This window comes from Asaia prunellae JCM 25354 (assembly GCF_000613885.1).
GTDB lineage: Bacteria > Pseudomonadota > Alphaproteobacteria > Acetobacterales > Acetobacteraceae > Asaia > Asaia prunellae.
Map to the genome: position 1 here is coordinate 230,686 of NZ_BAJV01000001.1, position 57,671 is coordinate 288,356.

Genomic DNA, 57,671 nt, shown 5'->3' on the forward strand with positions numbered 1-57,671 from the left:
CAGATACCATTGGGCGAGGTAAAGCTCGGCCTTAAGACGTTCATCGAGAGGCGTTATGGAGACAGGAGATGACATTGGCCACGAGGATCTGTGATCAGGGATGATTCCGGCCCCTCAGACCCGGGTGCAGAGCCTGAGAGGAGCAGAGCAGCAATACGGGTAGGAAGCCTTTTTTCCTGCCCGCATCGTGCAGAGGCTCGTCAAGAAAATCGAGCCTCGTGCCTCAGAAACGTAATCCTACAGACCCTAGGAACGTACGACCTGAGAGAGGAACGGCACGGGATGCAGAAAAAGCGGAAGCATAGTTGAGATGATTGGTCAGGTTATTCGCATTGAACTGAACATGATAGCGCTCATAATCATAGGAGAGCATGGCATTGAGCGAAACGTTGTCAGGCATGCGCCCCGTATTGGCTTCATTGGACCAGTAGCCCGAAGAATACTGTACGCCACCGCCCGCCTGTAGCTTGCCCTGATTGGGCTTCAGAACGAGGCTTGACACATTATAAGTGCTCCACACCGACAAACTGTTATTGGGCAGCTGCGGCGCCTTGTTGTTCCTGTAATTGGTGCTATGCGTCACCTTGCCGCCCATATAGGAATAGGAAGCATAAATCTCCCAGTCGTTGGTGATCTTGCCCGTTGCGCTTACTTCAAGGCCACGGATACGCCTGCCTGAACCTGCATCCTGGAACCCTGTAATAATCTGGCCAAAATCGTCATAGGTGAACGAATTGTTCTGTTCGATCTGGAAGATCGCAGCCGTGACACCCAGCTTCTTGTTCAGGAAATCGGCCTTGCCGCCGAGTTCATAGAGATCGCTGCGCTGAGGTTTCATGTCGCGACCATTTATAGCCACATCTCCGATATTGATGGATGTTGCTGTCTGGGAAGAAACATCGGTGCCGACCGGCTTGTAGGACTGGGCAAAGGTAAAGTAGAAAGTCGCGTTCTCGAACGGCTCGTACATGAGACTGGCAGACGGGCTGAACTTGTTCGTATTCTGCTTCTGCACGCCCTGAGTCGCAGCTGCGGCACTCCAGTAGGTCGAACGGTAGCTGTCCCAACGCACTGTACCATAAACCGAAAGCTGCTTGGTCAGATTGATCTTGTCAGCGAGGAAAAGACCCAGATCCCGGAAATCGGACGTGCGGCCGCCTGTTGACGGATAGGTAATCTGCGTACCGGGATATTCAAATTGTGGCGTACGTATGAGCTGAGTGTTCGAACGATTGATATATGTGCCGTAAACACGATTGTCCTTGGTATAGTTGATATCGACACCAGCCCGCAAATCGTGACGCAAGAACCCTGTCTTGAATTTCGAATGTCCCATAGTAACGTTCTGAACACCCCAGCCAGCCTGATCATAGGCCATACCGCCGCCAGCACCGTAAGCCAGAGCAGGATTGCGGCCGGCGAGAAATGCTGTTGCACATGCTCCTGAACAGGCAGCTGGCGTCGTGGCAGCAAAATCACGCGTATAATGCGAGTAACGCGTATCGTTGGAGAGCGTGAGCCACTTTGCTATCTGTGATGAGAATTTTGAAGTGACCATATGAACGTTGCCACTGTCACGATCGAAATTACGTGAGTAATTTGTATCACGAGCGAGGCCACGTTCGGTAATCGGCCGGAAAGTCGTGCCGGTCTGGATCATCGATACGCCATAATCCGGGCGACCACGGCTACCGAGCCACTGGTAATTCAGATGCCAGGTGTTTTTTGTACCCAGACCCACCCCGAGGTCTGCTGCAGCACCGTAACGGTCGGTACGCACATTATTGCGATCCGCCATCATCTGCTTGTTGTACATCCCGTTCACACGCAGCGCCGTATGGGAATTGATCTCATAATTGGCATCAGCCGAGCCGCGATAAAGCATCCCGCTGCCGAAAGACTGGTCAGCCCCGAATGATTTTCCCAGATGGGCTTTCTTGAGTGTCTGGTTGATCACACCACCCACATTGCCTGCACCAAAATACTGGCCAGATGGACCTTTGACGACTTCGACGCTTTCCGTGTTATAAACGTCACGCACGTAATTGCCGAAATCACGCAGTCCATCTTCGTAGATATCGCCACGAGCCTGCTGACCACGGATACGGAACTGGTCGCCATTCATGCCACCATTTCCCTCACCGGCAGACATGGTGATGCCCGGAACGTTCGACAAAGCCTGATCGAGAGTGAAAATACGCTGCTCTTCAATAAGCTGCTTTGGAACAACACTGATCGTCTGGGGAGTTTCACGCACTGTGGCTGGCATGCGGCCAATATCAAGCGACGTCGTGTTGGTGTTCATCGTGTTGATCGGAGTGGCACCGCGCACTTTTACAGCTGGAAGCTGCATGGCGGTATTTTCGGTCGATTTTGCCTCGCTTGAGGCATTATTCTGCGCTTCGGCTTCTTCAACGCCACCAAAACCAACTCCGGCAGTCAATGCCAGAAGAAGAAGACGTTTCTGTTTCCTCAGTGCCTCACGAGGTGAGGATAATAAATCACCATAAGATGATCGATCAGCAAAACGGAATCCGCAATCTTCTGGCATAGATTTCACCACTTAACCGGTTTCGAATCAGATAACACCAAACAGAGACTTTGACATATTTTGTAATTATTTCTCTTCCGACCTCAGTAAGGACAAGAAGACAAACTATTACATGCAAATCCGCTGTCCTGTCTTCGCCGGCGGTGTTACCGCCATGTTACGAGAAGATGCAAATGATTCTTAAGATCTTTCTTAACTCTTCCAATGTTGTGCCTTTTCGGTCACGCACACAACGTGACCCCTTATGCTTGCGCCGACATTCAGGATCAGATGAACTTGATCTGCGTCTTGACACCAAGCATCCACTGATTACGCAAATTCCGCTGTGCGTTCGGGTGGATGTAATACTGAAGATCCGGCGCAATCGTAATGTTCTGCAATAGACGAATCTGATACAAGGCTTCGAGAATAAACGCGTCCTCCTGAACAATCGGCATTGAGCCTGTTCCGGGTTTTTGCTGTATCAAGGGATGCTTTTGCGCGCGCGTGATGTGATGTGCAATACGGGTATAGGCCAGATTGAACGCAAACATGTCATTGGGACGTTGCTTCATAAGGCCCCGCACCATGACGCCGAATGAATATTGCGCTGCACGAAGTGCTGTACGCGGGTTATTCCAATAAGCGCTGGCAAGAATTGTGAGACCGGCATCAGGACCCCGTCCTGCAAAACGGATCAGCTGCTGATCGGCCATCACCCAGGTTGACCAGGAACCATTGACAACGCGCGCTGGCGCACCGGTCAGGCCAAGCACTTCACCATCATGATCTTCGAAAAGACTGGTATGGGGTGCGGTATCATAAACGAAACCGACTTTGTAATGGCCCGGCAACACGCCCCCTCTTCCCGCATGAGGCTCCCATGCGAGTTCCAGAGGAATTGCCTGACCGTCAATAGTCGCCCCGTTGAATTTGAAGCCGCTCCGCATCTGTGAAAGCGCATATTGGGATCCTGCCTGTGTCAGATAGACACCTGACTGAAGCTGGAGAGCCTGCGAAATCTGCACCCGAAAACGGGCGCCCCAGGTCGCTGTCGGAAAAGCTGCGTGGGCTGTATTATCGCTTGCCGCCCTCGGATTGCCGCAAAACGCAGCATTCATGAAATTGCAATAAAGCGGGTTAGCCGAGAAATCAGACAGAAACGTCATACGTCCTACCGCTGCATTGACACGGTCATAGAACATGGATCGTTCAATATATGCAGAAACCAGATGAATAACGACGTTGCCGACCCCTCCGTAGGTAGCCTGGCTTGGGGTCAGATGATCACCGAATTTCCGGCTCGTCGGTGCCCCATAACCGCTGGCAAGTATGATATGAGTCGACACACCGGAAAATCCCGCCAGACGTTCCCAATCGATATCATTGCCATAGGTGACGATACCAACATTCCCAACGCCCTTCTTCAAAGACGGGTCCGGGTCGCTCAGCATGCCCTGCATTTCGTTTGTATTCTGGATATGCAGGACGATACCTCTCTCGCTCAAAGCCGCGAGGCCAGCCTGAAGCCTGTCTGCACCGGCAAGGGCCGGACGCTGCAGAATGACAATAGCCACAAGCAGAAACAGAGGGGCCGTTAGGGATATACCACGGACACGGCATGTCATCAGGTTGGTTCCTTTTCCGTGCTTGACGTGTCCGGGCTATGACATCGGTTTATGGCATTTTCCAGTAATCGATCCCACTGCAACGATTTGTCTGTTACGCTTGCCAAATCTTTGCATTTAACACGGGAGAATCAGGATGAGCGACCACGCATACTGGCAGGTCGACGTTTTTGCCAAGCAGGCTTTCAAAGGAAATCCCCTGGCGGTCATCGCCGATGCTGACCATCTGAGCGACGCATGATGGCGCAGATCGCAAACTGGACAAATCTGAGCGAAACGACCTTCCTGCTACGCCCGACAACACCCGAGGCTTCATATCGCGTCCGTATTTTTACCCCGGCTCATGAACTTCCTTTTGCCGGACACCCGACACTCGGTACAGCCTCGGTCTGGGCCTCGCTCCCCGGCAATAGCCATAATGGAACGATCATTCAGGAATGCGGTGTCGGTCTTGTACGCGTAAAAGTAGAGGAGGAACTCTTCTCATTCGCTGCACCACCCAGAAAGAAAAGCGGCAGGTTGAACGATGCTGAATATGCCCAGCTCTCGCCGCGCTCAATCTCACATCCGAAATGGTGCTTGATGCAGCCTGGGGAGATAATGGCCCCGGCTGGCAGGTTCTGCATTTACGTGACCAAACTGTTCTCCGTGGCATCAAACCTGACTGGCAGGCGATCGGTGAAGCAAAATACGGCGTTGTGGCCGCCTGTGCCGAAGGCAACGAGACGCAGTTCGAATTGCGCGCCTTTGCAGGTGGCGGCCAAGGCTATGAAGATCCGGTGACAGGCAGTCTCAACGCTTCCATCGCGCAGTGGCTGATCGAAAGAGGAATTGCCCCTTCCCGCTATCTCGCTTCCCAGGGCGCAGCGCTGGGTCGTGATGGACGAATTGTCGTGGAGAGCGAAGGCAACACAATCTGGATCGGCGGTTCGGTGACACCTCGCATCACCGGCACAATCTCGATCTGAACAGAAAAAGCGGCCCCTTCCGGAGCCGCTTTCCTGATCTGCAGGCGAACAGATCTTACGGGATCAGAACCGTCTTGATGGATTTGTCGCCCTTTTTCATCAGGTCGAAGCCTTCCTTCCACTGGTCCAGCGGCAGGGTGTGGGTCACCACGCCCTCGACCGGCAAACGACCATCGGCAATGGCAGCAATCGTGAAGGGATAGCAATACGGGCCAAGATGCGAACCCAGAACATCCAGCTCCTTGCGATCTGAAATGATCGACCAGTCACAGGTCACTTCGTCACCGAACACACTGAATTCCACGAAGCGGCCGAGCTTGCGGATCATGTGCAGGCCCTGACGAACACTGGAGGGATGACCCGTTGCCTCGATATAGACATCGCAGCCATAGCCGTCCGTCATTTCCTTGATCCTGGCGACCACATCTTCTTCAAGCGGATTCATCACGATATCCGCGCCGAATTTCCTGGCAAGATCCAGGCGGTCCTGCTTGGTGTCGAGCACGATCAGCTTGCTTGGATTCTTCAGACGCGCTGCACCCACCATACCCAGACCCAGCGTACCGGCACCAGCCAGAACCACCACATCGTCGAGCTGGATATTGGCGCGGTTCACGGCGTGAACAGAGCAGGCATAGGGCTCGATCAGGGCTGCCGCATCAAGCGGCATGTTCTCGGGAACACGATGGGTGCGCGATGTCTTGGGGAAGCGCATGTACTTCGCCATCGCGCCATTGGTGTTGTTCTGGAAGCCGTACAGATCATGTCGTTCGCACATCCAGTACTGACCGCCCTTGCAGTAGCGGCAATCATCGCAGGGAACGATCTGCTCGCTGATCAGGCGATCGCCGATCTTGTACTGGCTACGAAGGTTCTCACCGATTTCGACGGCGCGACCGACGAATTCATGGCCCGGAATCATCGGCGGCTTGACGTAGCGCGGCTGCTCCTTGTCGCCCCAGAAGGACGGTGCGCCGAGGAAGCATTTGATGTCACCGGCGCAGATGCCGACAGCCTCGACTTCGACGATGATGTCATCGGGACCAGCGCGGGGAACATCCACCTCTTCCCAGCGATAATCGCCGGGTTCGTAGGCGACGACGGCCTTCATCCTGTTCGGCAGGGTGACGCTGCCTGCTTCTTTCTGCAGGGCGGCCATATCGGGTGTGAGGACTTTGTTCATGATCTTCGGTCTTTCAGAAATAAGGCTGATCAGGCGTTGTGCTTGCGCGCCGGAGCCTCAAGTTCTTTGGCAATGGTCTGAAGGATCAGGCAGCAGGAGGTCGCGCCGGCATCGAGGACACCGCGTGAACGCTCACCCAGTCGGCTGGCACGACCGATACGGGCCACCAGATCGATCGTGGAATCTCGACCGCGCTCTGCCGCTTCCGACAGCGCAATCAAGGCATGCTCGAATGACTTTCCATCATCCAGAGCCTTGTGAAACGCTTCCACAGACGGCTGCAGCGTATCGACAAGCGTCTTGTCACCCACCCGGGCATTCCCGAGACTGTTGATGCCGGCGAGCGCGCCATCGAGCATCTGGGCGAACAGCTTGCCGTCGAGAAACTCGACATTGCGCAGAGGGATCGCCATGCCCTCGAAGAAGCGTCCATAAAGCGGGCCCATAGAGCCGCCAATACCGGCCATCAGGGAGTCTGACAGCGCATCAAGGCCTTTCTCCATGACCGGCGGGTTGGCGCCCAGAGCCTCACCGCAGCGGGCAAAGCCCTTGGCCATGTTGATACCATGATCGCCATCGCCGATCTTGCCGTCGATCTCGCTCAGCCAGTCACGCGCCTTGACGATCGCATCGACCAGAGCCGGGATCACCTGTGTGGTTTCACCAACAGGCACACCGCTCCTGGGCACGTATTTCTCACCCGTCGGCGCCTTGACCAGAGCCTCGACCGGATCGGCCTTTGCGGCTGGTGCTTCGGCGGCAGGAGCAGCGGCGGCACCGGCACCGACACGCACAAGGCCAATGGATTCAGCCGGAGCGGCCATTAGGCGGTCCAGCTCTTCATCGGTCTTCATGACCGTCAGCGTAGCGCCCTTCATCTCGAGCGAGGTGAAGAGATTGCCCACGAAGCGATGCGCTACCTCAATACCCTTCTCCTTCAGGAGATCGGCCACATCGGCATAAAGCACATAGAGTTCAATGACAGGCGTGGCGCCGAGCCCCGAGAGCAGCACTGTCACGCGATCGCCCCTGCCAAAAGGCAGATCAGGCAGGATGTGCTCAAGCATCAGTTTGGCGATGTCGCGCGAGCGACCCAGTTCCTGAACCGATACGCCAGGTTCGCCATGATGGCCGATACCGACTTCCATCGTGCCGAGTTCGATAGCGAAATTCGGGTGGCCGTTGGCGACAATGGTGCAGGGCGTGAGGCCCACACCAATCGATCGGGTATTGGCAATGGCCTTGCGGGCCACGGCAATCACTTCATCCAGCGAGGCGCCCTCTTCGGCACGGGCACCAGCGGCCTTCCACATGAGGATTTCACCGGCGACGCCACGACGACGCTCGGCTTCGCCGGAAGGAGCCGAGGCCACATCATCAGTAGCGACAACCGTCTCGACCCTGATTCCTGCCTGCTGCGCATCACGCGCGGCCATGCGCACATTCATGGTATCGCCGGCATAATTGCCAAAAAGACAGGCTACGCCTGCACCCTTGTCAGCCTCTTTCATGGCGTCAAGAAAACTGACCGCCGTTGGTGATGAAAAAATCTCACCAATCGCCACGGAGTCAAGCAGACCCGTACCAACATAGCCCAGGAAGGCAGGTTCATGGCCCGAACCACCCCCTGTGATCACACCAACCTTGCGACGCCCTGTATCTCTGGCGCGCTTGATGACACGCGGATTGGCTGTCTCGGCAATAATGTCAGGATGAGCGAGAAGCGCTCCCCGTACACCATCTTCTACCACCCATCGGGGTCGTTGAAGATGCGATCCAGTTTTGGCCGTCCAGCATGGGACGGCGATGTAGCCGCACCCCCATGTCCGGCATGTGCTGCGTGAACGAAAGACTGATCCATCATGGGCCCCATACTCAGTGCCAACAAAACACTCTGTGCGTCCAATCGTCTTAACCATAACACGCAACATGCGTAAAATCACACTAATGAGAGTGATATTCGTGATATAGTTTGTTGAATTTATATGTCTCCCTCTCCGTCCCGCTGACGAGCTCAGTGATAGGTTTTGCACCCAGAAAGACCATAATGATCAATAGGTTTTCACCAGAATCCCAAGCCGGACACGGCCAAACCATCCGGAGACGGATCAGTCCCAAACAGAACAGATGTTATGTTTGCGCTGATACAACAGCTTAAGCAAAACAGATTGTCACCCTCTGGATCCGGAAGGCCACACATGAGTGATTTGAGGTATTGAATATAGATTTCATACAAATCGTATTGACTAAATAAGAATTTGAATACGTATTGTTTTTTGAGTTTGTGAATAAGTAATAATTATTAAAAACCAGAAAAAGGCTCTCAAGGGAATCCATGTCGCAGGAACACCGTGCCGTAATACTGCCCTTGACCACCGCTCAGCGGGGACTCTGGATGACACAGTTTCTCGCCCCGAAAGGGTCCAGTCTCAATATCGCCGAGGCAATTCACCTAGATGGCGATCTGGACGAAACACTTTTCGTGGAAACCTTGTCCCGCGTGCAAGCCGAGATCGAGACCCTGCGTACCTCCATCATGAAAACGACCTCCGGTCCGGTCTATGTGCTTCATCCCCGAGGTACACTTGTCTGTCCGACAGTAGATTGTCGCCTTGAGCGCGATCCCCTACTCTATGCGCGGGACTGGATGCAGGCACGAATTCGAGCCCCGATCGATCTGGAGCAGGATCCTCTGTGGCAGAATGCCTTGCTCCGCATAGGCCCTGCCCATCGAATCTGGTTTCACTGCTGCCACCACGCTGTTCTGGATGGCTATGCGGGGGGCATGGTCGTGACACGTGTTGCCGCCATCTACAGTGCTCTTGCCACAGGATCAGAAATACCGGAGCCACATTTTCTTCCTCTTGCCACCTTACAGGAGCAGGAGATGGCTTATCGTCACTCATCGCGTTTCGCGACCGACAGACAGTATTGGCGTGAGACTCTCAGAGACACTCCCGAACCTGTGTCCCTTTCACTGCGCCCCCATCGTGCCACGAGTGGAGAACTGGGCGGCGCAATCACACGGGCTATCCATTTACCTGAATCCCTTGCAAACGCACTTGGAGCTCTTGGCAAAACGCATGATTCGACTCTGCCGCAAACCCTGACGGCCCTCATCATCAGCTATCTGTATCGCCTGACCGGAGAAGACGATCTGGTGGTCGGTATGCCTGTCAGCGCCCGCGCCAATCGCAGCTTGCGACAAACTCCCGGCATGGTGGCCAATGCCGTTGCCTTGCGTTTCAGGTTGACCGATGCAACCAGTTTCGCCGAGCTGATCGTCATGGCCAGACGGGCCATGCGTCACGCACTGCGTCATCAGCAATATCGTTATGAGGATATGCGCCGTGATCTGGGCATGTTCAGCAATACCACACAACTCAGTCGTATCGGCATAAATATTGAACCATTCGATTACGATCTATGCTTTGGCAACGTGACATCCCGTAACGAAAACCTCAGCAACGGCGCAATGGAAGATCTTACCTTCTTCGTTTTCGACCGTCGTGACGGCACAGGCTCTGCATGCAATGTGACGCCAATCCCGCCCTTTACACAGCAGATGAACTTGATGCTCATCTTGCTCGTATTCTTCACCTGACAGAACAGCTTCTTGCCGCTCCAGACCGGAAACTGCTCCAGATTTCTCTTCTGACCGCACAGGCACTTACTGTTCAGGCAGAACGCCAGACCGCAACACGGCGTCACTGGCCGGAAATGAGCCTGGGCGCGCTACTCGCATCAGGTTTGGAGACAGGCAAGGGCATGGTCGTTTGTGACGGACTGGGCGGCCTGACGAGGGACGCCTTTCATCGCCATCAGCAAGTGATCATGACGTTTCTGAATAATTCAGGAATCGGACCAGGCAAGCTCGTTGCTCTTGCCTTGCCTCGTGACAGACGCATGATGCTTTGTGTCGCGACCATCGCTGCAACAGGAGCGGCTTGGTTACCTATCGATATTGAAGCTCCCCAGAACCGTGCTCGACTCATTCTCGAGGATGCCCGCCCTGCTCTTGTGCTTCTGCCTGACACCGACCATCTCGGATGGGCCTGCGGATATGAAGCCTGGTGTCTTGATGCCTTTGAGCTCACGCCCTGTCGGATAGCTGCAAATACGAAACCACTTGGAAAGATCGGTACTGTGCCGCCTGATACGGCATATGTCACCTATACCTCTGGCACGACCGGGCGCCCCAAAGGAGTGATTATCCCCAGAAAAGCGCTTCTCAACTTTCTGCACAGCATCCGCGAGACACTGGATTTCGGCTCTGACGAGACTCTTCTCGCCGTGACCACCTGGACTTTTGATATTGCCGTGCTGGAGATACTTCTCCCTCTTGCAAGCGGTAGTCGCTGTGTCATCGCCTCCTCTGCAGATGTACGTGACCCCGGCCGCCTGACAGCCCTGATCCGTACTCACCGGGTAACGGCGATGCAGGCCACTCCTACTTTATGGCAGACCCTGTTCGGCACAGCGGCAAGCGAAGCATTGCAGGGCCTGCTTCTTCTGAGTGGCGGGGAATCCATGCCTGCCCATCTGGCACGACAGATGAGCAGCGTTGGCAGGGCCGTCTACAATCTTTATGGACCGACAGAAACCACGATCTGGTCAACCGCCCATCGCCTGGCTCCTGACGAGCCGGATACACCACCTGCAGGTCGACCTCTGGCCAATACAAGGCTTTATATAACTGACCGGTCAGGTGGCCTTCTTCCTGACGGAGTAGTAGGTGAATTGATGATTGCAGGCGATGGTGTCGCCACCGGCTATCTCAATCGTCCTGCTCTTACTGCAAGTCGTTTCGTACCAGATCCCGAGAGCAGTACGGGTGCCTTGGCCTACCGCACGGGAGACCGTGCCGCACTGGATTCCCGGGGGCTGCTCAGCATTCTCGGCCGGCTGATCAGCAGATAAAGATACGGGGAATGCGTATCGAACCGAATGAAATCGAAAGTACATTGCTCAGTCTGCCTGAAATTCTCCAGGCCGCGGTAATGATTGAAGAAAGCCCCAAGCGCGATCAGCCTCTGCTCGCAGCTTATCTTGTGCCCGCCATACAAGGCGCCAGACTTGATCCTGCACAGATCAGGCGAGCACTGCTTGGCCTTTTGCCGCCACAAATGATTCCTGTACGTATTGTCAGTGTTGATGCGCTTCCCCGCATGACAAGCGGCAAACTTGATCGTGCGGCATTACGCGCATTGAAAGAAGAGACCCTGCCCTGCAAGGTAGTCTACGCGAGCACACCTGCAGAACACATGCTTGCGCAATTATGGAGCGAATTGCTCGGGCTCGACCAGATCGACATCCACACAAGTTTTTTCGATATGGGGGGAGACAGCATCATGGTGGTACAAATGATTTCTGTCCTGTCGGAGCGAGGGTATGTGCTGCCCGTAGGGCAGATTTTTGCTTCACCGACAATCGCTATGCTCGCCCCTCTTTTCGAGGGGGGAGCCATTACCTGCGATCCGTTGGCCTCATGTCTGCCGATCAGTACACAAGGCCGTGGCGCTCCCATTTTCTGTTTTCATCCTGTCATTGGCATGAGCTGGAGCTTCAATACACTCGCACCGCTCCTGCCACCATCGCATCCTGTTTACGGGTTGCAGAATGCGGGCCTCCTGCTGGCAGAAAATACTCCCGAAACATTGCATACGCTCGCGCTGCACTATGTGAATGATCTGCGAAAGCTTCAACCGCAAGGGCCATATCATCTGATCGGATGGTCAATGGGAGGTGTCATCGCGCATGAAATCGCAACGATACTCCGAAAAGAAGGGGAAGAGATTGCCCTTCTGGCCATGCTTGATTCCTATCCAAGTTTGACAGACGGTACCGGCAAGGAGTTGGACAGCGAACAGACCGTACGTGCCGCTCTCGGGTTTCTCCATCTCGAACCGGCTCAGACCACTCCAATACCGGAAACGCTGGATGGTCTGGCCGATCTTTTTCTTCACACACTCGATACCACCCTGTTACCGGATCTGCCGACACAGGATCTTACAGGACTGACCGGCCTCGCCGAAAAACTCCGCCTTGTCACACGACGTAATATCGAAATCCTGCTGACCCATCGCCCGACACGAAACGATGTCGATATCCTCTTTCTGCGTGCCGCTCTCAAAGGCAACATGGAAATGCTCGAGGCCTCCATCGATAATCCCCTTTCCTGGGGCGCCTACACATCAGGCCGTCTTGTCGTCCATGATATATCTTGTCGTCATGGCGACATGCTGCTGCCGGGTCATGTCGAGACAGTGGCGCATCTGATCAATGCCAGCCTGCCACCCGACCATAATGCCTTGACCAACCTGTCCGCAGCCTGAAAACCCGTCGAGCCTGTCATGAATATCGTCATTTTTACAATCGGCACACAGGGCGATGCACGTCCGTTCGTTGCACTGGGTAGAGGCCTGAAAGTACGCGGCCACAAAGTGTGCATTGTCACTTCGACGCGACACAAGGCGCTGATTATTGATGGGGGCCTCGATTTCACGCCTATTGAGTCAGATTTCGCCGATCTCATGGCGCAGGAACATGCTGCCATGGACAAGGGAAACCAGCTGAGTGTCGGTCGGCAGATGGCCAAGGCGCTGTGCGACTGGATGCCTCTCTGGGTGAGACAGGCAATGGAGGCGAGTCAGGGCGCAGATCTGATCATTGGTTCGGGGTCGGGTACGCCTCTTGGCGCCTCGATTGCGGAAAAACGCGGCATTTCCTTTGTTCAGGCGCAATTCATGCCCATGACCCCGTCACGTTCCGTGCCACCACTCTGGCCCAGTCCGGGCCTGCGCCTGCCGGGTCTGATCAATCTGGGGCTGACTCATGCGGCGCGCTTTCTCATCTGGCAATTTCTCTCCTCGCCTGTTGCCCTTATGAGGCGTGAACTGGAGCTTCCCCCGATCAGATGGACGGGCCCCTGGGCGGAAACGGATGGAAACGGAAGAAAACGTTATCTGCTTTATGCTTTCAGCCGCCATCTGCAACCACAACCCGCCGACTGGTCAAAAGAGCGGATCGCTGTAACAGGAAGCTGGTTTTACGATCAGACCAGCACATGGCGTCCCACTCCGGAGCTGGAAGCCTTTATGACCTCGGGCCCTAAACCCCTCTATATCGGTTTCGGCAGCATGATGTGCGGCAATCCCGAGGCCTTTACAGATCTAATTCTCAAAGCGGTACGCCTGACCGGCAGACGGGCTGTCATTGCTACCGGCTGGGGGGCACTCAGGATTCCTGCAGATCAGGAGGAAGAGAGCGTATTCTTTATCGACAATGCTCCACATGACTGGCTCTTTCCGCGCGTCTCCATGGCAGTTCACCACGGTGGTGCAGGCACGGTGGCGTCTGCGGCTCGCGCCGGCCTTCCCCAGATCGTCATCCCGTTTCTCGCTGATCAGTTCTACTGGAGCTGGCGTCTGCAGGAAATCGGCGTAAGTCCGGTTCTGCTGTCACGCAAGACGCTCACTGCCGAAAAGCTCGCCTTGGCCATCGGACGGGCAGGATCACGATCGTTCGTCGAGACCGCATCCAGACTTGGCGTCTTGGTCGAAGAGGAGCATGGCGTGGATCGTGCCCTGAAAACTCTCGAAAACTGGGGACTTTTACCCGATCAGAACAAGCTCGAGACACCACGGGATGAAGAGGCAAATCCATGAGCCAGGAGCCTGCCACATCACCTTTCCCTGCTATCGCTGCTGAACAACTGGTTAAAACCTATAATGGAAGACGGGTGGTGGACAGGCTCTCTTTTACGGTCAATGCTGGAGAGATTTTTGCCTTCCTCGGCCCTAACGGCGCAGGGAAGACAACTACAATCAAAATGCTCACAACCCTGCTGCCACCCGATGAGGGACGCATTCTGATCAATGGCGTTGACTCTGCCCTTAACCCGATGGAAGCCCGCCGCCATTTTGGCGTGGTATTCCAGGATTGCACACTGGACCCTGCCATGACGGTTCAGGAAAATCTCTGGATGCACTGTGCTTTCTATCGCATACCACGTCCGGAACGGCCTGCGCGTATTGATCATGTGCTTGCTCTGTTCGGCGTGACCGACCGTCGGAACAGCCTCGTCAGCACATTGAGTGGGGGCCTCAAGCGACGGATCGAAATTGCACGCGCCCTGCTCCATCGACCCGCCCTCATTTTTCTGGATGAACCAACACTGGGTCTCGATCCTCAGAGCCGTCGTGTTCTCTGGGATCATCTGAAGGAGCTGCAATCACGTCATGGCACAACCATTTTCCTGACAAGCCATTACCTGGACGAAGTTGAACGATATGCCCAAACCGTGGCCGTCATCAAAAACGGGCAGATTGTGACACAAGGTGCTGTGAGCATGATCATTGACAAGGCAAGACACAACTCGCTCGAAGAGAGCTTTCTCTCTCTGACAGCAGAAGACGGTTCGACAGCATGATCGATGTCCTATTCTGCCTTTGGCTCAGACAGGTCAGAGGTTTTCTGCGCGCCAGAGGTCGGGTTGTGTCTGCTTTTGCCCAGCCCTTCATTTTTCTGGTCGCTCTTGGTCTGGGCTTTGCTCCTGTCTTCCGCAAGGCGGGCGAGGGCGATTATTTCACCTTTCTGGCTCCGGGAGTCATTGGAGCAGGTATATTGTTCAACGCCATCTATTCGGGGGCCGATCTGCTCTGGGACCGGCAATTCGGTTTCATCAAGGAAACGCTCGTTTCTCCGGTTTCGCGGCACTGGATCCTGCTGGGCAGAGCTCTTGGCGTTGCCAGCGTAGCCTTAATTCAGGCCTTGGTAGTAGGAATGACCTGCCTTGTCCTGAGTGCTACATGGCCGGGTTTGGGTCAGTGCCTGACAATATTTGTCTTTGCTCTGCTGGTGGCCTTACTATTTGCTTTTTTCGGCTCCATTCTGGGATCTGTCATGAGCGATGCGCAGAGTTTTTCCCAGATCGTGAATTTTACTGTAACCCCGATTTTCTATCTCTCCGGTGCAGTTTTCCCGCTGGAAGGCCAATCCTCCCTGATCAGGGGTCTGGCTTTCTGCAATCCGCTCACTTATGGCATTGATGGCATGAGAGGTGGTTTGAGCGGTCATTATATCATCGCGCCATCAGTATCTTTCATAATCCTTGCCTTCTCGACCCTGGTCACAGCCTGCATTGCGCAATACGCTTTTTCCCGCATTAGACCCTAGGATCGGGTCAAATCGTCGTAGCCCCGCCTGAAAGAGCACCATAAGATTGACAGCAAGACCAGGCACGGCGGGACTGATTCCCGCTAGAGTCAGTCCGGCGATGAATACCCCTGTTCCCGTAATCAGCCCTGCCATGAGGCCGATCAGAAGACGACACGGGGAAACTCGATATCCGGATATGCAAAGCAGCACCGCAGGCAGAAGCTGCACAAGCCCGACATAGAAAAGACGATTAAGCGTGACGATCAATGTCGTCTGAAAAGCTGCAGTTATGACTGACAGGCCCAGATACAGAGCGATTATTCCAAGACCCAGACGCTTTTGCGCATCGACCGGCACACGCGCAGGATCGAACGGGTGACAATGGCTGCCAGACTCAGACAGACCGCCCCCAGCCAGACAAGAGCCGTGAGCGCGACGGCACCGGCCACAAGACCAGACAGCCAAGCAGGCAGCACAAAAAAGGCAACCGAAAGAAAGACGGCATCAGGATGGGTCATGACCGCAGGATGGGTCAGGCCGTAGGAGGCCACCACAACGAGAAGGGGAAAAAGCACCATATAAAGGGGCATCCAGATTTGCGCCCGACGTATCGTTTCAGGATCACGTGCCGAAAAAACGGCTGCTATGGCTTGTGGCGCTATACAAAATCCGACCGACTGGATGAGGATGGTACTGACAATCATGACGCAGGCAGCAAAAGGATGCGGCCCCGCGCCATGAAGCGCCTGTTCAACCGGTCGCACAGCCCCTGCCGACCAGTGAAACACAGCGGCCAGCGCAACACCGGATATGGCAATCAGGATCAGAAAATCCTTGAGGACAGCCGCAAGTGCCGCACCACGCAATCCCGCACTGGCTACAAAAAGAAAAGCCAGCACCGCAGCAACAGAATAAAGCAGAGGTGAAGAAACAGGGAGCGCCAGTGCAGAAAAGACCGTACCCAATCCGATGAACTGCATCGTTCCGAGCGGCAGCATCAGAATGACCAGTACACACCCCGTCACACGGGCCACAAGGCGGCTTTCGAAATACCCCCCCAGCAGATCGGGCAACGTGATCGCTCCAAAACGCTGACCGATTTGCCAGAGCCTAGGATAGAGCAATGTCCCGACGGGAAATGCGAGCAGAATATAACCTATGAACCAGAGCGCGACATCCACCGAGCCACTGGCAGCAATGCCCCCTGGAAATCCGAGAACCGAGCCTATGGAATAGGTTTCACCCACGGAGAGGAGAAAGAACAGAACGGCTCCGAATTGCCCGCGTGCGGCAAAAAATGCACGTGGATCTCCGCCCGAAATGCGCCGCGCTGGAACAAGAGAAAGGCACAGGGCAGTCATCAATACAAAAACGAATACTGCGAGACTCATTGCTCAGTCTCACGTGCACGAAGCATTGCCGAGACCGCAAGGCAGAGAGCCGTCAGAGGCAGACAGAAAAACAGCCAGAGCAAAAGGACGGGCAAACCGAGAATATGGAACGGGACCCCATACAGAAAGGGTATTGGCGCCAGCACCGCAACGAAAGGCAGAGCCAGAAAGCCATGCCACAACCGGATAAATCTAAAAAAGACAGTCATGGCGTACTCTGGACACGGAAAGAAAGATCCCGGGTATAGAACCGGCTCTCGCCAGCACGCCAGTACCACACCCGATTTGAAATCAGCCTTACAACTCGGCCCATTGACGCAGCAGATTGTGATATGTGGAGGTCAGCCCCAGAACACCCGGATGATCATCAGGCAGGGCCTTGCGGGTCTCCATGATCGACCGGTCGAAATCATAGAGCAGTGCGCGTCTGGTATCATCACGCACCATGGACTGGCTCCAGAAGAACGAGGCCCAGCGGCTCCCGCGCGTTACCTCACTTACACTATGCAGACTGGTCGAGGGATAGACCACCATGTCACCGGCAGGCAGCTTTACCCTCTGTTCACCGTAGGTATCCTGAATGACAAGCTCCCCACCATCATATTCGTCGGGCCCGGTAATGAAGAGTGTAGAGGACACGTCAGTACGTATCCTGAAACCGGTCTCGGGAACGGGGCGGATCGCATTATCGACATGTGCCCCGAATTTCATACCGATATCGTATCTGTTAAAAAGGGGCGGAAAGACACGCAGCGGAAGGGCCGCGCTGTTGAAGGTGGGATTACGGCCCAGAGCGCGCAGCACAATCTCACCCAGCTCACGCGATTCTGCCGAATCCTGCGGAACCTGCAGGTTATTCTTTGCCTTGGCCGATTGCTGACCCGCCGTCACCTTGCCATCCAGCCAGGCCGCCCTCTCGAGCGTCTGTCTGCAATACTGCAATTCCTCCGGGGTCAGGACATTGGGAATATGAACCAGCATCGACGCGCTCCTTGGGAAATCGAATTCTTGTAATTGAGAATGAATCTGATTAACACATAAGAGCCACAGGGTTACAGCCCGTAACAAGAACCGATGCGCCCTTTCAACGGGCAGCCGCAATATCAGGAGAGCCCCCATGGCTACGCCAGCCGGCGATCTCGCCTCACTCCCGTTTACACCATGGGAAATGTTCCTTGGTGCCGGTCCTGTCGTGCGGTGCGTCATGCTGCTGCTGATCGTTGCCTGCATTGTCAGCTGGGTGGTCTTCGCAGCCAAGACAGTCGAGATGATCCGCGTGAGAACGGCGCTGGCCAGAACCGAAATGGCTGTTGAAGACGCCGGCTCGCTTGATACCGCACACCAGCTCTGCCCTGATATCGGCATCGTCAAGGCACTCCTGACGGCGGCGTCGAATGAGTGGATACGGTCGGCCGATGTTCTCGAAGACCGTGAGGGGTTGAAAGAGCGCATCATGCTGCATCTCGAACGTCTTGAATCAGCTGAAGGCCGACGTCTGATGCGCGGTACCGGCATTCTGGCCACTATTGGCGCTACAGCACCTTTTATCGGCCTTTTTGGTACGGTCTGGGGTATCATGACCTCTTTCACAGGTATTGCGGCCACCAAGGCAACAAGCCTTGCTGTCGTGGCGCCTGGCATTGCCGAGGCTCTGCTTGCAACAGCGATTGGACTTGTGGCAGCCATTCCGGCCGTCGTCATCTATAATTACCTCTCCCGCCAGTGTCTCGGCTGCAAAGCGCAGGTAGGCGATCTGACCGCGCTGATCCTGCGCCTGGTCTCGCGCGATCTGAGCCGCCTCCATGTGCAGAACGGTAGTGCACGGGTTCTGCCTTTTGCTACAGCCCGCGCAGAGCAGGTCGGGCGCTAACCATGGCCCTACGCATGCGCCATGCGGATGATACCGCACTCGACGCCCACGAACTGAACGTTACCCCCCTGATTGACGTCATGCTCGTCCTGCTGGTCATCTTCATGGTGACAGCGCCCCTCAGTACAGTGAATGTGCCGGTCGATCTGCCTTCTTCGACGCAAAAGCCTGCACCGCGCCCGAACAACCCGGTTTTTGTTACCGTGAAGGCTGATCACAGCCTTGCTCTGGGTGAAGACGATGTCAGCAACGAAGAGCTGCCAGTCAGATTGATGACGCAGACCAATGGCCACAAGGACGAACGTATCTTTCTGCGTGCCGACAAGACAGTCGATTACGCAACACTGATGAAAACCATGGATCTTTTGCGCAAATCCGGTTTTCTGAAAGTTGCGCTGGTCAATCTGCAGGGTCAGGAGGAGGGTGAGGAACAGTGACCGCCCGCGATCTGCGCAACACAATGCCTCTGCCTGCTCACCGCCCCCAACTCCGTGCACATGACTCGGTGGGCGTTCTGCCTTTCCGGCAGGTCTATCAGACGCATCTGCAACATGAAGCCCGTCTCGGGCGACGTTACGGTGCTGCGCCGCTGCCGGCATTACAGTGATCACTGTATTGGCGATCGGGCTGGTTATAACGCTTCCGGGCCATACACCTCCCCCTTTTTCACCGCCCCCTGCCGCGATTGCGATCGATCTTGCTCCCGAACCGGCCAGTGTCCCTGCCCCCCCTCAGGAACGCCCACCTGGCCCGCCGCAAATCACGACTCCTGAGCCGCCGGTTCCCGAAAAACCACCTGAGGTAATGGCGCCTCCGTCACCAGCGCCCCTGCCCCCTGTCCCTGTGCCGGAGAAGATCAAGATCAGACCTGTGCATCACAAAGTCGCGCCATCGCCGCCGGTGCCCAGGCATTTACCGCCGCCAGTACCGACACAATCCACGACCGATGCGGCTCCCCCTCCATCCGACGCTCCCCCTTCAACCGTATCAGCCACGAACGCAAAAGGAGCCCCATCGTCACGCGAAGCCTCCCAGGCCAAGGAAAGCTGGCAGGGCAGGATACTGGCCCGCTTGAGCGCTTCAAACGCTACCCCGCCCAGGCCCAGACCGAGCATCAGGAAGGCGTACCCATGCTGCGCTTCACCATGGATCGCAAGGGACATGTGCTCGCCGCTTCTCTCGTGCGTCCGACAGGCTATGCGTTACTCGACGAGGAAACCCTGGCTCTGATCCGTCGCGCCGAGCCATTGCCCGAGCCTCCCGAGACGATCCCGGGTTCAACGCTTACCCTTACTGTTCCGGTCGAGTTCTATCTCGACGGGCACTAAGCCCGCCCCCGGCAAAGGGTTCAGGCAGCCCTGTCTGTGATCACATGCCTGCAAAGGCGATCACAGTTTACCACCCGGACCTGATTATACCGACAGGCATTCTTGCCAGAGGCGGGGCTTGTCATCAGAATGCCGCGGCATGACGGTATTATACACAAAGATATCTTTATGGCCCTGACAAAGCCCCCGGTTCCTCACGGCGCAGCGATATCTGATGAATCGCCGGGCTGGCATATCGTCACGCAAGAAAATATTTCCTGCCTCGTCCTTTACGGCTCTTGGGTCAGCCATAACTCTGCCCTGCCGGAATTTTCGGGCCGCGAAGCCGATCCGGGATCGACCCTGAAATGCGACATAACAAAACTGTCGAGCTGGGATACCGGATTTATTGCGTTTCTCTGGGATGTAAGGCGGTTCTGCGATAAGGCGGACATCGTTTTCGATACCGGAGCCCTGTCTCATCCCATGCAGCAATTGCTGGATCTGTTGCCGGACCAGGAAGCCCCGATAGCTCCAGCCCGTACAGCGAGGTTGCCTTTTCTCGATGCCGTTGGTGTCAGATCAATTGCTATTCTGGCCGAAGTCGGCACGGTAGCCACACTCGCCGGACGCACGGCCATTGCCGCTTATCGCTCTCTTTTCGGCAAGGCCAGCCTCAGACGCAACGATCTTCTCAGTGATCTTTTCAACGCGGGTCCCTCTGCACTTCTGATCGTCGGGGTCGTCAATTTTCTGGTGGGAGCCATTCTGGCCTTCGTAGGTGCGGTACAGCTGCAGAAATTTTCCGCTGGCATTTATGTAGCCAGCCTCGTTGGCATTGCGACGGTGCGTGAGCTGGCCGCTGTCATGACTGCCATCATTATGGCAGGTCGTACTGGCGGCGCTTATGCAGCGCGCATCTCAACCATGCAGGGCAATGAGGAAATCGATGCGCTAAAAGTTTTCGGCATCTCGGTTTCGTCCTATCTCATCTTGCCCGCGGTGCTCTCACTCGTTTTTACCATGCCATTCCTGTATCTTTATGGCTGTCTGATTGGCATGCTTGGCGGCTATTTTGTCGCCATCTCGATGCTCGATATCACGAGCCTCGGCTATTTTCACCAAACGATCATCGCCTTCGGGGTCGGCCAGTTCATCTTCGGTTTCCTGAAAAGTATTGTTTTCGGCGCCTTTATCGGGTTAACGAGCTGTCGCATTGGCCTGAAGGCCGGGCGATCCGCTGCTGACGTGGGAATTGCCGCAACCCATGCTGTAGTGATCGGTATTGTCGGTATTATTGCACTCGATGCGCTTTTTGCCGTCATCGCCAATAGCGTGGGGATCTGATCCAATGGCAGAAGATCCCGTCATGACCATGCAGGATGTTACCCTGGCCTTCGGGCCAAAGGTGATCCAGTCCAATATTTCCCTTTCAGTCAAACGCGGCAGCATTTTCGCTGTCATGGGCGGATCGGGCTGCGGCAAATCGACGCTGCTCAAGAGCATGATTGGTCTGCTCCGTCCCAGCTCCGGCCAGTTTCATGTGGGTACCCAGGACTACTGGGCGGCAAGCGAGGCACAGCGTACGGAAATCAATCACCGTTTTGGCGTTCTGTTTCAGAGCGGAGCACTCTGGAGCTCGATGACAGTCGGCGACAACGTTGCCTTACCGCTCCAGATGTTTACCAGTCTTGACCCACGCGCCATCAGACGTCTGGTCGAACTCAAACTGGCTCTGGTTGGCCTGCTTGATGCCATTGATCTGACACCTGCCGAAATCAGCGGTGGCATGCGCAAACGTGCAGGACTGGCCCGTGCGCTTGCCCTAGATCCGGATATCCTGTTTTTCGACGAACCCTCGGCCGGTCTGGACCCCATCACCTCAGCACGTCTCGATGATCTGATCCTGAATCTGCGCGACGGACTCGGAGCGACAATCGTCATCGTCAGTCACGAGCTTCCCAGCCTGTTCAGCATTGCTGATGACGGCATCTTTCTTGATGCCATAAGCAAACGTCCGATCGCCTTCGGTTCACCACGCGATCTGCGCGATCACAGCACCGACCCACAGGTCCATGCCTTCATGAACAGGCAACGCAACGAAGAAGGAAACGCATCATGAACAGATCAGCGCTTGTCGGTGCGTTCGTTCTCGGAGGGATGGCCCTTATGGTCGCCGCCTTCGTCTTTTTCGGCAATTTTCATCCTTTTACACATACAGACCGGGCCGTCCTGATTTTTCGAGGCTCGACAAACGGCTTATCTGTTGGCGCCCCTGTCAATTTTCGCGGTGTGCAGGTAGGCGCCGTTGATCGCATTGCCATCGCATACGAGCCCAAAACGCGCGAAGCGTTTATTCCGGTCTATGTCACACTCAAGAAAAACGGCATCATGATTGCCGGAGAGAAGCACGGCCATATGCCAGGCCTGACTGAAATGGTGGCACATGGATTGCGAGGGGAAATCAACCTGAAGAGCTTTGTCACCGGCACCTCCCAGATCGATCTGGATATCTTCCCGGGCACGCCCGCGATCCTGCATCCGGAACTGACCGACGAAACCGAAATCCCGACGCAGAAATCCTCGATCCAGGCCATTACAGACACATTTACCCATATGCCCCTGCGTCAGATCGGCGATGATGCGGCGGCTACACTCGCTCTTGTCCATCATCTCGCCGAAACACTTGATCAGCGGCTACCCGCTCTTGCAGAGAGCCTGCAGGAAACCTCTGATCACAGCCGTGCCACGGTGGATGCAGCCCATGACATGATCGCAACACTGCAACCGCAACTGCTGACCACGTTACGAAGCGTCGATCGCCTTGTTGCCGCAGGAACTGAGCAGCTTTCATCTCGCGGCCAGGAGCTGCACTCATTGCTGCTTACCAGCCGTGAAACCATGTCAAATGCCAACAAGACCATGATCGATCTGCAAAGCATCACCTCGCGCCGTTCGATTGATCGCGCCAATCTGGATGCCAGTCTTCGTGACATCGCTGCAGCCGCGGCTGCACTGCGCGGCTTTGCCAATGATGTCGAACGGAATCCGCAACTTCTGCTGACAGGACGCCGCCAATGAACATGCGCCCTCTTCTCTCTGCGCTTGCCCTGGGACTGCTTTCGGCCTGCGCCTCGGCACCGGTCCAGTTCTACACCATTGCGCCCAAAGCGAGCGACATGACGCTGCCGCAGAAAAATGCCCCCGTCATCTATGTGCCACGCCTCTCCCTGCCCGACTATCTCGACACACAGGATATCCTTGTGCGTGATGGCAGCCGCCTTGTTCGCAGCAGTAACGGACGCTGGGCAAGTCGCCTGTCGCAATCCGCGACAGACCTGATTGTCGCCCGCCTGTCGCAGAACTGGCCCCAGAAAATGGTGACAGCCTATCCGCCAATCGACACACCTGATGCGCGCCTTGGAATTACGATCGAGCGCCTGGATCTGCTCAAGGAAGGACAGGCAACCCTTCTGGCATCATGGAGCGAGTTGCCGCGCGACGAAACCAGCCCTCCTCTGCAGGGACATGCAACCGTCAGTGTGCAGGGAAGTGTTGCAGATGACGCAGCCAAGGCAGCCCTGTTGCAACAGCTCTTCGAGCGGCTTGCCGACAAGATTGCCACCAGTCTTCCGCCACGCTGAAAACAGTCGCGGGGTTTATCCCGCGACAAGCTCTCTTAGAAAGCCGCCTGGATACGGCTGCCTATCGCATTGATCGAGCGCCCTCTGGTATTCACGCTGCCAGCCGTCTGCGAACGGGTTGCATTGATATGGCTGTATTGCAGCTGAATGCGATAATGCCGGTTGATGTACCAGTTCAGCCCCCCTGACCAGACAGTCTGAACGCCGCCGCGTACCCCGCCGGTTATCGCAGCCGGAATATCCTTCAGGATGTTGCTGTCAAAATCCATCACGCTCCAGCGTCCAACCAGTTCCAGGGCGCCCCACTGATTGTTCCAGAGATCAAAATCCTCTTTCGGAGCCGGTGCAGAAAAGGCCGCATCCTTGGGGCTGTAACGGCGCGGCTGACCAAAAAGCGTGTAGCTTCCTGCTACGTAATATCCCTCAAAGCCCAGATTGGGCGCGGGCCCCTTGCGTCGTGCGTCGGCCGTACGATCAACCCCGATATGATAATACTCCGCCTGTATCAGAGCCCGGTCATAACGAAAGGCCAGTTCCGGTCCGACAGCCCATACCTTGCCAACATCGGCGATGGTTCCGCTGGAGATCAGACGCTCATTCGTCAGTCGCGTCTCTGGACGATCACTGAGGGAAAGGACACGCCCCTGTGATGTCTGGTTACGCTTGAATGACATGGTTGATGACATGCCCAGATGCACATCCATGTGTCTGGTGGCAACCGGGCGACCCGCAACACGCAACAACCCACCCATCTGGCTGTCGGAAACCGTCGGATCATTGGTGCGATCACCATAGGTCTGGCCTGTAAGATAGGCCCCGAGATACCAGCGGTTCTGATGTGTACGACCACCGATGCTCAACCGGGTATCACCAGCAGCAATCAGACGTACGACCTCCGAAACTGACGCACGTTCCATCAGGATAAAGCCGTTTGAGGACTCCGAATCCTGCATCGTCACACGTGGCTGATAATAGCCGACAGTAAACTGCGAATTGTGAATACCGCTATAGACCATATTGGCTTCGTACAGACCCGCTGTACCATCGACCGTACGTCCCCATTCAGGAGTAAGATTGGCCAGAAGATTGCCGTAGCGCCATGTCAGGGGCAGACGCAGACGACGTGCGTTTTCATTCATTTTGGGGAAGCGGCCCGTCTGCCCCTGCGCCGATCCACCCGAAGAAGGGAAACCGCCTATATCAAGATGCATGACAAGGCCGACCGAAAAGGCATAGAGCCCGTCACTCGAAGCAATAGTCGGGCGGCCTGCCGGAAAGCCGATCCTGATCCCGCCTATATCGACCGTCTCTGCCGTGCGTGTGGCACGTCGGAAATCAGCCAGGGACATGTTCAGACCGTGATCAGGCGGTGGAATCAGATGGGTATCATAAGCGACCTGAGGGTTGGACGGCCTGCCCTCACCTTTGACTGGAGCCGAAGCAAGCTGAACGGGGCCGGATGTCGCCGGAGCATTCTGTAGCGGAGCAGACACGGGTTTCGACGCGGCTGATGGGGCAGAATTCGCAGGAGCAGGAGCAGACTGGGCTACTGCCTGGGCTCTATTCGATATGGCAACGCCGGAGTGCTCGGGCCCTGTCCGCCGTGAGGCCTGTAATACACCACGGGGAGCGCGCATTCTACTTCCCGCGTCCTCTCCATGAGAAGAATGGGCCTGCGCCAGTTCAAACTGACGTCGCAACGTCCGCTCTTTCGACAATTGACGCCGCAAATCGGTAATCTGGCTTTGCATCTGGGCGCGCATTTCCAGCATCTCACGTCGCAAGGCGGCGATATCGTCAGACTGGCTTGCTGCGAAGGCAGAGACAGGAAACGTTGCACTGCAAAGCAGTAGCAGGGTGGTCAAATGGCGCACGCGATAGGCTCGAAACACTCTGAACGGGGCTGGCTGCGCGCAGATATAGATGAAACCCCGAATCAGTCACTCCTATTTTTAGTGACAAAACTTTCCACGAATAAGAAATATTTTGTCATTATTTCGTGATATTCAGACTTTGATTATTGTGTCGTGAGATCTTAGGTTATTTTGGTGACATCAAAGCCGTTGAGACCAAATTCACAAAACCAATTAGTTTCAGAGTACCGTTAGACTCGGACAAAATCTTTATCGATTTTAGCAGGATTTCTACACTGTAGAAAAATCATCCTTAAATTAAACATCAAACAACACCTTTCCTGAGAAGGGGTTAAACTATACAATCTATTGCATCCGAATATACGGTAAAGTCCATAAATTTTAGCAGGTAACATATAAATATTTAACAAGTTTGATATGATATTGGAATTCACTTCCAGTGATAACCTATATTCAATGATGATCCAGAGAACAGAACCAGGAAAAAATAGATATTTTCCTCAGTTTTTTCAATACGGAATGGAGAAAAATCTCTTTGTTGAGTATGATATCAAAAACAATAGCCTAGTCTTTTCTAAGGATGATGCAGATGTAGTAACAAGGAGGATATTCGGAGACCTAGAAAAACTCAACCTACCTGAGATCAACGGATATAATACTGGACATTTCATTACATATTCTATAATTAAAATGGATGGGCTGTTGTAAGAGAGGTAACTTATTTATATCTCCCAGACTAGGTCCTATTATCTCTTGAACGAATATTAACACTGCACTCATTCGTATGATGCTGTTTTTGTTTCCCGGTGATAAGTGGCGGATCGCGTTTTCAGTCGACTGCACGGCAGCGCAGCACTATAATCTGGACATCGAACCGCACTCCACAAAGTGCGATGCCCTATTACGGTCAGTACGCCTGGATATTGTGATTAATCCCCTCCCTTCGGCAAGCGTGCATTTTCGTACAACGAATTTGGAAAAGACCCGTGAAAAACAAACAGTCTTCCGTTGAAATGGCTTGGGAAACGCCATGTTTCTTTGGAACACAATATCGACTACGTCCAATGGGTCTGAAGCGGTAAAAGCGTGTTGGAAGATAAAATTCTTTCCAAGACTCTGGACTATATCAAAAGCTTTATCTTCGATGACGCCCGATATATTGATGATTTAAATAAATTTTTGGATAAATGATCATGTTGTCATTATTTACTGTTATGTTCTCAATATTTTCTTTACTAATTTATTCGTCAAAATCATATGCAGAAGAAACGAAATGCTATTTTCCGGATATTCCTTCGTTTTTCGAGGGGAAAACCCTTCCGAATGGACAGCCTGCAGATCTGTCTTTTGCCGACTATCGGACTCTTAACCCTAAAGGAGCTGCATTATTGCTGAACTGTGCTAAAACTTTGTATAAAAACGCAGATTTGTCACAGTTCAACGATGCGTCTCGAAAAAGACTTAATCGTACCATGGATACTACTTGGCAGCTTCACAACACAGCCGCAACTGCTCAGAAAGATGGGTATATTGCTTTGGGAGGCAACTCGGATATTGGAGGTGCCAATGATTTGGGAACGATGATCATCGACTCACATAAGAAATTGGTGGCGATAGGTCTTCTCTTTAACACGAGAGATAGAATCGACGAAAACGAGAAAAACAATTATTTTTACGCGAATTTTTTATTCATTTATGATTCATCTGATTTTGTAGATAAAAAGTTTATTGCCATAAATGAAATGGATTCTATACTCAATATAATAAATGAAAATACTTATGGTACTTTTGTTTTCGGGAACAAATATTTTTTAGGGTCCAGTCTTCGATTATAGAATATACCTTTTAGCTGGTAACATTGGAAAACCGATGATGCCAAGCGAGCGTGCCTGAAGATTACCGATCTTCACTGACATCATACAGTGAGAGCAACAATACAATTCCGTCAGACCAGAACTTGCCTCTTGATCAAACAGGGCAATTACTCCTTTTCCCATCACATCACGTACAAAAGGCACTCCTACTGCAGACGATAAGATCCAGTCCGGATATCCTTCCGGAACCTCGGATTATATCAAAAGCTTTATTCCCAGTAGCAATAGATAGATATATAGATACTCTAAGAAATGTAGTGGAGTAATAATTATGATAAAATCGTTTGTAATCGCATCTATATTGTCTTGTTATGCAATATTTCTATCTAAAACATATGCGGACGATACAAAATGCTATTTTCCGGATATTCCTTCTTTTTCCGAGGGGAAAACTCTTCCGAATGGACAGCCTGCAGATCTGTCTTTTGCCGACTATAGGACCCTTAACCCTCAGGGAGCTGCATTATTACTTAGATGTGCTAAAACTTTGTATAAAAATGCAGATTTATCACAGTTCAACGATACGTCCCGAAAGAGACTGGATCGTACCATGAATACTACCTGGCAGGAACATGACACTTCAGCAACAGCTCAGAAAGACGGGTATATTGCTTTGGGAGGCAGCTCGAAGATTGGAAGCGCCAATGATCTGGGAACGATGATTATCGGCCCAGATAAAAAACTGGTAGCGATAGGCCTTCTTTTCAATGAAAAAGATGGCGTCGGCGACAATGAGCCGCTTAATTATTTTTCCTCGAACTTCTTATTTATTTATTATTTTACTCCATTTGAAGATAAAAAACCCATTACTATATCCAAGATAAGTATGATAATCGATACTATCAACAAAAATATTTATGATAGATATGTATTGAACAATGAGTATTTTATAGGATCCAGATTTTAATTGTAAAGCGTATCCGATATCACTGAAAGAGTGATGATGTCATGCCAAACCAGCGTACCTGAAGATCTTCGATCCTCACTGAAACCCTATAGTGAGAGCAAACATGTAATTCAGTTAGACCAGAACTTTCCTCCTGATCAAACAGGGCAATTACTCCTACTGCCTGGCTTCGGCATGCAAGGGTGGGCTCATCGGCATTCAATTACCGACAACCCTTTTGCTGTGAAGGCAGGAAGATCCGTGGTGCTGCACCACGATCGCCCCTGACCGTAAAGGAGACCGTACTCACCTCTAGACCCAGAAAGATGGTCAGTTTTTCATCACATCACGTACAAACAGCACCTCTTCCGCAGACGATAGAATTCTTTCCGAAGCCTCGGATTATATTAAAAGCTTTGGTCCCCGTGATAACAGATATATAGATACCCAAGTAATATATTGGAGTAATAATTATGATAAAATCAATAATAGCCATATCTATGGTGTTTTCTCATATAATATTTCCGTCAAAATCATCTGCAGAAGCAAGAAATTGCTATTTTTCAGACATCCCTTCTTTTATCAAAGGAAAAACCTTGCCGACTGGAAGGGCCGCCGATCTATCATTTTCCGACTATCGAACATATAATCCCAAACAGGCCGCATTATTACTGAGATGCGCGGAAAATCTCTACAGAAATGCTGTTTTCAAGAATTTTGATGAAGAAACGCATAAACGGCTAGATCGCACAATGGCACACGCATGGGAGGATCACAACAGTGGTCCTTCATCAACTATAGATGGGTACATTACTTTAGGAGGCAGCTCGAAATCAGGCGCCGATATAGCTCTGGGGACATTTGTTATTGGTCCCGATAAAAACCTTGTTGCTGTGGGATTAAATCTCAACAACCTTGAAGTGGTTGACGAAGATCATTTCTCCAACGGAGTCTTTTCTGGCTTTGTCTTTATATACGATTACTATTCAGAACACCAAAACAAAATAAAAATGCAAACCATGGAAAATATATTGAATTCTATACAAGATAGTTTTGGAGATATCTATCATTATAAAAATGTTTATTTCTTAAGATCTACAATAAATCTCTGAATGGTGCAATAGGATATCTATCAAGCGCCAGACCAAATGGTCGCAAGACCAGTAAGTGTAACCACTCCCACCTCCTGGGTTCGGTATAATAAAGTGAGCTTATCAGTATTCAGTTACCAACTCTCTTTTACTCTTGCAGAAGACAGGGAACAGCCTCTCATCAGGCCTGCTAGAGTAGCGGGGAAAATTTTCCGATCCCCGCCTTTCCCCATGAGGGCTACCAGTCAGCTGGCGAGTGTTACGACTTTCGTGAGATGGCGGGGCGCCAGCGTATCCAGTCCGTGTGCCCGGGCTACATATTCACCCAGAAGCTGCAGAACAGGCAGACAGATCAGCGGCGCCGCGCCATGATCGCCCCCGACCGGAAGAGAGACCGTGCCCGGTCCCCCAAGACCCAGCACGATGGCCCCTTTTTCCATTACATCACGGGCAAGCAGAGCCTCTTCCTCGCAGGTATCAGGATGATAGAGCATGATAACGAAAGAGCGCTCATCGATCAGACTGATCGGGCCATGGCGATATTCCAGCGGATGATGGGCCTCACTCTGGCTCAGGCTCATTTCCTGCATTTTCAGAGCGCCTTCACGCGCAACACCATAATGCGTGCCACCGCCCAGAAACACAAAATGGGAGCGGCCTCGAATCAATGCCACAAGATGAGGATCAGCCGCTTCGAGCAAGGCCGCTGCGGCTGCGATACTGTCATGGCCAATATGGATCCCTGCATAGCGTAGCCCGGCCATAAGCATGAGACTGGCTGAAGCCGTCATCACGATCCCTTCTTCAGGATGGGTCTCGGCTTCGAATACTTCCGAGGAAATCTTCGTCAATGCGCTGCCCGGTGCGCAGGTCACACCAAGAACCTCATGTCCCGAGGCTCGTCCGGCGGAGGCAGCTGCCAGGGTCTCTGTCGATTCCCCGCTGCGCGAAAGGGCCATCAGCCGGGTTTTCATGCCTGATGGCACATAGGATGAGGCGCGACGCGTCCACTCATTTCCTGGTACGGCCCGGGAAAGAAAACCTGCTTCGTTGAGGGCACAGGCAATACTGTCAGCAATATGGACGGAGGTACCACAACCGATAATTGCATGCATCTGCCCCTTCTCGGGGGTGGAGTGCGGCTGTGTCAGCGCCCTCCAGAACGAAAACTGTTCGCGGATTCCACGTTCTGTCGCATTCATCAGCCTGACCTTCCTGTAAGACTAAGCGTTTTCTGCACGATCATGACACAAGCCCCCACCGCTTCCGAGGGGGCGTTAAAATAATCCTTTTCATCAGGTCAGGTTCTCATCGGTCAGATGTTTTCTTCCGCTCTCCCGGCAAAACCTGTTGATCCCAGATCCTTGAGCAGGGAGACATCCAGCGAAGCAAGCTCGGCAAGGCCAATCAGGGCGAGATCACGCCTGAGTTCCGTACCAAGTATGGAAACCGCCTTGTCGAGCCCCGCCCCTCCAGCCAGGGCGCAGGCCTGAAGAAAGGGACGGCCGAGCATGACTGCGTCAGCACCAAGCGCCATTGCCTTGAGCACATCTCCACCACAGCGAAAACCGCCATCAATAACGACGCTCATATTCCGCGCTGCCTTTCTGATTTCAGGCAGAACTTCGAGCGGCGCGACGCTCGAATCAAGCAGGCGCCCGCCATGATCAGAGACGACAATACCATCCACACCGATCTTTGCCGCCTCTTCGGCATCTTCAGGACGCAGAATACCTTTCAGTATGAGCTTACCATTCCATCGCGCGCGAATATGACGGATGTGATCCCATGTGAAATCAGGAGCCCCTCCGACCGCCGCAATTTCGTTTGAAAACAGGCCCGGCCCACCCTGAGGGCGAATATTGACAATTCTGGGGTTGCGATCGCGCAGGATCGTGCGACCCAATGTTCCGAACGTCCAGCCGGGATGGCGCAATGCCCCGATTGTCGAGCGCCATTTAGGACGGATGGGCATGGAATAACCCGCACGCGTCTCGGCAATACGCTGTGCGCCGACAGGTACATCACAAGTGATCAGCAGCACCGGGTAGCCGGCTTTCTGTACCCGGTCGATCATTCCGTCGATCACAGCGAGATCGCTTGGCAGATAAGCGGCAAACCACGCGCGCGGGTTGATACGGATGATCTCTTCCAGCGGCGTGAGTGAATTGGCGGAAAGTGCGTAGAACAGATTATGCCTGTGCGCCGCCGCCGCCTCTATGCGATCGGCATCAAAGCGCGTCATGGCGGCGCCCCCTGTTGGCGCCAGACCAAAAGGCTGCGCATAGTCCTCGCCAAAAAGCGTAATTCTGGTGTTGAGAGAAGATACGTCACGCAAGCGATAAGGACGCCACAGATAGCGCTGAAATATCGCCCGATTCCGACGCAGGCTGAGCTCGGCCCCCGCACCGTTGCGAACGTATTCGTAGACTGCCTTGGGCAGATAACGCCTGACGGCCTTTTCGAAATCGCTCAACTGGTAGATATCGTGCAAACGCCGTCTGGCGGTCATGGACATCGTCTTTCTCCGAAGAAAGGGAATAGGCAGAAACTGGAACCATCGCGAATAGAACGAGACAGCGCAGCTTTTTGCTTGACCGGCCATGTGTCACGTTAAAGTGACTCCTTCTCATAGAAACCCGATGAACAGGAACTCGAACTGTCTTTGAACCCGAGGCTCCCTGGTACGAAATACCTTCAGGAGCAAGGTTCCAGTTACGCCGATAACTATCTGAAGAACAAAGATGATAGCATTGAAGACACTCTTGCCTGTTTATCTGAGGCTTTAGTGTTTTGCCTGTACACAATTGCAGACTGACGACTGGTCGATATGCCAGCAGCAAGATAGCTGCTGACATATCGTATCCGTGACATGGCCTGGTCCGGGGACTGGTGGCATGTCGCCACGCTGTCACGTCGGGGCAGAGACCTGACCGATTTCTCAGGGGATTCTAGGTAAAGATGAAACGCTCCATATTTTCGCGGCATATCGTCGCTGCATCAAAGATATCAGTTTCCCAGCAGGCCGGGCTGAAAAGTTCGGCCGTCCACATGCCATCATATCCGGTCTTCCTGACGGCATCAGTCCAGGCCTGAACATCCATTTCACCCTCACCCGGCATATAAGCTCTCAGAACCGATTGATCCCACGCCTCACCCGGACGTGGAAGACGTCCATCACAGAAATGAACACCGTAGATCAGCCCGGGATCGAGTACAGCAACATCTGCCGGCGTATTACCGGCCGCATAAAGATGCCAGAAGTCAATTACCATACCGATATTGGTTAGCCCTGCCCTGCGGATGATCTCAAGCCCCTGTTCGAGCTTTCTGAATTTGGTAAAGGCAATCACCTCAATCTGGTAACGCACATTATGCTCCAGACCGATACGACCAATCGCCTCGACGTTTTCCGTCATGATATCCATGATCGTATCATCAGATTCATGATCTATTCCATTCAGTGCCAGAATTTGCACTGTCGGACAGTCCAGTGCCTCGGCGGCAAGCGTCAGACGTCTTGCCTCATCAAGCATCTGCTGCTTCTCCTCTCCCTTATGCCGCTCGATTGAGAGCAGGGCATTTACACATCCCGTCGATAGATGGCTGGCCTTGATGGCATGAGCGAGACGTGACAGGGTACCGCCATTATCCAGATAACGTATCAGCTTGCTGGCCAGAATCTCGAGACTGTCATATCCGGTCTCACGAGCAACACGTATATCGGTCAGGAGGTTGGAATGATTGGTGGAAACACCATGAAGACCAAGAAACATCGTTTTGTCTTTCACTAATTTGTTGGGGATAAACCGGCAGGTATCAGCAGGCTGCATCACGCAGGAGGGCCTGGATCGCGCGCACTACCAGAGCATGATCATCCTGTTCGGGCAGACCACTGACCGTAACAGCACCGATCACCACGCCATCGACCAGCCTGACGGGAAAACTGCCACCATGATCGCAATAATCGGATTGCTGTATGAAACCCTGCTGTTCCATACGCTGGCCTGACAGGCGATTGACCGCACCGACATGCAGACTTGCTTTCCAGCTGCGCAGCACTGTATTGCGCTTGCGCCAGATCCACTCCAGATTTTCCGGACACGAACCAGGAAGAGCCGCCAGAAAAACCTGCTGCCCGAAAGCAAATACTTCCATGGCAACAGGCGCCTTGTTCTCGATAGCAAGACGTCTGAGTATCATACCCAGTGCCCAACCATCATCATGGCTGAATTTTGCAAAGCGGCATATTTCTTCTTGCTGGATATAATCGGCAAGAAGCTGGGAATCATTCATGATTATTTCCTTCAGGAAGCAGGAAAGAGTATTGCTATCTCTGCCCGCCCAGTATGAGAGCTTCGACTTTCTCCAGTGAAACCCCTTTTGCTTCCGGAACAAATCGAAGTACGAACCATGTCGCAACCATGGAACAGGCGACGAAAATCCACATTGAAAATGCCCCGTGGAAATGAGCATTCAGCCAGATATTGGACTGGATCATGGGGAAAAACTGGCTCACAAAAAAATTCATGATCCACATACAGGCGACCGAAATACTCATTCCCATGGAACGCAGCCTGTTAGGAAATATTTCGGCGATCAGTACCCAGGCAATCGGCCCCCAGGACATGCCATACATCACCATGAACAAAAGCATACCGAACAGGGCAAGAAGTCCGCTCGACTGGGTGTAGAGCGCGCCCGAGACTACCAGAAGCCCGATAATCATACCGGCCGACCCTATCGCCATGAGGGGCCGTCTTCCCTTGAGATCAATAAACCAGGCACCAATCGCACAGCCTGCCAGTGACGCAAAGCCGATCCATATTGTCTGGAACAAGGCTGCTTCCATAGTGCCGCTGGTCGATCGAAGGACCATCGGCGCATAGTACATCATGACATTCACGCCAGTCAGCTGTTGCAACATGGCAATCATGGCGCCGACAAAAATGATCCATCTGGCGCCGTGTCCCGCCAGCTTTTTCTGTTGCTGACTTGCCTGTTCAGTATCGCCCTGAATGGATTGCCGGATTTCCCTGAGCAAAGCATGGGCATGCTTCTCGTTGGAGATCCGGGTAAGTGTCTTCAGGGCTTCCTGATCCCTTCCTGCCAGAATATGCCATCTCGGAGATTCCGGAATAGTAAAGACGGCAACACAGAAAACAGCACAAGGCACGATTTCAGAGGCAATCATCCAGCGCCAGCCGTAATCCCGCAGCCATTCAGCCGCGGCTCCCTTGGCAATGAGATAATTCACGATGAAAACCACGACCTGGCCGCCCACAACAGCAAACTGCTCCATATTCAGAGCGCGACCACGCATATCCTTGGGAGAGACCTCTGACATATACATGGGCGATACAGCAGATGCGACGCCGACACCGAGCCCGCCTATGATGCGATAAATGACAAACCAGACGAATGACGTGGCAAGTGCTGCACCAATGGCAGAGATCGTAAACAAGATGGCACAGACAAACAGAGCCCATCGCCTGCCCAGATGATGCGCAAGCCAGCCGGAAGAAAAAGCACCGATAATGCAGCCTATTACAACATTGGAGACAGCCCATCCTGTCTGTGCAGGCGAGAGATGAAAATAATCAGTCAGCGAAGCAATGGCACCGGAAATGACCGAAGTATCATAACCAAAGAGGATGCCACCCAATGCCGCAACAGCACATATTCTGAGTACGTAACCGACATCATGTCGCTCGGACTGAACCAGAACCAGGGATTTGAAACGGAACATGGACTCCGCTCCTGCCAGCCTGCCAAGACAGGCCAATAGAGATAAAACGACCGAAATTCCAGGAAACGCGAAGCCGGTCAGAGGCTGCGTTTTCTGAGTTCGCGTCGCATGGTTTCGAGCATGAAGCGTGAGGAGTCCTCTGCACGTTCTTCCCAGGCAAAGACGCAAGAAGAGAGAACGCCATCAAAGCGGATTTCGGCGAGCGTATCAAAAAACGCTGTCCAGTCGATTTCGCCCTGACCGATATCGAGATGCTGATGCACGCGCACTTTCGAGCCCGGCGGGTTGACGATGTAGCGCAGCTCCGATGATTTGCGGTGATCGAACGTATCGGCCACACGAATATGCACGAGAATATCGGCCGCCTCACGCAGCATCGACGCCATGTCCTCGCCATAGAAAAAGGTATGGGGCACGATATAGGACATTCTGACCGCGTCAGAGCCGATATTGCGGATGATATCAACAGCAGGATGGAAGGTTTCCACCCAGTCTTCCGGATGGGGCTCGAGAGAGAGGGTGATGCCCGAACGCTCCAGAACGGGCACCAGGTCATCCATCGATCGCCAGAAGGCCGCCTCGCAGGTTTCGGGAGTGGCGACACCGGGTGGCAGACCCGATGAGCGCTCGGGCGAGGTGCCACGTCCGAACTCCGAGACCATCAGGGGGCATTCCATTTCCGATGCGATCTCGATGGCCCGTTTCCAGTAGCGTATCGCGACCTGACGTTCCTCCTCGATCGGGCTCGACCAGCGATACATGGGCTGCAGGGTGGAAAGCTCGGTGCCGTTGTCACGCAGGGCCGCCTTGAAGTCGCGTATGCGTTGTGATGTCGCGCGCGGCATGACCCACCAGTCCAGAAAATCGGCGCGGGGTGACAGTTCGATGCCATCAAAACCATAGCCCGATACCGTTCTGGCAATCTCGGGCAAGGAAAGATGGCGTTGCATATAGGGGTCGAGAACCAGTTTCATGATCTGCTTCCTGCTCACTGACAGAAAGGCCCCTGGTGATGGGATAAGCTTCACAGAATGGGTCAGGCGTTTCTAAAGTCGGTCAAAATCCGGAATGATACGACTGACGACCACAAGTAATTAATAGTCATTATCAACTACTTCTTTTCGACAGAACATGATCTCATGACGGGATCATGCAAACCGGTTAATCAACGACACCTATTGACCATTCTGCACCCGGGACCTTGTCTGTTATACTTAAACACAATGTAACGTCTAAAAAGATATAGATCACCTTTCCACCCTCCCATTGCCCACGAAACGGTGAGTTCGGCCAGAATGTACCTTCCTGACCGTTTCACTTCAAAAAATGCCAGATTCAGCGGTAGCTGCTCTCGCGAAATCTTCTCTATCCGTGACGATTCCTCTTTCAGGACCCTGCAGGCAGACGGAATCATGCGTCGTATCAAAGAAGACAAACAGCATATTCGAAAATGATCACGAAGCCGTTATATGCCGGTTTCTGAAGGTTTCCCTTCAAGAAGCCACCCGTAAATTACCGAAAAGACAGGTAAGTCCCTACCAAATCTTAACAAGCCAATACTCTTGGAATATTGGACATATCGGAGTGAGCGGCGTGAGATATACTGGACTCAAGAAGTCCTTATTCTGCGCATTGGGTTTTCTGTCTTGTGCTGATGCATTCGGACAAAGTTACACCGCGCATCGGAATGAGCTGCAGACCAATCTGCAGATCCAGCCTCTCAAGGATCTCACACTGACCCGCATTCTGGGGCTGGGCCCTGCCGAAATCCATGACCCCCTGCCCCCGGAAGATACGCAGCATTTCTTCGAACATGGCTACGGTGATCTGAGACGCGCGCTGATAAAAAGAGGGGTAACAATTGATATGGAATACTGGCCCCAGTTTTTTGCCAATCTGGCGGGCGGGCTAGATCAGAAACAGGATTATGCGCATCAGATCAGTTTTCTCGCCAACACTGATCTCGACAGGATTTTCGGATGGAAACATGCGTCTCTTGTTTTCAGCGGTGCCGAACGCGCCGGAAGACGCCTCTCCACGGATGTGTTTGCCGATGACGTCTATAATCCTGCCCAGATTTATGGCGGTGGCGGCAATGTCCTGTTCCATCTCGTCTATTTCTATTTCCAGAAAAGCTGGGACGATGAACGTTTTCGCTGGATCATCGGACGCTACGCCACAGGACCTGATTACGACGCCTCAATGCTACTGTGCACATTTGGTGGCGGCGCCGTATGCAGTCAGCCGCGCCTGACCACGACGATCAATGGCTATGCTTCCTGGCCGAGCACGGCCTGGGGCACCAATCTCAAATTCCGTCCGACAAAAGATACTTATGTCGTCCCCGGTATATTCACCTCCGAGGCGCAACATGGCGGCACAGCTGGAACCAACTGGAATTCTGCGACAGGTGTCTCGCTTTACAACGAGATCGGATGGGAGCCCGAGCTGGGGCGCAACCGTCTGAGCGGCCATTACAAGATCGGCATGATGTGGGATTCCAGTCCACACGCCTATAACCGTCTTGTGACTGATCCCGCTCCACCTGGTTCTCGCAAGGGTCAACTCATGGAATGGGTGGCAATGGACCAGATGCTGTGGCGTCACGGCACCTATGCGACAGCAGGGCTGATCGCCCTTGCCGGATATACCCACACGACCGCCTCAATCGCCCCTCTTTCGGACCAGTGGTATGTCGGCATGGTCGATTTTGGCATGATACGGTCGCGACCTTATGACGGGTTCGGTTTTCTTTTCACGAGCATGCGTTATGGCGCCAACGTCCAGGCACGCTATCAGCCTTATTACAATGTCGCACCGGCCATGATCACTATGCCAGGTCTAGGTGGCGGATTTCAGACGCCTCTTGTTTCCTCGCGCCAGGCTGTCATGGAAATACTCTACAGGGTTCATATTTCCCGAGGCTTATATTTCTCCCCCGAATTCCAGTATTTCTGGAGGCCGGGCGGCACCGGTCGTGTCAAAAGCGCTCCAATACTCGGATTTGATCTGCGGGTTTTCTTCTAGTCCGATGGACTTCTTCCGACACATTCTTAAATCAAAAAGCAGGTTTTCCATGGCTCATGCTTCTTCCATGCGGCTTGATCGCCGCTCTCTTCTTGCCGGGGTAGCCTGTTGACAGGATATGCCGGGACCGCAAAAGCCGGTGTTGTCAAAGAAAAGCTCCCTTGGGAGCCGGGAAGTCTGAATGCGCCGGTTCATGGGGTGGACCCTAACGGACCGACCTACCTGACCCCGGTTGAGCGACGCCTGCTTACGGCCATTGCCGATCGGATCATTCCCTCCGACGAGCTGAGCATCGGTGGCGCCGAAGCCGGTTGCGTGACCTTTATCGATCGGCAGCTCGCCGGACCTTACGGTCGTGCTGCATCCATGTACATGCGAGGACGTTTCGTTAAAGGAACAACACAGCAGGGCATACAATCCGCCATGACCCCTGCCGAGCGTTACCGCAAAGGGCTGCATGAGCTCGCCTTGTTCTGTCAGCGCGACACGGGCAAAGCTTTTGAGGCACTACCGCCTGAGAAACAGGATGATATTCTCTCGCGTCTCGAAAATGGCCGTATCGCCTTTCCCTCGATCGACAGCCGGATATTTTTCGAACAGATTCTGCAAAATATGCGGGAGGGCTACCTGGCCGATCCGATCTATGGCGGCAATCGCGATATGGCGAGCTGGAAAATGCTTGGCTTTCCCGGTGCCCGCTATGATTACCGCGATTACATGGACATCAAAAATCAGGACCTTGGGCTTGCACCACTCAGCCTGCGCGATCGCACGATCTGAGACGCTCCGAACAGGATTGAAAGACGATAGTAATGACAAGAAAACGCCCGAAAGCAGATGTCGTCATCGTAGGGCTGGGCTGGTGTGGATCTCTGGCAGCCGAAGAACTGACTCGTGCAGGGCTGGATGTCGTCGCAATCGAGCGCGGCCCCTGGGTCGAGCCTGCGATTGATTTCGCTCCTGGTGTCGACACGGACGAGCTCCGCTGGGATACACGCCGCTCCATGCTCCTGCCGCCGGCTATCGAAACAACGACTGTGCGTAACACACGCTTTCAGAAAGCGTTGCCAATACGGGACTGGAGTATCAATGAATGGGGATATAACGCTGGAGGATCTGGCACCCATTGGGCGGCAATGGCCTGGCGGTTCACCCCTTTCGATTTCCAGCCCTATTCCATGACCGTATCGCGCTATGGCGCAAAACAACTGGCCGAAGGGCTGATTGTACAGGATTGGGGTGTCACGTATGACGAGCTGGAGCCCTATTACGATCGTTTTGAAAAAATTGCTGGCATCTCTGGCAAGGCTGGCGTTCTCAATGGACAGATCATGCAAGGGGGCAATCCGTTCGAGGGATCCAGAAGCAGCGAATATCCCCTGCCCCCTCTCAAGACCACACATCTGACAGATCTGTTCTCCGAAGCCAGTAATGCACTCGGTTATCATCCTTTCATGGTACCTGCAGGCAACACGTCAGAAGCTTATACCAACCCCCTGGGCATACGTATGGCGCCCTGTACCTATTGCGGTTACTGCCTGTATTACGGCTGTGGCAACTGGTCGAAATCCAGCCCGAATGCCTGTATCTTTCCGGCTCTGGTACAAAGAAGCAATTTTACAGTTCTCACCGACTCAGCTGTTCTGAAAGCAACTCTCGCTCCCGATGGCAAGACGGCTACCGGCGTGATCTTCTGTGACAAGAAAGGTGATCAGTGGGAGCAGCCCGCTGATATCGTTATTTTCTCGGCATTCCAGATGCAGAATGTACGCCTCCTCCTGCTCTCTGGCATTGGTAAACCTTATGACCCGGCAAAGCGGGAAGGCGTAGTCGGCCGCGCCTATTGTTTCCAGACCGTGTCCGGCGCCAACCTTTTTTTCCAGGACAAGAAGTTCAACCATTTTGCCGGAGCTGGCGCCCTTTCGGCGCAGATCGATGACTTCAATGGCGATAACTTCGATCATTCCGGTCTGGGTTTCATCGGGGGAGCGGGCATTCTGGTCGTCTCACGTGGATCACGACCGATCGGAAATGCAGATTTTCTGGAGCCCAATACGCCACGCTGGGGAGCAGCATGGAAAAAAGCCTACAAAGACGCATTCCAGAACGCGACAGGAATTTTCGGCCAGGGAACAAGCTATTCCCATGACGAGGCCTATCTCGACCTGGATCCCGAATATACGGATCAGTATGGCCAGCCGCTGCTACGCATGACCTTTGAATACAACACAAATGATCGACGTTCAGCACAGTTCATAGAAGACAAAAGTGTCGAGATCGGCCGGAAAATGGGAGCCAAAACAGTTATTGGCACCAATTCTGCGGCTTCATCCTTCACGCCCTATAACTTTGCCTCAGATCACACCATCGGTGGTGCTGTCATGGGAACGGATCCCAGGACCAGCGTACTCAATCGCTATCAACAGGTCTGGGATGTACATAACGTCTTTGTTCTGGGTGCCTCATCCTTCCCGAACAATGCGGGTTACAATCCGACTGGCACCATCGGCGCCCTGGCGCTCTGGACTGCACGCGCCATTATCGATCAATACCTGAAAAACCCGGCACCGCTGGTGAAAGCCTGATCCATGATCGATCGCAACTTTCTTATTGCATCGCTGAGCGGTGTCCTGTTTCTGATGTTTCCTATCAAGGCAGGAGCTCAGGACGCACAGGCTGTTGCAAGAGGCCAATATCTTGCCCGGGCTGCCGATTGTGTAGCCTGTCATACAAACCCTGCAGATAACAGGGCATTCGCAGGCGGCTATGCTCTTCAGACCCCGTTTGGCAAACTGCTCACCTCAAACATTACCCAGGATATTGAAACCGGCATTGGCGGTTGGACCGAGGCCGAATTTTCCAGAGCCGTGCGTGAGGGTATCGGCAGACAGGGGCAGCATCTTTACCCTGCCATGCCTTATCCATCCTACACAAAGCTCACTGATGCAGATGTTCATGATCTCTGGCTCTACATGAAAACAATTACCCCGGTGAAAAACAGGGTCGTCAGTAATCAGCTTCCTTTTCCCTTCAATATACGGGCGGCCCTTATCGTCTGGAATCTCTGGAATTTCCGGAGTGGACGCTATGTCGACGATACTTCGAAATCCAAAGCCTGGAACCGGGGTGCCTATCTGGCCGAAGGACTTGAGCATTGCAACTCCTGCCACACACCGAAAAATCTTCTGGGTGGCGACAAAAGCAGCCAGGCCTATAGGGGTGCATCACTCCAGGGGTGGTATGCGCCTGATATTACCAACAGCCACACCCTGGGCATTGGCAGCTGGCACAAGGACGATCTCAAAACCTATCTGAAAACCGGCAGTGTCGGCCCCTATGTCGCATCCGGACCAATGGGTGAAGCCATCGAGAACAGCACACAATATTTACGGGACGGGGATCTTGAGGCCATTGCCACCTATTTCAGTGACATAAAGGGCCAGGAGGCTTCTCTGCCTGCATCATTACCGGCATCTGACCCACGAATGCATCAGGGTAAAGCCGTCTACGAGATGGCCTGTGCCGCTTGCCATCGTTCCGATGGCCGCGGCGTCAGTACGATGATCACAGGTTTCCCTGCAAATCGCGCCATACTGGCACCGGTCAAGGACTCAATTCTGCATACGATCCTCGCAGGGGGGCGCGGAGCCATGACTCATGAGAACCCGACAGGTGCGGCCATGCCTTCTTTTTCCTGGTCCCTTTCGGACGAACAGATTGCTGCTGCCGCCACCTATATCCGGAACAGTTGGGGGAACAATGCCTCTGCTGTTACCCCGGAGGAAGTCAAAGCCATGCGCAGGACTCTACAATTCCGCCAGGTTGGTCCTGTCCCTGATGACTGGAGCCTGAGTGGTGAATCAAAACCTGATCTGTCAGCTCATCCCGCAATGCATCCTTAAAGGCGGGATAACGAGGGAGACGTATAATGGCCGCAAAAATCAGGATCGAGGATATTGCCTCACAGGCCGGAGTTTCCATTTCCACTGTTGATCGGGTTATCAATGGTCGTGGAGGCGTGCGTCTCAATCGTGAAATCAGGGTACTCGATGCTTTGCATAGTCTCGAAGCGGCAAGTGTCTTCAAGCCGGCCTATGCAAGACAGATCCGTGTCGCGGTAATCCTCCAGCATACGGAAGACCCGCTCCATGATGGTCTCAAGCGCAGCTTTCTGGATATAGGGATTCAGCATCGTTCTCTGAATATCCATTATTACATCCACCATTTCGCGATTGCCGAAACACAGAATATTGCTGCTTTCCTCCAGGTTGCCCGCAAAAGCTATGATGCCGTTATTGCCTCGGTGCCAAACGAGACGCTTGTCAGACGTGAGATACGCAGGCTCTCAGCCTCATGCCTGTCGTGCTGTTACTGACCGATATTCCCAATACGTCCCGTCTGGCCTATGTCGGAATTGATAACATGCAGGCTGGCCGGGTGATTGGCACCTTGATGGGCCGCTATCTCGGTCCTCAGCCCTGTGCTGCTCTCTGCCTCTCAGGCTTCGATTCCATGGCTGCCCATGTACAGAGGCGTGAAGGATTTCATGCGGCACTGAGAGCGCGCTTTCGCCATATAAGACTTGTTGATGTGCCTGAAAGCACTTTTGATCGCGCAGAACGCGCCGCAGATATTCTCTATCATCTTCTCGCCAGCCATCCGGATATACGCGGCATTTATAATGCCGGCGCCGGAGGCGCCCCTCTGGTCGAGGCCATACGCAAGCGCGGCCGCACACATGATACGGTCTTCATCACGCATGAATTGACGCCTGATCGCACTGAATTGCTGAAAGAAGGCTGTATCGACGCCCTGATCGATCAGGATCCGCTCGAACAGGTCACCCGTGCATCCCGTTTGATCGCCTCCCATTTCCGGCGATTACCCCCCTCGCCAGTACAATCCCCTACCCTGCTCCGCATTTTCACACCGGAGATGATCTCCTGATCACTGGAGTTGCTGCCATGACAAGAATGATTACTTTCAGATCTGTAAGGCGTGTTGCGCTGTCAGGACTTTTTTCTGTATTCACAAACATACTTGCGACTTCTGCGATAGCCGGAACCGTCACCTCGGAGAACTGGGGACATACACCAGATGGCCAGACAGTTCGCCGGTTTGTTCTGAGCAATACACACAAAATGACTGTACGTATCCTTACCTATGGCGGGACAATACAATCCATAGAGGCTCCCGATCGCAACGGCATATCGAAAAACATCGTACTCGGCTTCGGAGACCTCGATCATTATCTGCATGACGTACGTGAAGGTCAGCTTTATTTCGGAGCGATGATTGGTCGCTATGCCAATCGTATCGCCCATGGACAGTTCACACTGGATGGCCAGACATATCATGTGCCCATCAGTCTTGCCCCTCATGCCCTCCATGGAGGAAAGGAAGGATTTGACAAAAAAACATGGACCGCAGCCTCCTGGTCAGAAGACAAGGATACCGCCCGGCTCAGGCTGGAGCTGACCAGTCCGGATGGTGATCAGGGTTTTCCAGGCAAACTCAAGGTCAGTGTCGATTATGTACTCGGCAATGATAACAGTCTGACCCTGCACTTCCATGCGACAACCGATCGCCCTACTGTTGTCAGCCTCACCAGTCACAGTTTCTGGAATCTTGATGGTGAAGATGCAGGATCTGTCGAAAACCAGATTGTGCAGATCAACGCAGACCGTTTCACACCAACAGATCCGACCGGCATTCCTACAGGAAGCCTGACACCTGTAGAAGGAACCCCTTATGACTTCCGTAAACCGCAGCCTATCGGCGCCCATCTACGTGACGCTTATCCGCAGATAAGACAGGACCATGGTTACGACAAGAATTTCGTACTCAATGGTAAAAGCGGTAGCGATCCTCGCCTGGCAGCGACAGTTTACGCGCCTGAAACCGGACGCGTTCTCGATATCCTGACAACACAACCCGGCCTGCAGTTCTATACATCCAACGGTCTTGACGGACATTATTACGGCATAGGGGGCAAGGCCTATCGCCAGACAGATGCGATTGCTCTTGAAACCGAGGCTTTCCCGGACTCCCCTAACCACCCTTCTTTTCCGAACGTCGTATTGAGGCCCGGAGAAGCTTATGATGCGACGACGGTTTTCAAATTCTCTTCGAGAAAATGATCTCCTCCCGGACGGTGGGAAAATCTGCCTACCGGAAAATCATGCTACCAGCCAGTTCCTGTGCGGAGAGGTGTCGTCTCTCTCCCCACAGGGTAAAAAGCAAATCCTACCGGCTACCGGGACGTGTCTGGCGGCTGATAAAAATAGCCAGAAGAATAATGGCGCCTTTGATGACATTCTGCACATAGGGCGAAATATTCATTAGGTTCAGTCCGTTGTTGAGAACACCCAACAGCAGCGCTCCGATAAGAGTGCCGATGATCGAACCTCTTCCCCCTGAAATCGCCGTTCCGCCCAGAACCACCGCTGCAATGGCATCCAGTTCGAATCCCATACCCGCATTGGGCTGACCGCTCATCAGACGCGAGCTGAGCAAGATACCGGCAATGGCTGCGGTCACCCCGCTTATGAGATAGACAATCACCTTGTAACGTCGGGCATCTATACCCGAAAGGCGCACTGCATCCTCATTCCCACCGATTGCAAAGATATAGCGACCGACAGGCATTTTCTGCAGCATGACATAGGCAATCAGAAAAGTCAGAGCCATGATCACGATGGGAGTCTGCACCCCGAGCATTCTGCCCCGCCCGAGAAACCCGAACCAGTCAGGCAGTCCGGTCACCGGATAACCATTGGTGTAAATCAGCCCCAACCCGCGCGCGATGCTCATCGACGCCAGAGTGACAATAATGGGCGGCATACGCAGTCGTGCAATGCACAAGCCATTACCAAGTCCGAATACCATCCCTGCCCCGATACCGGCTGCAATTGCCAGCCCCCCGGAAACGCCACTGGCCAGAAGCCCTGCCGTCAGCGTACCAGTAAGGGCCATGGTTGCCCCGACAGAAAGATCGATACCTCCGGTAAGAATGGCAAAGGTCATGCCAACCGAGATAATCGCATTGATCGAGACCTGACGACCTATATTTTCCAGATTTCCCAGAGACAGAAAACGACTGTTCAGGAACATCATGCCGATCACAACGACGATGAGGCCAATCGTCGGCAAAAATGCCGTAGAGCGTCGTGAAAGCGTAAAAAGAGACTCACGCATGGATCGACTCTCCATGAGCGACGGGTTTTGCAAGGCTTGCTGTTGCATGGCGCATGATCTCCTCAGCGTTCAGCGCATCTCCTTCGAGAATGGTCGAGATGGCGCCACGATAGAAAACGGCGACGCGGTCGCACATTCCGACGATTTCAGGGAGCTCGGACGAGATCATGATGATCGCATAGCCCTCTTCGGTCAGATTCCGCATCAAACGATAGATTTCTGCTTTTGCACCGACATCGATACCGCGTGTCGGCTCGTCGAAAATCAGGATCGGACAGCGACGATTGAGCCAGCGCGCAATCACCACCTTCTGCTGGTTTCCTCCACTCAGGGTAACCGTGGCGGTTTCATCACCAGGAGCCTTGACCTGAAGAGCCTGCATGAGCGAGAGGGTTTTCTCATGCTCCTTGCTCCGGTCTATCAGGCCCGATTTGCCTGTGTATTGATCAAGATTATTGATCGATACGTTCTCGCGTATGCTGAAGGACAGTATAAGCCCCTCGGTCTTGCGGTTTTCAGGCAGAAGCCCGATCCCGGCTCTGAGAGCCGCTGCAGGATCGGACAGGGTGATTGCCTGCCCATCCATCGTAACGCTTTTTCCCGGACAGGGCAGCGCGCCGATGAGAGCCAGAGCGGTCTCGGTCCGGCCTGATCCGACCAGTCCTGCAAATCCGAGAATTTCTCCGGCATGCAGATCGAAATCACTGGTTGGTGCATCGCCACGGCTGCGCAGATGACGCGCCTCAAGACGCACGACCCGGCTGGCATGCGCCGCTTTGGGCGGAAAACTGTTCTCGATGCGGCGACCCACCATCATCTCAACCAGATGATCCATACTGCATTCGGCCACACTGGTCAGACCGACATTGGCGCCATCACGCAGAATGGTAATGCGATCGCATATCTCGAAGATTTCCTCGAGATGATGCGAAACAAAAATAATACCTATTCCATCATCACGCAGCTGTCGCATGACACGAAACAGCAAATCCGCCTCGTTGGGGGTAAGAGGTGCCGTTGGCTCGTCAAGAATGAGAATACGCACATCAAGCGAGAGTGCTTGGCAATCTCGACGAATTGCTGTTCGGCCACGCTCAGACGTCCAACCGGTACGGACAGATCAATGTGAACACCAATGCGCTCGAACAAGGCCGCTGCCTGTCTGACCATGAACGCTCGGCGGCTCAAACCGAAAGCGTTACGACTTTCACGTCCAAGAAAGATATTATCGACAGCATCCAGATCAGGGACCAGGCTGAATTCCTGAAAAACGATGCCGATCCCCCTGGCGATTGCATCGCGATAGCTCGAAAACCGGCACTCCTCTCCTGCCAGAAGCATCACGCCCTCATCCTGGCTCTGGATACCACCGATAATCTTGATGATTGTCGATTTCCCGGCACCATTCTCACCCAGCAGGGCGTGGATCTCTCCACGCACCAGTCAAGAGAAACGCCTTTGAGCGCCTTTACACCGGGAAAGCTTTTGGTAATGCCCTGCAGCTTCAGAAGCGGCGGGGCAAAAGGAGAATCAGTTTCTGTCATGATGCCACGCTGCCTCTTCATGATGCTGGGCCTGATGAAATCTTACCAGCTGAAGCTCTGCGCCCCCTTGGCATCGACCAGCTGCACATCAACCGGCACGGTGGCAGGCGGCACTGCACCCCAGTATTTCGCCAGAGCCATGGCCAGAGCCAGACGAACCTGCTGACGCGGGAATTGCGCTGCTGTACCAATGAAGTGTGAACCCGGCTTGGCGATAGCCTTGATCGCCTCGGGAGCTCCATCCACACTGACAAGCTTCACATCGTGTCCGCTCGCCTCAATGGCTGAAAGCACTCCCAGCGATCCGTTGTCATTGACGCTGAAGATCCCTTTCATATCGGGATTGGCCTGCAGCATGTTCTCGCGACTGTCAGGGCCTGATCACGCTCCTGCTTGCCATTTTGTGTGCTTACAATCGAGATACCCGGGAACTTGACGAGGGCTGCCTTGCATCCCTTGACACGCTCCAGGATCGGCACCACGGGAATACCGTCAATGATGCCGACATCTCCCTTGCCGATGGTCTGCCCCAGATAGGTACAGGCCTTGAAACCGGCATCATAGTTCTTGGAACCGACAAATGCATCTATCGGCGTTGGCCTGGGCATCGACTGACACAATCGGAATGTTCTTGTCGTGTACTGTTTTCACAATGGACGCAACACCAACGGAGTCCGTCGGATTGATCAGTACGACCTGTACACCCTGCTGAACCATATCCTCGATATCACTGACCTGTTTGGACACGTCATGATGGGCGTCACTGATGACAAGTGTTGCACCGATGGACTTGGCTGCATCCTGAAGCGCGTCTTTCATCGTCACGAAATAAGGATTGTTCATTTCCTGAAACGACACGCCAATCTTGAGAGGTTCGGCGGCCTGTGCGTTGACTGCAGCACAGGCGGAACCGGCGATGAAAGTCGTTGCGAGAAGCGTCTTGAGCATCTTGTTCATTTTGAACTCGTATCGAAATGGGCTTTGCTGCCCGGTGCAGTTTTCCTGCCCTGCTGACAGGGCATGACTTATCAAGGAAGGCTCGCGGAAAATGCGCGATCAGGTCTGGATCAGATTGCGGTATAACCGCCATCAACGAAGATCTCCTGCCCGTTGATCATCCCCGAGGCAGGGGTGGCGAGGTAAAGCACCAGATCGGCCACTTCCTGAGGAGTAGCGACACGACCTGCGGGAATTTCTCGAGAAAACGCTGAAGCTTGTCACCTACGCCCCAGACACGCTCGCCCATGGGCGTCCACACCACAGTAGGACAGACCGCATTGGCTTGAATATTATGGGGCGCCCATTCAGCAGTCATGACTTTCGTCAGCCCGTTTAGCCCGGCCTTGGAAGCAACATAGGGGCCATGTTCGGTCAGGGCGACAGTACTGGCCATCGAGCTGATATTGATGATCTTGCCACCGCCCGATGCGATCATACCCGGCACCAGCGCCCGTGCCATAAGCCAGGGGGCACGCAGATTGAGGTTGAGAATGGAATCCCATTCCTCGACGCTCTGTTCGGTCAGCGATTTGGGTATGCTCATACCCGCATTATTCACCAGGATCGTTGCCTCACCGAGCTCAGACCTGATACGTGCGACCACATCCTCTGCTGCCGCAGCGTCGAGCAGATCGGCAGCAACAGCAAGGCAGTTACGCCCCTGAGCCGCAACGAGCGAGCGTGTCTCATCCAGCAAGGCCTCGTCGCGCGCAACGGCGACAATATCAGCTCCTGCCGCGCTCAGGGTCTCACAAATGGTGACACCAAGCCCACGGGACGCGCCTGTGACGACGGCGACCTTGCCAGCAAGCGAAAATCGGTTCGAAAGATTGGTCATAACGGCTACAGGCCTCCTGAAAGCGACGCATCCTTGCGTGGAACGGGATTGGGTGAGGCAATCTGCTGTGATTGCTGACGGAACTGGCGCGGGGTACAGCCTCGCAGCCCCAGAAACACACGATTGAAATTGGACAGATTGCTGAAGCCTGCCTCCCGGCAGATATCAGTGATCGCCATAGGCGTAGTGGTCAGCAGATGACAGGCATGACCAATACGCAGCTTCTGCATGAAACCCATGAACGTCTCGCCTGTCACAGTCCTGAACTGACGCGAAAAGCCGGAGGCTGTCATGCCGATCGAGGCCGCAATCGTCTCATGCCGGATCGTGGCAGGATCAGCGGTCAGAAGCTGGCGTACCAGGCGATTGATACGCGCCGCTCCCGGAGCGGAGACACCGACCGGCAAGGTGCCATCACGACAGCTGGCCAGACATCTCCAGGGTGATTGTGAAAGCGACACCAGCAGAGAGAGACACGACCCAAGTTTCTGGGCATTGCTCTGAACACCCAGTGCTTTCAGGGCCTGTCCGTTGAGATTAGCCTGAATACCGGTAAATTCGAGACCATGTATGGAATCTGCCAGCATGTGGGCCAGCCCGGCAAGCTCGGGGCACAGGGCCATCATACCGTCGATCCAGCTCTGGCTGAACTGAAGAACGACATCACGACCGTGGATTACCTCCCCTTCTGAAAGGGGACTGAACCAGGCATGAGGCAAATCCGGCCCCACAAGAACAAGCTGACCAGCTTCGAACGGACCTATGTAATCACCGATCATGGCCCGGCCAGCCCCTTGCGTGATGAGATGCAGCTCATATTCGGGGTGATAGTTCCAGCAGGCGATTGCAGCAGGATAATCGTGCTGATGCCACCGGAAACTGCCTGTTTTCTGCTCGGGTATCACCTCCAGTACAGCAGGACTGCGCGCGCGTCGCGAGCCCTGCCCCATGGAAATGCCATTCAGGAATGACATGGGATAATTCCTATCGAGACAGTCAGGTCAGAGCGTTATCTGCAGTTTGACGTCTTCAGGCCGGCCTTCAGCGGCCCTTTCAAACGCCATAATGCTGTCCCGGAATGGAAAACTCGCTGAGATGAGGGGGTTGAGGTCGATACTGCCCGAGGCGATCAGTGCAATAGCCCGGTCATAGACATGAGCGTAACGAAAGATCGTCTCGACAGTCAGTTCTTTTGCCTGAGCCGCAACAATATCGAATGCGACTTTCCGGGGGGGCATACCCACAAGCACCAGACGTCCGCCCGGGCGGGTGCAGTCCAGCGCATCCTGATAGGCACTTTCAAACCCGCTTGCCTCGAATGTCACATCCACGCCCCAGCCCGCGCCACAATGGCAGACACGATTTCGGAAGGTTTTTCATTGGCCAGATTGATCGGGACGATGTTTCTGTAAGCGTTGGCGATTGCAAGTTTGGGTGCCGAATAATCACTGATGAAAACCTGACTGGCTCCTGACGCCAGCGCCGCAAGTGCCGTCATGATGCCAATCGGACCTGCTCCGGTAACCAGGCAGACATCACCCGGCTGCAAGCGCGCCTTCACACAGGCGTGCACCCCTACTGCCAGCGGTTCCACCATGGCGCCTTCAGCGAAACTTACCTGATCAGGCAGCCTGAAAGTATAGGCAGCCGGATGAACACAGAGGGGGTCAGACAACCATGGATTGGCGGCGTTGCCCAGAAGCGCACCGCAGGGTCTATATTGTACTGGCCGAGACAGGCTGCGCGCGATTGTGCATCGGGAATACCCGGCTCCATGCAGACACGGTCGCCAACCCTAAGGCCTGTGACTGCCGAGCCGATCTCGGTAATCGTACCCGACGCCTCATGCCCAAGAACCATGGGTTCACGCACAACAAACGGGCCAATTGCCCCATGGGTGTAATAATGCACATCGCTGCCGCAGATCCCGACCGTGTGGATGGCAATACGTACATCCTCGGGACCAAGCGCCTCGTCGAGCGCAATGTCTCTCAGCGACAGAATGCCGCGCTCTTCAAGAACCAGGGCTTGTGCCATCTTGTCATTTTCCTCTCAGGCATGCCGGGAGGCTACCAACCCCCTGGCCCTGATCGCTGAATATAACAGGACAATCCCACATAATAGATACGAACTTAACAAAAACCGGTGATTTCTTGCGGTAAACTAACACCACTCCGTGAGCAGAATTTGCAAGGGATCGGGAAAAGCGATTTTTCCCGTCCCCCACATCAGACCCATTTCAGAATTGTGCAGCAATTGTGCCGAAAAACTCTCTTGGCGCCGCAACAAAGAGATTGGCGTTGTCATCTCCCGAGACAGAGGCTGCACCATAGACACCGCCGATATAGTCACCGTTGAAAAGATTGGTGACCCCGATGGAGAGCTTCATACCACGCGCAAACAGAATCTTTCCGAAATCATAACTGGCATTGATATTGGATGTCCAATAAGCCGGTATGTATTGATCGTTTGTATAGGTCATGGCACGACGGCTTGTATATGTTGTGTTGAAGTTAAAACTAGCGCGACGCCATGTATAGGTTACATTCGCCTTGTACATGAATTTTGGATAATAGACCTGATGCTTTCCTTTTATACTGATCGTCGTGCATTATAGGGCAACGCCGAATCCTCATAGGTCGCATTGTTCCAGCTGAAGCTGTTTGTGATTTCGAGGCCTTTGACGGGTCGGATCGTGCCAAGAACATCAGCACCATTCATCGTCTCATGCCCGACGTTCAGAAACGCCGCATAGATGTTATTTGTCGGTCCGCTGGTAATAGCCGCAAGCCGGTTGATGTAGTCGGTATGGTAAAAATCGGCACTACCAGAGAAGAATTCTGAGTTGAAACGATAGCCGATCACATAGTTCCAGGTACGCTCAGGACGTAATGTATTCTTGCTGGCATCGAACACCGATTGTGCGGGATTGGAAGAAGAACCAAGGCCACCCCATGGATTGCCCGAACTGGATTGCTGACCAAAATCATAGGCACGCATGTTTTCGGCAATATCCCAGTAGAGTTCGTGGTGACTACCGAAATGCCAGTCCCAGTTGAAATGGGGCAGGAATGCATTCGATGCTGTAAGGCTGCCTGAAGCCGGATGGCTGTAATACGTCCCCCAGCTATCAGCGAGCGCTGCTGTCTGATCGAAACTTGTTCCCCCATGCGTGGTCTGGGTAAGCGATTTGAAACCGCCAGTCAGTGTCATTCCCCTGGCAAGATGCCAGACATCCTGGATATAGAACTGAAAGGTATTGGTATTGAAGGCATCCGCGTACCAGGTAGTCGCCTGAGAGGCATAATAATCACTCTTGGAATTATGAGCAGCATCCTGACCATCCTCATAGAGCCGCATCGGATAATTGAACCGGTCATTTTCATACCAGAGCCCGGTCTGGATGGTGTGATTCCGCAGCTTGATATCGAAACTCTGCGTCATGCCAAGCCGTCGGACATCTGGATGCCCTGCCTGATCGGCCATCAGCACGCCGGATGAAGGTGAGACCAGAAAGGGATTGGTTCCCTGATAAACGCCATTGGAAATATGACCATACGCCAGGATATGGGAGGTGACATTCGAGGCAAAGTCAAAATCAGCACGCACAGCCGAAAGATAATTGCGCTGCTCCTGCGTACCATCATAAGCAAAATCACCAACTTCATCATTGGTAATCCCGGCCGGCAGTCCGGGCGGAATACCTCCATTCTGGGCGTAATAGGCATACTGCTTGGCTTTGTCGTAATCCGGCTTGAGATAAGTCGTATTGCGTCCCAGAAGGCGCCACATGTTCTTGGTGAGACTCATGAAATTATACTGGTCAAAATTCGAATAATCGAAAATGGCCGTGATTTTCCCATGCTCGCCAACCGGCTGCACAAGCTTGAAATTCGCCTGGTGTTCCTGCTGGTCACCGTAACCTTTCCAGAGATCCTGCGCCGTACGCGCATAGGAGGCATAGAATTTCGTGCCGGTCTGGTTGAGAATACCGCTGTCTGCGCGGGCAAAAGTACGAAACAGATCAAAACTGCCAAATGTCTGGCTGACCCGCCCGCCCGCCTTGTCCAGAGGATCGTCTGTCGTGAAGGTAATAGCGCCCCCCAGCGTCTGGGCCGAGGGCATTTCAACCGCTCCAGCCCCCTGCGTAAGCGTCATACCGGCAATATTTTCCTGGATCGCCATCTGGTCGACACCGAGGCCGTTCCAGTTATGAAAACCCTGCGTCCCCATGGGTATCCCATCCATTGAGACGCCAAGCTGCGACTGATTGAAACCACGAATATAAAGCGTATTGGCAACCGTATCGAGGCCAAACGCGTCATCTGAGGCGAAATTGGCCCCCGGTGTCGTGAGTGCCAGAATCTGCATGGGACTGGTGCCCGCCGTAAAATGATCCATGGTCTGACGTGTAACCATTTCGGTCGCACCATGAGACGCAATACGATGGGCAGAAATAACCATCGACTCACTGGACCGGGCCTCGATATCCCGTCGGTTCTTAGCGTGAGACGGAATGACGCGACCACCGGCAGGGACCACACGACCAGGCCTGGCCTTTCTGTCCCCGAGCCTCGCGGGATGGTTTAGCGAGGCCCTTGTATGATGCGGCACATTTCCGGTGCTTTTGCCCAGCGCTGACTGGGGAATTACGAGTGTCGCCAAACCGTACAAAGCTGAAACACAAAACAATGCCCGTTTGACGTCAAGGATAGGTCGCCCCTTGCCATGCTGACTCATTCTGAACCGGCCTCCGCAAATTGTTTCCCATCAATACGGAAACGACTCCGCATCGTTCTGATTACGTTATGTATTACAAAGTATGAATGCAACGAGATTCATGGAACATGTCATAGCCCGGACCTTGGCAGGTTTTCAGTCCTCGCGGATTTGGCAGCAAGCTTACCCCAGGCTTATGCTACTTCTCTCCTGAACAGAGATGAGGAAGACCCGCATGGTGAAGCGTCACGTGTCCCCCAGGTTGAGTCGACGCACGGCACTGGCCTCCCTCGTCGCAACAGGCAGTGGCGTCGTCGGATTGTCCATTGCCCGTGCCTCCGAACCGGGCCCACAGACAGCCCCTCTCGCTCCGGCAGACGAGCGCAAGGGAGAACCGAATACGTCGCATCCCTCACCGGCGGATCAGCCAGGCGCGACCTCTCATCCTGTTATCAGGACCCAGGCCGATGCTTTCTATCGTCCGACAGTGCATTACTCCCCGGAGCGGGGCTTCATGAATGATCCGAACGGACTGATTCATGATGGCAGGATCTTTCATCTCTATTATCAGTACGATCCGTTTGCGCCTTATGCCGGCCATGTTCACTGGGGTCATGCCACAAGCCCGGATCTCCTGACCTGGGAAGACCAGCCTGTCGCACTGAACGAGACACCACAGGGAGAAGCCTATACGGGTTGTGCTGTACTGGACGCACGCAACAGCTCCGGCCTGTTTTCTTCGGATCAGGGTGGGCTGGTTGCCCTCTATACCCGCGCAACGCCGCAAAAACAGACGCAGTTTCTTGCTATCAGCAATGATGAAGGCAGAAGTTTCAAGGATATTGCACAAAACCCGGTGCTGGATATCGGCAGCAACTCCTTCCGCGATCCCAAAGTGATCTTTCATAAACCAACAGTTCAGTGGGTCATGGTCGTGGCAAAAGCGCGGCTGCATCAGATTGCATTCTACGCCTCGATCGATCTGAAACGTTGGACGCATCTGAGCGATTTTGGCCCTTCAGGTCTGTTCGGTGTCGATTATGAATGTCCCAATCTGATTGAAATCCCGGTTGAAGGAGGAGGATCGCGCTGGGTGTTGTTCATCTCGGTCAATCCGGGTGGCCCGACAGGAGGCAGTATCACCCAGTATTTCGTCGGCCATTTCGATGGCAGCCGCTTCACCCCCGATGATACGGTGATTGGTCTGACCGATTTCGCCAAAGATGCCTACGCGCTGCAATGCTATGAGAACATGCCGGGCGACGAAGCCGTTTCAATTGCCTGGCTCGGCAACTGGCAATACTGTCAGGAACTGCCAACCCAGAGCTGGCGTGGCTGCATGACCCTGCCTCGGGTCATGACCCTCCGCCACGACGCGGCGGGATGGTTGAGACTTGCGCAGGCTCCCAGGGGAATTGAGGCCCTGCGTGAGGAGGCTGTGCCTTTTGCCTGTCCCAAGCTCACTGCTGGTTCCAGCAATTCGGTACCCCTGCCTCCCGGCGCCGCAATAGAGCTCATTCTGAGTGTGACAGTCGACCAGATGGCACCTGATCTTCCTCTGGGGGACAAGGGGCGCACAGGGCGTTTCGTTATCGTGTTCGGCAATGATCAGGGAGAGACACTCACGATCGGCTTTGATGCCTTCAGCGGGCAACTCTGGATAGACCGCGCCGATCTCAATGGTTTCAAGCAGCCTTTCTTCACCGGCCAGTTCTCAACAGCGCTCAACCCCGATGACCGCCATTTTGACGTACGACTCATACTCGATGCCTGCACACTCGAGGTATTTGCCAATGCCGGTCTCTCGGTCGGTACAGCACTCCTCTTTCCTGCCAATCCCCTCACCTTCCTCAAACTTGAAGCAACCGGTGCCGGCGCAACGCTCGATCGATTGATGCTTTACCGCCTCAGGAAAGTCATGCCGCGCGAGACGGCCCTGTAACAAGACCCCACCAACACTGTCACCGACTGGAGTTTCTGCCACAAATGTCTTTTGTCACCTGTCTTGTCGTCATGCTCGGGGGCGCCCTAGGCACCCTTGCGCGTTATCTGATGACACTCGCGACCGCCCCCTATAGCCGTACCATGCCCTGGGGGACGATCCTGGCCGTCAATACGGTCGGATCTTTTGTTATCGGCTTCTTCGGCACGCTCACTCTCGCCCATGGACGCTTTCCGGCCTCGGAAAACATGCGTCTTTTCGTGATGGTCGGAATCTGTGGCGGCTATACGACCTTCTCATCCTTCAGTCTGCAGACGCTCGACCTGTTACGCGCTGACGCCTGGGGGCGGGCCGCACTCAATATCGCCCTTTCAGCCCTGCTTTGCCTGGGCGCCGTATCGTTGGGTCATCAGGCTGCTTCCAGACTCAATGCAGGCGCCTTCCAGATCGCACAGAATGAAACCGAGGAAGACGCCTGAATACCCCTCAGGCGGATAGTGCCTCGAAACGGGCTGTCTGCTCATCACAGCGGTAAAAATCCGCCATCGGATAGGGCTGGCGGGCGAGAGTTGCGACAGCGTCAATCACACGATCCACTTTTTCGTCGCTCATCAGCACACTGAAATTGAGGCGTGTCCAGCCCGGTTTCTCGATTTCCTGTCCGGAAAGGATAGCCTGACGCAAAAGGGCGGAAGCAGAAGCATCAATGGACAGGAGACGATGGGCGTAAGGACCGGCACAGGCGCAGCCACCACGCGCCTGAATACCATAGCAATCCGACAGCAATCTGGTGAAAAGCTGCTGATGAACATAGCCGCCGCGCTGACGATCCCGTATACGCATGGAGAAAATCGGCAGAGCAGGACTGTTTTTCGAAATACCGATCAGTTCGATTTCCGGTACCTTGCGCCAGGCATCGAGAGCACGCTCACGCAATTCGGCATGGCGTGAATTCATGAACTCCTGCCCGATAGCCTCCTTGACGAGAAAGGCCATAGCCGCCCGGATATCACCGACGACATTCGGAGTACCCGCTTCTTCCCGATCGCTCACGCAACCGGAATAATCATGCCCCCAGGGTGATACAAAGCGCACCGTACCTCCACCGGGCAGGCTGGGGCGGGTAAGGGCCACAGCTTCGTCACGAACGATCATGACACCTGAAGCTCCGGGTCCGCCAATGAACTTGTGGGGCGAGATAACAACTGCGTCTTTCTGAGCATCCGTTCCCGCAGCCATATCGATGGCAAGATAGGGACCCCCACCCGCAAAATCCCAGACTGAACGCGCACCATATGCGTTGAGGAGACGCGTTACGGCATCCACATCTGTCAGAATACCAGTGACATTTGAAGCAGCAGAAAACGCCCCGACAACCAGACGAGCCGGGTCTGTCCCTGCCAGAATACGCTCCAGCATTACAAGGTCAGGCCCACCTTGCGGCCCCTCCTCGATCTCGACAATTTCGGCGCCACTCTCCCGCCAGGGCAATATATTGGAGTGATGTTCATACGGCCCGATCAGGACCAGCGGTTTCTTCTTTTCGGCTACTGCGTTGGTGACACCCATCAGGTTGACAAGACGATTGATTCCGGCTGTGGCTCCCGAACCGGTGAAAACCACACTAAAACTCTCCGGTGCCTTGCAAAGACGCCCAATATGCCTGCGTGCCGAGGCGCGGAGACGGGTCATCATACGACCACAATACGAAGCCTGAGTATGGCTGTTGGCGTAATAGGGCAGCACCTGGGTCAGCATGAAGCTCTCGATCTGATGCAATGCCCGTCCCGAGGCCACATAATCGGCATATAACAAGGGATGATCACCAAATGGGCCCGGTACCGCTATCCCCTCACCAATCACGCCTTGCCTCAGGGCATCAAACCCCTTTTCCGTATCGAGGGACCGGGCAAAATCGGCAAGACAGGTCTCGGGATCGAACATCGGGCAGTCTCCAACTGGTGATCCGGCAAGATTAGAGCGGCCGAAGCATAAAAACTCTCCTTTTCTCCTCGTATTTCGTGTTATTTTTCTATCACATGATCTGTTTTCAGGATTTTTATGGATCAAATTGACAAATCCATCCTGCGTACCCTTCAGAGGGACGCGTCACTGTCCCAGCGTGAACTTGCTGACAAAGTCGGGCTTTCGCAAAACGCATGCTGGCGCCGTCTCCACACACTCCGGGCAAACGGCGTTATCAAGGGTGAGACCTTGCGTCTCTCCCAAGAAGCCATCGGGCTGGGCGTGA

Annotated in this window: 53 protein-coding genes and 4 pseudogenes (2 of these 57 only partly in view); 30 read left to right on the forward strand and 27 right to left on the reverse strand. The window is 53.8% G+C overall.

Annotation, left to right across the window (positions count from 1 at the left end; genetic code table 11):
- The 3 genes from JCM25354_RS15695 to JCM25354_RS00980 all read right to left on the reverse strand — a co-directional run.
- On the reverse strand, positions 1-75 hold the 5' portion of the coding sequence (locus JCM25354_RS15695) for a tetratricopeptide repeat protein (RefSeq protein WP_051537145.1). It extends 459 nt beyond the left edge of the window; 75 of the gene's 534 nt are visible here — the first part of the coding sequence; it begins with the start codon at positions 73-75; the stop codon falls past the left edge of the window.
- Positions 76-223: 148 nt separating this feature from the next.
- Positions 224-2,551 (reverse strand): TonB-dependent receptor, encoded by a 2,328-nt coding sequence (locus tag JCM25354_RS00975; RefSeq protein ID WP_025884622.1) that lies wholly within the window; start codon positions 2,549-2,551, stop codon positions 224-226.
- 266 nt (positions 2,552-2,817) lie between these two features.
- Complete coding sequence (locus JCM25354_RS00980) at positions 2,818-4,158, reverse strand: carbohydrate porin (protein ID WP_025884623.1); 1,341 nt, start codon at positions 4,156-4,158, stop codon at positions 2,818-2,820.
- A 136-nt stretch (positions 4,159-4,294) separates the two neighbouring features.
- On the opposite strand from JCM25354_RS00980, the gene JCM25354_RS23230 reads away from it, so the two are divergent.
- The 3 genes and pseudogenes from JCM25354_RS23230 (at position 4,295) to JCM25354_RS22870 (ending at position 5,126) form a co-directional block, all read left to right on the forward strand.
- The gene (locus JCM25354_RS23230) at positions 4,295-4,399 is read left to right on the forward strand and encodes a PhzF family phenazine biosynthesis protein (RefSeq protein WP_369345705.1); all 105 of its coding nucleotides are present in this window, start codon (positions 4,295-4,297) and stop codon (positions 4,397-4,399) included.
- A pseudogene (locus tag JCM25354_RS23235) lies at positions 4,399-4,575 on the forward strand (PhzF family phenazine biosynthesis protein); the annotation flags it as partial. The gene JCM25354_RS23230 and the pseudogene JCM25354_RS23235, both read left to right, overlap by 1 nt.
- A 155-nt stretch (positions 4,576-4,730) precedes the next feature.
- Positions 4,731-5,126, forward strand: a complete 396-nt coding sequence (locus JCM25354_RS22870; protein ID WP_279379522.1) for a PhzF family phenazine biosynthesis protein — start codon at positions 4,731-4,733, stop codon at positions 5,124-5,126.
- Between the two features lie 55 nt (positions 5,127-5,181).
- Here the strand turns inward: JCM25354_RS22870 and JCM25354_RS00990 are convergent, their stop codons facing one another.
- Both JCM25354_RS00990 and dhaL read right to left on the reverse strand, forming a co-directional pair.
- Positions 5,182-6,309 (reverse strand): MDR/zinc-dependent alcohol dehydrogenase-like family protein, encoded by a 1,128-nt coding sequence (locus JCM25354_RS00990; protein WP_025884624.1) that lies wholly within the window; start codon positions 6,307-6,309, stop codon positions 5,182-5,184.
- A gap of 29 nt (positions 6,310-6,338) precedes the next feature.
- Positions 6,339-8,060, reverse strand: a complete 1,722-nt coding sequence (gene dhaL, locus JCM25354_RS15705) for a dihydroxyacetone kinase subunit DhaL (protein WP_051537146.1) — start codon at positions 8,058-8,060, stop codon at positions 6,339-6,341.
- 584 nt (positions 8,061-8,644) lie between these two features.
- Between dhaL and JCM25354_RS01000 the strand changes: the two genes are divergently transcribed.
- From JCM25354_RS01000 to JCM25354_RS01025, 6 genes are read left to right on the forward strand one after another with little or no spacing between them, the layout of a single operon-like run.
- Positions 8,645-9,913, forward strand: coding sequence for a condensation domain-containing protein (locus tag JCM25354_RS01000; RefSeq protein WP_025884625.1), 1,269 nt, complete (start codon positions 8,645-8,647; stop codon positions 9,911-9,913).
- On the forward strand, positions 9,838-11,229 hold the full coding sequence (locus tag JCM25354_RS01005) for an AMP-binding protein (RefSeq protein WP_025884626.1): 1,392 nt from the start codon (positions 9,838-9,840) through the stop codon (positions 11,227-11,229). The genes JCM25354_RS01000 and JCM25354_RS01005 overlap by 76 nt, the downstream gene beginning before the upstream one ends.
- 11 nt (positions 11,230-11,240) lie before the next feature.
- A complete protein-coding gene (locus JCM25354_RS01010) occupies positions 11,241-12,644 on the forward strand; it encodes a thioesterase domain-containing protein (RefSeq protein WP_025884627.1) in 1,404 nt (467 codons plus the stop codon).
- A gap of 18 nt (positions 12,645-12,662) precedes the next feature.
- Positions 12,663-13,976 carry a glycosyltransferase gene (locus JCM25354_RS01015; RefSeq protein WP_025884628.1) on the forward strand — a complete coding sequence of 438 codons (1,314 nt, stop codon included), beginning with the start codon at positions 12,663-12,665 and terminating at the stop codon, positions 13,974-13,976.
- The gene (locus JCM25354_RS01020; protein WP_035446543.1) at positions 13,973-14,740 is read left to right on the forward strand and encodes an ABC transporter ATP-binding protein; all 768 of its coding nucleotides are present in this window, start codon (positions 13,973-13,975) and stop codon (positions 14,738-14,740) included. The genes JCM25354_RS01015 and JCM25354_RS01020 overlap by 4 nt, the downstream gene beginning before the upstream one ends.
- A complete protein-coding gene (locus tag JCM25354_RS01025) occupies positions 14,737-15,486 on the forward strand; it encodes an ABC transporter permease (RefSeq protein ID WP_025884630.1) in 750 nt (249 codons plus the stop codon). The genes JCM25354_RS01020 and JCM25354_RS01025 overlap by 4 nt, the downstream gene beginning before the upstream one ends.
- Positions 15,487-15,785: 299 nt before the next feature.
- Here JCM25354_RS01025 and JCM25354_RS15710 read toward each other — a convergent pair whose 3' ends face one another.
- The 3 genes from JCM25354_RS15710 to JCM25354_RS01040 all read right to left on the reverse strand — a co-directional run bounded on the left by JCM25354_RS15710 (position 15,786) and on the right by JCM25354_RS01040 (position 17,840).
- Positions 15,786-16,859 carry an SLC5/6 family protein gene (locus tag JCM25354_RS15710; RefSeq protein WP_051537147.1) on the reverse strand — a complete coding sequence of 358 codons (1,074 nt, stop codon included), beginning with the start codon at positions 16,857-16,859 and terminating at the stop codon, positions 15,786-15,788.
- A complete protein-coding gene (locus tag JCM25354_RS15715; protein WP_051537148.1) occupies positions 16,856-17,068 on the reverse strand; it encodes a hypothetical protein in 213 nt (70 codons plus the stop codon). Before JCM25354_RS15715 ends, JCM25354_RS15710 begins: the two co-directional genes overlap by 4 nt.
- 88 nt (positions 17,069-17,156) lie before the next feature.
- On the reverse strand, positions 17,157-17,840 hold the full coding sequence (locus JCM25354_RS01040) for a Fe2+-dependent dioxygenase (RefSeq protein WP_025884633.1): 684 nt from the start codon (positions 17,838-17,840) through the stop codon (positions 17,157-17,159).
- Positions 17,841-17,976: 136 nt separating this feature from the next.
- Between JCM25354_RS01040 and exbB the strand changes: the two genes are divergently transcribed.
- From exbB to JCM25354_RS21260, 3 genes are read left to right on the forward strand one after another with little or no spacing between them, the layout of a single operon-like run.
- Positions 17,977-18,729 carry a tonB-system energizer ExbB gene (exbB, locus tag JCM25354_RS01045; RefSeq protein ID WP_025884634.1) on the forward strand — a complete coding sequence of 251 codons (753 nt, stop codon included), beginning with the start codon at positions 17,977-17,979 and terminating at the stop codon, positions 18,727-18,729.
- Between the two features lie 2 nt (positions 18,730-18,731).
- Positions 18,732-19,166, forward strand: a complete 435-nt coding sequence (gene exbD / locus JCM25354_RS01050) for a TonB system transport protein ExbD (protein ID WP_025884635.1) — start codon at positions 18,732-18,734, stop codon at positions 19,164-19,166.
- Entirely contained in the window at positions 19,163-19,336 is a 174-nt protein-coding gene (locus JCM25354_RS21260; RefSeq protein ID WP_159103424.1) for a hypothetical protein, read from the forward strand. Before exbD ends, JCM25354_RS21260 begins: the two co-directional genes overlap by 4 nt.
- Before the next feature lie 268 nt (positions 19,337-19,604).
- On the opposite strand, the gene JCM25354_RS21870 is transcribed toward JCM25354_RS21260, so the two are convergent.
- Positions 19,605-19,844 carry a hypothetical protein gene (locus tag JCM25354_RS21870; RefSeq protein ID WP_025884636.1) on the reverse strand — a complete coding sequence of 80 codons (240 nt, stop codon included), beginning with the start codon at positions 19,842-19,844 and terminating at the stop codon, positions 19,605-19,607.
- Positions 19,845-19,859: 15 nt separating this feature from the next.
- Between JCM25354_RS21870 and JCM25354_RS21875 the strand changes: the two genes are divergently transcribed.
- The 5 genes from JCM25354_RS21875 to JCM25354_RS01085 all read left to right on the forward strand — a co-directional run bounded on the left by JCM25354_RS21875 (position 19,860) and on the right by JCM25354_RS01085 (position 23,680).
- Complete coding sequence (locus tag JCM25354_RS21875; RefSeq protein ID WP_025884637.1) at positions 19,860-20,057, forward strand: energy transducer TonB family protein; 198 nt, start codon at positions 19,860-19,862, stop codon at positions 20,055-20,057.
- Positions 20,058-20,225: 168 nt separating this feature from the next.
- Positions 20,226-21,383 carry an MlaE family ABC transporter permease gene (locus JCM25354_RS01070; protein WP_051537153.1) on the forward strand — a complete coding sequence of 386 codons (1,158 nt, stop codon included), beginning with the start codon at positions 20,226-20,228 and terminating at the stop codon, positions 21,381-21,383.
- A gap of 4 nt (positions 21,384-21,387) precedes the next feature.
- The gene (locus JCM25354_RS01075) at positions 21,388-22,158 is read left to right on the forward strand and encodes an ABC transporter ATP-binding protein (protein WP_025884639.1); all 771 of its coding nucleotides are present in this window, start codon (positions 21,388-21,390) and stop codon (positions 22,156-22,158) included.
- Positions 22,155-23,117: an MlaD family protein gene (locus tag JCM25354_RS01080; RefSeq protein WP_025884640.1), complete on the forward strand. Its 963-nt coding sequence runs from the start codon at positions 22,155-22,157 to the stop codon at positions 23,115-23,117. Before JCM25354_RS01075 ends, JCM25354_RS01080 begins: the two co-directional genes overlap by 4 nt.
- Entirely contained in the window at positions 23,114-23,680 is a 567-nt protein-coding gene (locus JCM25354_RS01085; protein WP_051537149.1) for a PqiC family protein, read from the forward strand. Before JCM25354_RS01080 ends, JCM25354_RS01085 begins: the two co-directional genes overlap by 4 nt.
- 35 nt (positions 23,681-23,715) lie before the next feature.
- Here JCM25354_RS01085 and JCM25354_RS01090 read toward each other — a convergent pair whose 3' ends face one another.
- Entirely contained in the window at positions 23,716-25,554 is a 1,839-nt protein-coding gene (locus JCM25354_RS01090) for a porin (protein ID WP_148301330.1), read from the reverse strand.
- Positions 25,555-26,747: 1,193 nt separating this feature from the next.
- On the opposite strand from JCM25354_RS01090, the gene JCM25354_RS01105 reads away from it, so the two are divergent.
- From JCM25354_RS01105 to JCM25354_RS20890, 3 genes are all read left to right on the forward strand, one after another.
- Complete coding sequence (locus tag JCM25354_RS01105) at positions 26,748-27,389, forward strand: hypothetical protein (RefSeq protein ID WP_148301331.1); 642 nt, start codon at positions 26,748-26,750, stop codon at positions 27,387-27,389.
- 310 nt (positions 27,390-27,699) lie between these two features.
- The gene (locus tag JCM25354_RS20885) at positions 27,700-28,335 is read left to right on the forward strand and encodes a hypothetical protein (RefSeq protein ID WP_148301332.1); all 636 of its coding nucleotides are present in this window, start codon (positions 27,700-27,702) and stop codon (positions 28,333-28,335) included.
- Between the two features lie 452 nt (positions 28,336-28,787).
- Positions 28,788-29,426: a hypothetical protein gene (locus JCM25354_RS20890; RefSeq protein WP_148301333.1), complete on the forward strand. Its 639-nt coding sequence runs from the start codon at positions 28,788-28,790 to the stop codon at positions 29,424-29,426.
- Positions 29,427-29,650: 224 nt separating this feature from the next.
- Here the strand turns inward: JCM25354_RS20890 and JCM25354_RS01120 are convergent, their stop codons facing one another.
- The 6 genes from JCM25354_RS01120 to JCM25354_RS01145 form a co-directional block, all read right to left on the reverse strand.
- Positions 29,651-30,607 (reverse strand): SIS domain-containing protein, encoded by a 957-nt coding sequence (locus JCM25354_RS01120; RefSeq protein ID WP_025884647.1) that lies wholly within the window; start codon positions 30,605-30,607, stop codon positions 29,651-29,653.
- A 113-nt stretch (positions 30,608-30,720) separates the two neighbouring features.
- Positions 30,721-31,917, reverse strand: coding sequence for an alpha-hydroxy acid oxidase (locus JCM25354_RS01125; RefSeq protein ID WP_159103425.1), 1,197 nt, complete (start codon positions 31,915-31,917; stop codon positions 30,721-30,723).
- A gap of 439 nt (positions 31,918-32,356) precedes the next feature.
- Positions 32,357-33,181, reverse strand: coding sequence for a sugar phosphate isomerase/epimerase family protein (locus JCM25354_RS01130; protein ID WP_025884649.1), 825 nt, complete (start codon positions 33,179-33,181; stop codon positions 32,357-32,359).
- Positions 33,182-33,224: 43 nt separating this feature from the next.
- Positions 33,225-33,701, reverse strand: a complete 477-nt coding sequence (locus JCM25354_RS01135; protein WP_025884650.1) for a heme-degrading domain-containing protein — start codon at positions 33,699-33,701, stop codon at positions 33,225-33,227.
- A gap of 34 nt (positions 33,702-33,735) precedes the next feature.
- Complete coding sequence (locus JCM25354_RS15725) at positions 33,736-35,154, reverse strand: sugar porter family MFS transporter (protein WP_051537150.1); 1,419 nt, start codon at positions 35,152-35,154, stop codon at positions 33,736-33,738.
- A gap of 77 nt (positions 35,155-35,231) precedes the next feature.
- A complete protein-coding gene (locus JCM25354_RS01145) occupies positions 35,232-36,128 on the reverse strand; it encodes a sugar phosphate isomerase/epimerase family protein (RefSeq protein WP_025884651.1) in 897 nt (298 codons plus the stop codon).
- Between the two features lie 619 nt (positions 36,129-36,747).
- Between JCM25354_RS01145 and JCM25354_RS01155 the strand changes: the two genes are divergently transcribed.
- From JCM25354_RS01155 to JCM25354_RS01185, 7 genes are all read left to right on the forward strand, one after another.
- The gene (locus JCM25354_RS01155; RefSeq protein WP_159103426.1) at positions 36,748-38,181 is read left to right on the forward strand and encodes a carbohydrate porin; all 1,434 of its coding nucleotides are present in this window, start codon (positions 36,748-36,750) and stop codon (positions 38,179-38,181) included.
- Positions 38,182-38,289: 108 nt separating this feature from the next.
- Entirely contained in the window at positions 38,290-38,961 is a 672-nt protein-coding gene (locus JCM25354_RS15730) for a gluconate 2-dehydrogenase subunit 3 family protein (RefSeq protein WP_199899871.1), read from the forward strand.
- A 32-nt stretch (positions 38,962-38,993) separates the two neighbouring features.
- The gene (locus JCM25354_RS01165) at positions 38,994-40,766 is read left to right on the forward strand and encodes a GMC family oxidoreductase (RefSeq protein ID WP_025884653.1); all 1,773 of its coding nucleotides are present in this window, start codon (positions 38,994-38,996) and stop codon (positions 40,764-40,766) included.
- Positions 40,767-40,769: 3 nt separating this feature from the next.
- The gene (locus JCM25354_RS01170) at positions 40,770-42,083 is read left to right on the forward strand and encodes a c-type cytochrome (RefSeq protein WP_025884654.1); all 1,314 of its coding nucleotides are present in this window, start codon (positions 40,770-40,772) and stop codon (positions 42,081-42,083) included.
- A gap of 26 nt (positions 42,084-42,109) precedes the next feature.
- The gene (locus tag JCM25354_RS01175) at positions 42,110-42,556 is read left to right on the forward strand and encodes a LacI family DNA-binding transcriptional regulator (protein ID WP_025884655.1); all 447 of its coding nucleotides are present in this window, start codon (positions 42,110-42,112) and stop codon (positions 42,554-42,556) included.
- Entirely contained in the window at positions 42,535-43,128 is a 594-nt protein-coding gene (locus JCM25354_RS01180) for a substrate-binding domain-containing protein (protein ID WP_025884656.1), read from the forward strand. The genes JCM25354_RS01175 and JCM25354_RS01180 overlap by 22 nt, the downstream gene beginning before the upstream one ends.
- Before the next feature lie 17 nt (positions 43,129-43,145).
- On the forward strand, positions 43,146-44,321 hold the full coding sequence (locus JCM25354_RS01185) for an aldose epimerase family protein (RefSeq protein ID WP_148301334.1): 1,176 nt from the start codon (positions 43,146-43,148) through the stop codon (positions 44,319-44,321).
- 106 nt (positions 44,322-44,427) lie between these two features.
- On the opposite strand, the gene JCM25354_RS01190 is transcribed toward JCM25354_RS01185, so the two are convergent.
- The 10 genes and pseudogenes from JCM25354_RS01190 to JCM25354_RS15765 all read right to left on the reverse strand — a co-directional run bounded on the left by JCM25354_RS01190 (position 44,428) and on the right by JCM25354_RS15765 (position 53,223).
- Positions 44,428-45,378, reverse strand: a complete 951-nt coding sequence (locus JCM25354_RS01190; protein ID WP_148301335.1) for an ABC transporter permease — start codon at positions 45,376-45,378, stop codon at positions 44,428-44,430.
- A complete protein-coding gene (locus JCM25354_RS15735) occupies positions 45,371-46,423 on the reverse strand; it encodes a sugar ABC transporter ATP-binding protein (protein WP_243443815.1) in 1,053 nt (350 codons plus the stop codon). The genes JCM25354_RS01190 and JCM25354_RS15735 overlap by 8 nt, the downstream gene beginning before the upstream one ends.
- Entirely contained in the window at positions 46,324-46,818 is a 495-nt protein-coding gene (locus JCM25354_RS21880) for an ATP-binding cassette domain-containing protein (RefSeq protein ID WP_243443816.1), read from the reverse strand. The genes JCM25354_RS15735 and JCM25354_RS21880 overlap by 100 nt, the downstream gene beginning before the upstream one ends.
- A gap of 146 nt (positions 46,819-46,964) precedes the next feature.
- A complete protein-coding gene (locus JCM25354_RS21885; RefSeq protein ID WP_243443817.1) occupies positions 46,965-47,258 on the reverse strand; it encodes a substrate-binding domain-containing protein in 294 nt (97 codons plus the stop codon).
- Positions 47,255-47,530, reverse strand: a complete 276-nt coding sequence (locus JCM25354_RS21890; protein ID WP_243443818.1) for a substrate-binding domain-containing protein — start codon at positions 47,528-47,530, stop codon at positions 47,255-47,257. Before JCM25354_RS21890 ends, JCM25354_RS21885 begins: the two co-directional genes overlap by 4 nt.
- Positions 47,481-47,879 (reverse strand): substrate-binding domain-containing protein, encoded by a 399-nt coding sequence (locus JCM25354_RS21895; protein WP_243443819.1) that lies wholly within the window; start codon positions 47,877-47,879, stop codon positions 47,481-47,483. Before JCM25354_RS21895 ends, JCM25354_RS21890 begins: the two co-directional genes overlap by 50 nt.
- Positions 47,880-47,989: 110 nt before the next feature.
- A pseudogene (locus JCM25354_RS15745) lies at positions 47,990-48,759 on the reverse strand (SDR family NAD(P)-dependent oxidoreductase).
- Positions 48,760-48,764: 5 nt separating this feature from the next.
- On the reverse strand, positions 48,765-49,733 hold the full coding sequence (locus JCM25354_RS01210) for an AraC family transcriptional regulator (protein ID WP_035446546.1): 969 nt from the start codon (positions 49,731-49,733) through the stop codon (positions 48,765-48,767).
- Positions 49,734-49,760: 27 nt separating this feature from the next.
- Positions 49,761-50,796 (reverse strand): annotated as a pseudogene (locus JCM25354_RS21905) (NAD(P)-dependent alcohol dehydrogenase).
- Positions 50,797-50,998: 202 nt separating this feature from the next.
- Positions 50,999-53,223, reverse strand: a pseudogene (locus JCM25354_RS15765) (TonB-dependent receptor domain-containing protein).
- A gap of 490 nt (positions 53,224-53,713) precedes the next feature.
- Here JCM25354_RS15765 and JCM25354_RS01225 point away from each other — a divergent pair.
- The gene (locus tag JCM25354_RS01225; RefSeq protein WP_025884660.1) at positions 53,714-55,420 is read left to right on the forward strand and encodes a glycoside hydrolase family 32 protein; all 1,707 of its coding nucleotides are present in this window, start codon (positions 53,714-53,716) and stop codon (positions 55,418-55,420) included.
- Positions 55,421-55,464: 44 nt separating this feature from the next.
- Entirely contained in the window at positions 55,465-55,899 is a 435-nt protein-coding gene (crcB, locus tag JCM25354_RS01230) for a fluoride efflux transporter CrcB (RefSeq protein WP_025884661.1), read from the forward strand.
- A gap of 7 nt (positions 55,900-55,906) precedes the next feature.
- Here crcB and JCM25354_RS01235 read toward each other — a convergent pair whose 3' ends face one another.
- The gene (locus JCM25354_RS01235; RefSeq protein ID WP_025884662.1) at positions 55,907-57,364 is read right to left on the reverse strand and encodes an aminotransferase class V-fold PLP-dependent enzyme; all 1,458 of its coding nucleotides are present in this window, start codon (positions 57,362-57,364) and stop codon (positions 55,907-55,909) included.
- A gap of 117 nt (positions 57,365-57,481) precedes the next feature.
- Between JCM25354_RS01235 and JCM25354_RS01240 the strand changes: the two genes are divergently transcribed.
- Positions 57,482-57,671, forward strand: partial view of an Lrp/AsnC family transcriptional regulator gene (locus tag JCM25354_RS01240; RefSeq protein WP_025884663.1) — the 5' end (the start) only. It continues 260 nt past the right edge of the window; the window shows 190 of its 450 coding nt (coding positions 1-190); the start codon lies at positions 57,482-57,484; its stop codon lies beyond the right edge, outside the window.

Excerpts from the sequence above, each read along its gene's own strand:
- JCM25354_RS00975 (WP_025884622.1), bottom strand. The coding sequence starts at position 2,551 with ATGCCAGAAGATTGCGGATTCCGTTTTGCTGATCGATCATCTTATGGT.
- JCM25354_RS00980 (WP_025884623.1), bottom strand. The coding sequence starts at position 4,158 with ATGACATGCCGTGTCCGTGGTATATCCCTAACGGCCCCTCTGTTTCTG.
- JCM25354_RS23230 (WP_369345705.1), top strand. The coding sequence starts at position 4,295 with ATGAGCGACCACGCATACTGGCAGGTCGACGTTTTTGCCAAGCAGGCT.
- JCM25354_RS22870 (WP_279379522.1), top strand. The coding sequence starts at position 4,731 with ATGGTGCTTGATGCAGCCTGGGGAGATAATGGCCCCGGCTGGCAGGTT.
- JCM25354_RS00990 (WP_025884624.1), bottom strand. The coding sequence starts at position 6,309 with ATGAACAAAGTCCTCACACCCGATATGGCCGCCCTGCAGAAAGAAGCA.
- JCM25354_RS01000 (WP_025884625.1), top strand. The coding sequence starts at position 8,645 with ATGTCGCAGGAACACCGTGCCGTAATACTGCCCTTGACCACCGCTCAG.
- JCM25354_RS01005 (WP_025884626.1), top strand. The coding sequence starts at position 9,838 with ATGCAATGTGACGCCAATCCCGCCCTTTACACAGCAGATGAACTTGAT.
- JCM25354_RS01010 (WP_025884627.1), top strand. The coding sequence starts at position 11,241 with ATGCGTATCGAACCGAATGAAATCGAAAGTACATTGCTCAGTCTGCCT.
- JCM25354_RS01015 (WP_025884628.1), top strand. The coding sequence starts at position 12,663 with ATGAATATCGTCATTTTTACAATCGGCACACAGGGCGATGCACGTCCG.
- JCM25354_RS01020 (WP_035446543.1), top strand. The coding sequence starts at position 13,973 with ATGAGCCAGGAGCCTGCCACATCACCTTTCCCTGCTATCGCTGCTGAA.
- JCM25354_RS01025 (WP_025884630.1), top strand. The coding sequence starts at position 14,737 with ATGATCGATGTCCTATTCTGCCTTTGGCTCAGACAGGTCAGAGGTTTT.
- JCM25354_RS15710 (WP_051537147.1), bottom strand. The coding sequence starts at position 16,859 with ATGAGTCTCGCAGTATTCGTTTTTGTATTGATGACTGCCCTGTGCCTT.
- JCM25354_RS15715 (WP_051537148.1), bottom strand. The coding sequence starts at position 17,068 with ATGACTGTCTTTTTTAGATTTATCCGGTTGTGGCATGGCTTTCTGGCT.
- JCM25354_RS01040 (WP_025884633.1), bottom strand. The coding sequence starts at position 17,840 with ATGCTGGTTCATATTCCCAATGTCCTGACCCCGGAGGAATTGCAGTAT.
- exbB (WP_025884634.1), top strand. The coding sequence starts at position 17,977 with ATGGCTACGCCAGCCGGCGATCTCGCCTCACTCCCGTTTACACCATGG.
- exbD (WP_025884635.1), top strand. The coding sequence starts at position 18,732 with ATGGCCCTACGCATGCGCCATGCGGATGATACCGCACTCGACGCCCAC.
- JCM25354_RS21870 (WP_025884636.1), bottom strand. The coding sequence starts at position 19,844 with ATGCTCGGTCTGGGCCTGGGCGGGGTAGCGTTTGAAGCGCTCAAGCGG.
- JCM25354_RS21875 (WP_025884637.1), top strand. The coding sequence starts at position 19,860 with ATGCTGCGCTTCACCATGGATCGCAAGGGACATGTGCTCGCCGCTTCT.
- JCM25354_RS01070 (WP_051537153.1), top strand. The coding sequence starts at position 20,226 with ATGGCCCTGACAAAGCCCCCGGTTCCTCACGGCGCAGCGATATCTGAT.
- JCM25354_RS01075 (WP_025884639.1), top strand. The coding sequence starts at position 21,388 with ATGGCAGAAGATCCCGTCATGACCATGCAGGATGTTACCCTGGCCTTC.
- JCM25354_RS01080 (WP_025884640.1), top strand. The coding sequence starts at position 22,155 with ATGAACAGATCAGCGCTTGTCGGTGCGTTCGTTCTCGGAGGGATGGCC.
- JCM25354_RS01085 (WP_051537149.1), top strand. The coding sequence starts at position 23,114 with ATGAACATGCGCCCTCTTCTCTCTGCGCTTGCCCTGGGACTGCTTTCG.
- JCM25354_RS01105 (WP_148301331.1), top strand. The coding sequence starts at position 26,748 with ATGTTGTCATTATTTACTGTTATGTTCTCAATATTTTCTTTACTAATT.
- JCM25354_RS20885 (WP_148301332.1), top strand. The coding sequence starts at position 27,700 with ATGATAAAATCGTTTGTAATCGCATCTATATTGTCTTGTTATGCAATA.
- JCM25354_RS20890 (WP_148301333.1), top strand. The coding sequence starts at position 28,788 with ATGATAAAATCAATAATAGCCATATCTATGGTGTTTTCTCATATAATA.
- JCM25354_RS01120 (WP_025884647.1), bottom strand. The coding sequence starts at position 30,607 with ATGAATGCGACAGAACGTGGAATCCGCGAACAGTTTTCGTTCTGGAGG.
- JCM25354_RS01125 (WP_159103425.1), bottom strand. The coding sequence starts at position 31,917 with ATGACCGCCAGACGGCGTTTGCACGATATCTACCAGTTGAGCGATTTC.
- JCM25354_RS01130 (WP_025884649.1), bottom strand. The coding sequence starts at position 33,181 with ATGTTTCTTGGTCTTCATGGTGTTTCCACCAATCATTCCAACCTCCTG.
- JCM25354_RS01135 (WP_025884650.1), bottom strand. The coding sequence starts at position 33,701 with ATGAATGATTCCCAGCTTCTTGCCGATTATATCCAGCAAGAAGAAATA.
- JCM25354_RS15725 (WP_051537150.1), bottom strand. The coding sequence starts at position 35,154 with ATGTTCCGTTTCAAATCCCTGGTTCTGGTTCAGTCCGAGCGACATGAT.
- JCM25354_RS01145 (WP_025884651.1), bottom strand. The coding sequence starts at position 36,128 with ATGAAACTGGTTCTCGACCCCTATATGCAACGCCATCTTTCCTTGCCC.
- JCM25354_RS01165 (WP_025884653.1), top strand. The coding sequence starts at position 38,994 with ATGACAAGAAAACGCCCGAAAGCAGATGTCGTCATCGTAGGGCTGGGC.
- JCM25354_RS01170 (WP_025884654.1), top strand. The coding sequence starts at position 40,770 with ATGATCGATCGCAACTTTCTTATTGCATCGCTGAGCGGTGTCCTGTTT.
- JCM25354_RS01175 (WP_025884655.1), top strand. The coding sequence starts at position 42,110 with ATGGCCGCAAAAATCAGGATCGAGGATATTGCCTCACAGGCCGGAGTT.
- JCM25354_RS01180 (WP_025884656.1), top strand. The coding sequence starts at position 42,535 with ATGCCTGTCGTGCTGTTACTGACCGATATTCCCAATACGTCCCGTCTG.
- JCM25354_RS01185 (WP_148301334.1), top strand. The coding sequence starts at position 43,146 with ATGACAAGAATGATTACTTTCAGATCTGTAAGGCGTGTTGCGCTGTCA.
- JCM25354_RS01190 (WP_148301335.1), bottom strand. The coding sequence starts at position 45,378 with ATGCGTGAGTCTCTTTTTACGCTTTCACGACGCTCTACGGCATTTTTG.
- JCM25354_RS21885 (WP_243443817.1), bottom strand. The coding sequence starts at position 47,258 with ATGAAAGGGATCTTCAGCGTCAATGACAACGGATCGCTGGGAGTGCTT.
- JCM25354_RS21890 (WP_243443818.1), bottom strand. The coding sequence starts at position 47,530 with ATGCCCAGGCCAACGCCGATAGATGCATTTGTCGGTTCCAAGAACTAT.
- JCM25354_RS21895 (WP_243443819.1), bottom strand. The coding sequence starts at position 47,879 with ATGAACAAGATGCTCAAGACGCTTCTCGCAACGACTTTCATCGCCGGT.
- JCM25354_RS01210 (WP_035446546.1), bottom strand. The coding sequence starts at position 49,733 with ATGTCATTCCTGAATGGCATTTCCATGGGGCAGGGCTCGCGACGCGCG.
- JCM25354_RS01225 (WP_025884660.1), top strand. The coding sequence starts at position 53,714 with ATGGTGAAGCGTCACGTGTCCCCCAGGTTGAGTCGACGCACGGCACTG.
- crcB (WP_025884661.1), top strand. The coding sequence starts at position 55,465 with ATGTCTTTTGTCACCTGTCTTGTCGTCATGCTCGGGGGCGCCCTAGGC.
- JCM25354_RS01235 (WP_025884662.1), bottom strand. The coding sequence starts at position 57,364 with ATGTTCGATCCCGAGACCTGTCTTGCCGATTTTGCCCGGTCCCTCGAT.